50 protein-coding genes and 1 pseudogene (1 of these 51 running past the window's edge) are annotated in these 57,671 nt (G+C 42.0%); all 51 read left to right on the forward strand.

The annotated features are described in order from the left end of the window. Positions 1–360: pseudogene (locus QYT14_RS03915) on the forward strand (hypothetical protein); the annotation flags it as partial. A gap of 298 nt (positions 361–658) precedes the next feature. Further along, the gene (dcm, locus tag QYT14_RS03920; RefSeq protein ID WP_288323928.1) at positions 659–1,393 is read left to right on the forward strand and encodes a DNA (cytosine-5-)-methyltransferase; all 735 of its coding nucleotides are present in this window, start codon (positions 659–661) and stop codon (positions 1,391–1,393) included. Positions 1,394–1,405: 12 nt separating this feature from the next. After that, complete coding sequence (locus tag QYT14_RS03925) at positions 1,406–1,888, forward strand: DNA N-6-adenine-methyltransferase (RefSeq protein ID WP_288323929.1); 483 nt, start codon at positions 1,406–1,408, stop codon at positions 1,886–1,888. Positions 1,889–1,903: 15 nt separating this feature from the next. Beyond that, positions 1,904–2,248 (forward strand): hypothetical protein, encoded by a 345-nt coding sequence (locus QYT14_RS03930; RefSeq protein ID WP_288323930.1) that lies wholly within the window; start codon positions 1,904–1,906, stop codon positions 2,246–2,248. A 12-nt stretch (positions 2,249–2,260) separates the two neighbouring features. Then, positions 2,261–2,539 carry a hypothetical protein gene (locus QYT14_RS03935; RefSeq protein WP_288323931.1) on the forward strand — a complete coding sequence of 93 codons (279 nt, stop codon included), beginning with the start codon at positions 2,261–2,263 and terminating at the stop codon, positions 2,537–2,539. Between the two features lie 13 nt (positions 2,540–2,552). Then, positions 2,553–3,473, forward strand: a complete 921-nt coding sequence (locus QYT14_RS03940) for a site-specific integrase (protein ID WP_288323932.1) — start codon at positions 2,553–2,555, stop codon at positions 3,471–3,473. Positions 3,474–3,492: 19 nt separating this feature from the next. Then, a complete protein-coding gene (locus QYT14_RS03945; RefSeq protein ID WP_288323933.1) occupies positions 3,493–3,720 on the forward strand; it encodes a hypothetical protein in 228 nt (75 codons plus the stop codon). A gap of 39 nt (positions 3,721–3,759) precedes the next feature. Further along, the gene (locus QYT14_RS03950) at positions 3,760–4,200 is read left to right on the forward strand and encodes a hypothetical protein (protein ID WP_288323934.1); all 441 of its coding nucleotides are present in this window, start codon (positions 3,760–3,762) and stop codon (positions 4,198–4,200) included. Between the two features lie 38 nt (positions 4,201–4,238). Continuing rightward, positions 4,239–4,433 (forward strand): hypothetical protein, encoded by a 195-nt coding sequence (locus QYT14_RS03955; protein WP_288323935.1) that lies wholly within the window; start codon positions 4,239–4,241, stop codon positions 4,431–4,433. A gap of 248 nt (positions 4,434–4,681) precedes the next feature. Continuing rightward, positions 4,682–4,996: an HNH endonuclease gene (locus QYT14_RS03960; RefSeq protein ID WP_288323936.1), complete on the forward strand. Its 315-nt coding sequence runs from the start codon at positions 4,682–4,684 to the stop codon at positions 4,994–4,996. Positions 4,997–5,330: 334 nt separating this feature from the next. Further along, the gene (locus QYT14_RS03965; RefSeq protein ID WP_288323937.1) at positions 5,331–5,714 is read left to right on the forward strand and encodes a phage terminase small subunit P27 family; all 384 of its coding nucleotides are present in this window, start codon (positions 5,331–5,333) and stop codon (positions 5,712–5,714) included. Then, positions 5,711–7,333: a terminase TerL endonuclease subunit gene (locus tag QYT14_RS03970; RefSeq protein ID WP_288323938.1), complete on the forward strand. Its 1,623-nt coding sequence runs from the start codon at positions 5,711–5,713 to the stop codon at positions 7,331–7,333. Before QYT14_RS03965 ends, QYT14_RS03970 begins: the two co-directional genes overlap by 4 nt. Before the next feature lie 141 nt (positions 7,334–7,474). Further along, positions 7,475–8,134, forward strand: coding sequence for a KilA-N domain-containing protein (locus QYT14_RS03975; RefSeq protein ID WP_288323939.1), 660 nt, complete (start codon positions 7,475–7,477; stop codon positions 8,132–8,134). Between the two features lie 125 nt (positions 8,135–8,259). Further along, the gene (locus tag QYT14_RS03980; protein WP_288323940.1) at positions 8,260–9,525 is read left to right on the forward strand and encodes a phage portal protein; all 1,266 of its coding nucleotides are present in this window, start codon (positions 8,260–8,262) and stop codon (positions 9,523–9,525) included. A gap of 52 nt (positions 9,526–9,577) precedes the next feature. Then, positions 9,578–10,168, forward strand: a complete 591-nt coding sequence (locus tag QYT14_RS03985) for an HK97 family phage prohead protease (protein ID WP_288323941.1) — start codon at positions 9,578–9,580, stop codon at positions 10,166–10,168. A 5-nt stretch (positions 10,169–10,173) separates the two neighbouring features. Further along, positions 10,174–11,427 carry a phage major capsid protein gene (locus tag QYT14_RS03990; RefSeq protein ID WP_288323942.1) on the forward strand — a complete coding sequence of 418 codons (1,254 nt, stop codon included), beginning with the start codon at positions 10,174–10,176 and terminating at the stop codon, positions 11,425–11,427. A gap of 1 nt (position 11,428) precedes the next feature. After that, positions 11,429–11,743: a head-tail connector protein gene (locus QYT14_RS03995; RefSeq protein WP_288323943.1), complete on the forward strand. Its 315-nt coding sequence runs from the start codon at positions 11,429–11,431 to the stop codon at positions 11,741–11,743. Next, positions 11,740–12,063 (forward strand): head-tail adaptor protein, encoded by a 324-nt coding sequence (locus tag QYT14_RS04000; protein ID WP_288323944.1) that lies wholly within the window; start codon positions 11,740–11,742, stop codon positions 12,061–12,063. The genes QYT14_RS03995 and QYT14_RS04000 overlap by 4 nt, the downstream gene beginning before the upstream one ends. A gap of 2 nt (positions 12,064–12,065) precedes the next feature. Continuing rightward, positions 12,066–12,497 (forward strand): hypothetical protein, encoded by a 432-nt coding sequence (locus tag QYT14_RS04005; protein ID WP_288323945.1) that lies wholly within the window; start codon positions 12,066–12,068, stop codon positions 12,495–12,497. 2 nt (positions 12,498–12,499) lie between these two features. Next, positions 12,500–12,874, forward strand: a complete 375-nt coding sequence (locus QYT14_RS04010) for a DUF3168 domain-containing protein (RefSeq protein WP_288323946.1) — start codon at positions 12,500–12,502, stop codon at positions 12,872–12,874. Positions 12,875–12,958: 84 nt separating this feature from the next. Next, entirely contained in the window at positions 12,959–13,435 is a 477-nt protein-coding gene (locus tag QYT14_RS04015; protein ID WP_288323947.1) for a phage tail tube protein, read from the forward strand. 53 nt (positions 13,436–13,488) lie between these two features. After that, positions 13,489–14,238, forward strand: a complete 750-nt coding sequence (locus QYT14_RS04020; protein ID WP_288323948.1) for a hypothetical protein — start codon at positions 13,489–13,491, stop codon at positions 14,236–14,238. Position 14,239: 1 nt separating this feature from the next. After that, positions 14,240–17,377: a tape measure protein gene (locus tag QYT14_RS04025; protein ID WP_288323949.1), complete on the forward strand. Its 3,138-nt coding sequence runs from the start codon at positions 14,240–14,242 to the stop codon at positions 17,375–17,377. Between the two features lie 10 nt (positions 17,378–17,387). Next, positions 17,388–19,394 (forward strand): hypothetical protein, encoded by a 2,007-nt coding sequence (locus QYT14_RS04030; RefSeq protein WP_288323950.1) that lies wholly within the window; start codon positions 17,388–17,390, stop codon positions 19,392–19,394. Then, the gene (locus tag QYT14_RS04035; RefSeq protein WP_288323951.1) at positions 19,384–21,690 is read left to right on the forward strand and encodes a hypothetical protein; all 2,307 of its coding nucleotides are present in this window, start codon (positions 19,384–19,386) and stop codon (positions 21,688–21,690) included. The genes QYT14_RS04030 and QYT14_RS04035 overlap by 11 nt, the downstream gene beginning before the upstream one ends. Position 21,691: 1 nt before the next feature. Beyond that, positions 21,692–22,030 carry a hypothetical protein gene (locus tag QYT14_RS04040; RefSeq protein ID WP_288323952.1) on the forward strand — a complete coding sequence of 113 codons (339 nt, stop codon included), beginning with the start codon at positions 21,692–21,694 and terminating at the stop codon, positions 22,028–22,030. A 2-nt stretch (positions 22,031–22,032) separates the two neighbouring features. Beyond that, positions 22,033–22,548 carry a hypothetical protein gene (locus QYT14_RS04045; protein ID WP_288323953.1) on the forward strand — a complete coding sequence of 172 codons (516 nt, stop codon included), beginning with the start codon at positions 22,033–22,035 and terminating at the stop codon, positions 22,546–22,548. A gap of 46 nt (positions 22,549–22,594) precedes the next feature. Next, positions 22,595–24,994: a hypothetical protein gene (locus QYT14_RS04050; protein WP_288323954.1), complete on the forward strand. Its 2,400-nt coding sequence runs from the start codon at positions 22,595–22,597 to the stop codon at positions 24,992–24,994. A gap of 130 nt (positions 24,995–25,124) precedes the next feature. Continuing rightward, positions 25,125–25,571, forward strand: coding sequence for a hypothetical protein (locus QYT14_RS04055; protein WP_288323955.1), 447 nt, complete (start codon positions 25,125–25,127; stop codon positions 25,569–25,571). A 114-nt stretch (positions 25,572–25,685) separates the two neighbouring features. Then, complete coding sequence (locus QYT14_RS04060; RefSeq protein WP_288323956.1) at positions 25,686–26,093, forward strand: DUF5675 family protein; 408 nt, start codon at positions 25,686–25,688, stop codon at positions 26,091–26,093. 39 nt (positions 26,094–26,132) lie between these two features. Further along, positions 26,133–26,582 carry a DUF6808 domain-containing protein gene (locus QYT14_RS04065; RefSeq protein WP_288323957.1) on the forward strand — a complete coding sequence of 150 codons (450 nt, stop codon included), beginning with the start codon at positions 26,133–26,135 and terminating at the stop codon, positions 26,580–26,582. A gap of 10 nt (positions 26,583–26,592) precedes the next feature. Then, positions 26,593–27,294 carry a BRO family protein gene (locus tag QYT14_RS04070; RefSeq protein WP_288323958.1) on the forward strand — a complete coding sequence of 234 codons (702 nt, stop codon included), beginning with the start codon at positions 26,593–26,595 and terminating at the stop codon, positions 27,292–27,294. A 223-nt stretch (positions 27,295–27,517) separates the two neighbouring features. Continuing rightward, positions 27,518–27,814, forward strand: coding sequence for a hypothetical protein (locus QYT14_RS04075; RefSeq protein ID WP_288323959.1), 297 nt, complete (start codon positions 27,518–27,520; stop codon positions 27,812–27,814). A 58-nt stretch (positions 27,815–27,872) separates the two neighbouring features. Next, positions 27,873–28,643: a hypothetical protein gene (locus QYT14_RS04080; protein ID WP_288323960.1), complete on the forward strand. Its 771-nt coding sequence runs from the start codon at positions 27,873–27,875 to the stop codon at positions 28,641–28,643. A gap of 16 nt (positions 28,644–28,659) precedes the next feature. Further along, complete coding sequence (locus QYT14_RS04085) at positions 28,660–29,202, forward strand: hypothetical protein (RefSeq protein ID WP_288323961.1); 543 nt, start codon at positions 28,660–28,662, stop codon at positions 29,200–29,202. Beyond that, positions 29,199–29,645: a hypothetical protein gene (locus QYT14_RS04090; protein ID WP_288323962.1), complete on the forward strand. Its 447-nt coding sequence runs from the start codon at positions 29,199–29,201 to the stop codon at positions 29,643–29,645. Before QYT14_RS04085 ends, QYT14_RS04090 begins: the two co-directional genes overlap by 4 nt. A 128-nt stretch (positions 29,646–29,773) precedes the next feature. Beyond that, positions 29,774–30,256: a hypothetical protein gene (locus QYT14_RS04095; protein WP_288323963.1), complete on the forward strand. Its 483-nt coding sequence runs from the start codon at positions 29,774–29,776 to the stop codon at positions 30,254–30,256. Positions 30,257–30,814: 558 nt separating this feature from the next. Beyond that, on the forward strand, positions 30,815–34,072 hold the full coding sequence (locus tag QYT14_RS04100; RefSeq protein ID WP_288323964.1) for a TonB-dependent receptor: 3,258 nt from the start codon (positions 30,815–30,817) through the stop codon (positions 34,070–34,072). A gap of 29 nt (positions 34,073–34,101) precedes the next feature. Continuing rightward, positions 34,102–35,616 (forward strand): SusD family outer membrane lipoprotein NanU, encoded by a 1,515-nt coding sequence (nanU, locus tag QYT14_RS04105; RefSeq protein WP_288323965.1) that lies wholly within the window; start codon positions 34,102–34,104, stop codon positions 35,614–35,616. A 127-nt stretch (positions 35,617–35,743) separates the two neighbouring features. Further along, positions 35,744–37,384, forward strand: a complete 1,641-nt coding sequence (locus tag QYT14_RS04110) for a sialidase family protein (protein ID WP_288323966.1) — start codon at positions 35,744–35,746, stop codon at positions 37,382–37,384. Beyond that, positions 37,385–39,394, forward strand: a complete 2,010-nt coding sequence (locus tag QYT14_RS04115) for a family 20 glycosylhydrolase (protein ID WP_288323967.1) — start codon at positions 37,385–37,387, stop codon at positions 39,392–39,394. It abuts the gene before it with no gap. A gap of 1 nt (position 39,395) precedes the next feature. Beyond that, positions 39,396–40,061, forward strand: a complete 666-nt coding sequence (locus QYT14_RS04120) for an SGNH/GDSL hydrolase family protein (protein WP_237038280.1) — start codon at positions 39,396–39,398, stop codon at positions 40,059–40,061. Next, entirely contained in the window at positions 40,058–42,127 is a 2,070-nt protein-coding gene (locus tag QYT14_RS04125) for a GDSL-type esterase/lipase family protein (protein WP_288323968.1), read from the forward strand. Before QYT14_RS04120 ends, QYT14_RS04125 begins: the two co-directional genes overlap by 4 nt. A 52-nt stretch (positions 42,128–42,179) precedes the next feature. Then, entirely contained in the window at positions 42,180–44,777 is a 2,598-nt protein-coding gene (locus QYT14_RS04130) for a glycoside hydrolase family 2 protein (protein WP_288323969.1), read from the forward strand. A 17-nt stretch (positions 44,778–44,794) separates the two neighbouring features. Next, positions 44,795–47,119 carry a glycoside hydrolase family 20 protein gene (locus tag QYT14_RS04135; RefSeq protein WP_288323970.1) on the forward strand — a complete coding sequence of 775 codons (2,325 nt, stop codon included), beginning with the start codon at positions 44,795–44,797 and terminating at the stop codon, positions 47,117–47,119. A 16-nt stretch (positions 47,120–47,135) separates the two neighbouring features. Beyond that, positions 47,136–48,275 (forward strand): cyclically-permuted mutarotase family protein, encoded by a 1,140-nt coding sequence (locus QYT14_RS04140; protein ID WP_288323971.1) that lies wholly within the window; start codon positions 47,136–47,138, stop codon positions 48,273–48,275. Beyond that, on the forward strand, positions 48,272–50,332 hold the full coding sequence (locus QYT14_RS04145) for a family 20 glycosylhydrolase (protein WP_288323972.1): 2,061 nt from the start codon (positions 48,272–48,274) through the stop codon (positions 50,330–50,332). Before QYT14_RS04140 ends, QYT14_RS04145 begins: the two co-directional genes overlap by 4 nt. A 6-nt stretch (positions 50,333–50,338) precedes the next feature. Then, a complete protein-coding gene (locus QYT14_RS04150) occupies positions 50,339–52,591 on the forward strand; it encodes a GH92 family glycosyl hydrolase (protein ID WP_288323973.1) in 2,253 nt (750 codons plus the stop codon). Between the two features lie 8 nt (positions 52,592–52,599). Next, on the forward strand, positions 52,600–55,104 hold the full coding sequence (gene galB / locus QYT14_RS04155) for a beta-galactosidase GalB (protein WP_237038273.1): 2,505 nt from the start codon (positions 52,600–52,602) through the stop codon (positions 55,102–55,104). 176 nt (positions 55,105–55,280) lie between these two features. After that, positions 55,281–56,444: an N-acetylglucosamine-6-phosphate deacetylase gene (gene nagA, locus QYT14_RS04160; protein WP_237038272.1), complete on the forward strand. Its 1,164-nt coding sequence runs from the start codon at positions 55,281–55,283 to the stop codon at positions 56,442–56,444. A 297-nt stretch (positions 56,445–56,741) separates the two neighbouring features. Further along, positions 56,742–57,671: the 5' portion of a 6-bladed beta-propeller gene (locus QYT14_RS04165; RefSeq protein ID WP_288323974.1), read on the forward strand. It continues 177 nt past the right edge of the window; 930 of the gene's 1,107 nt are visible here — the first part of the coding sequence; the start codon lies at positions 56,742–56,744; its stop codon lies off the right edge, out of view.

Consider the following 57,671-nt stretch of genomic DNA (forward strand, 5'->3'; position numbering starts at 1 on the left):
CAAGGTGCAGCATCAGCCACAGGCTACCAAGGTGCAGCATCAGCCACAGGCTACCGAGGTGCAGCATCAGCCACAGGCGACCAAGGTGCAGCATCAGCCACAGGCGACCAAGGTGCAGCATCAGCCACAGGCTACCAAGGTGCAGCATCAGCTACCGGCAAGGATAGCATTGCTCTTGCTGCCGGATACGGGTGTAAGGCTAAGGGAGCTATAGGTTGCTGGATAGTCCTCGCAGAACGTAGAGAATGGGACGGTGATACCTACCCGATTAAGGAGGTCAAGGCGTTTGAAGTTGACGGGGAAAAGGTTAAGGCTGACACATGGTATATGCTAGTCAATGGACAGCTTAAGGAGGCTTAGTGGAAGTAATTAATTCAAAACTGAGAAAGAAAGGAACTAAAAGATGATACTTACTACTGATAAGATGGTATTTGTTACTGATTTAGAAAATTCGGACGAATATATTGAGAATCTTATAACTGAATATGGCACTAATCAATATCGTATAAAGGTTGACCGGACACTCAATCCACCATATTACCAATTATTTTACGAATGGAAAGAAGGAAAGCGAACGCTTAATAATCATTTGTTTTCTTCAAGTAAATTGGGAAAGATTGTGGATTACATTAATCAGAATATTCAATAAGATATAGAGATGAAGCAAAGTAAATTGACTCACGGTTCCCTGTTTAGTGGGATAGAAGGTTTCGGCTTGGGTGCAGCGTTTGCCGGAATAAAAACACTTTGGAGCTGCGAATATGAAGACTATCAAGCAAGTATAATCAAAAAAAATTTTGGAGAAAACCATGAAATCAACAGAGATATTAGAACGTATTCAAATCCAACATTTGTTGACATCATCAGCGGTGGATTCCCTTGCCAAGACATCAGCGTTGCTGGAAAAGGTGTCGGAATTGTCGGTGAAAGAAGTGGCTTATGGACTGAAATGTACCGAGTTATACGGGAAGTTAGACCTAAATACATCATCATTGAGAACAGTCCAATGCTCCTTATTCGGGGATTTGAACGGGTCTTATGCGACCTTTCCGAAATCGGGTATGATGCAGAATGGCAATGTTTATCAGGCACCGACTTTGGTATACAACAGGGTCGGGAGCGATTATATTGTATTGCCTACTCCTGTGAAGTCAACGGCAAAAGGAGCATTCAAGAATCGATATTTCGGGAGCCCTACCTATCGGGGCAATATACACGAGTATATCCGGGATGGAGAACAAGACAGTCAATACCCTCACCCCGATTTGCTGGAAAGTCTAATGAACTTCCCGATAGGGTGGACAGAACGGAGTGTATAGGCAATGCAGTACAACCTATAATTGCGCACTATTTATTTGAATGTATTAAGATTTTCGATAAACAATTAGAGTAAAACAGATCAGGTATGAATACACAATTTGAGCGGTCAGCATGCGCTACCGATGAATGGTATACACCGAAGGAGATTATAGATGCGTTGGGTGAATTTGATTTAGATCCGTGTGCCCCGGTCAACCCACTATGGCAAACAGGTAAGGTGATGTATGATAAAAACGTCGATGGGTTAAAACAGGAATGGAAAGGCCGTGTATGGCTAAACCCGCCTTATTCCCGGCCTCTAATTGAAAAATTCATCAGCAGGATGGCAGAGCATGGAAACGGTATCGCTTTACTTTTCAATCGTTGCGATTCAAAGATGTTTCAAGACACAATTTTTGAAAAAGCAACGGCGATGAAGTTTTTGCGCAACAGAATCAGATTCTATCGTCAAGACGGAACACGTGGAGATTCACCCGGTTGTGGTTCCATCTTAATCGCTTTTGGCGAGGATAATGCGGAGATATTAAGGACTTGTAATATAGCAGGTAAGTATGTTAGAATCAATTAGAATGACACAAAAAAGATGAATAAGGAAGAATTTCTGAGCAAAAGAGATGCCATTGATTTAAAGCTAAAAGAATTGAACGGCAAAAAGGAACAGTTGGAAAAGGAATACATTGAATCCAACCAAGGACTTCCTGTTGGAAGCAAGATCTGTATAACGGTCCCGGCTCATGAAAGGTTTTCTCCTTTGAACAATGAAAGGATATTGGTCCCCGAAGCGAAGAAGTTAGCCTATATTGCAGATTATGAGATTGATGATGACGGAGAGGTTGTTCCCTCTTTAAGGCAGTTGGATTGCAATGGGGGTATGTCGGCAATACCTTTATGTGTTAATTTTAAGAAGGTTATAATTGAATTAATGTAAATCAAATTATAAATGAGCAAATATACAGCAAGGCAGATAGCTGAATCTGACGAACTATTTGAAAAGCAAATACATAAAGTCAGAAAGTTTTATTTGAGTCGTAATCCCGATAAAATGATGATGCTTGAAGAAAGAAAAGCAGTCGTCAAAGAACGGAATAAAGGTCTTTCCCCGGAATATGATAAGGAGTATTATTGTGGAACTTGTGGAGCTAAAGACGGTGCGGAACATCCTAAAAGTGGATATTGCTTTCACTGTGATACTGATAACTGGATTTCAAAGAATAACTAATAACAGAACAGAAATGAATACTAAAACATTTCAAGAAGTCGCCAGGATTTGGAGTGCTGCGAAGCAACCTATCATAAAGCATGCCACGATGTGCGCGTATATGCTTACCCTTCAAACCCATTTACTCCCATATTTTGGGACGGCGACAGCTATATCGGAAAGCGACGTTCAGAAATTTGTTCTCTACAAGCTTTCCTCTGGTCTTGCTAAAAAAACCGTAAGGGATATTGTGGCGGTGCTGAAATCTATAGTAAAGTATGGTGGGAAACATAAGTTATTCCCTTATGAGGAGTGGGAGATAAACTATCCTACAGATACCGAATCTCACCGTTTGCCTACTTTGTCCTTAAACCATCAACAGATACTGATGAGCCATCTCACCGAATCCCCAACTCCTAAGAATATAGGCATTCTGCTGTCTCTGTGTACCGGCATGAGGATTGGAGAGGTGTGTGCCCTGCGATGGGAAGATGTGGATTTCAGACAGAAGGTAATCACCATTAGTTATACAGCAGGAAGGATATACAACTGCGAATCAAGAACTACGGAAAGGACTTTCACTTCTCCCAAAACACGAAATTCATACCGGGAGATACCTATCTCAAGACAGCTTCTCTTTGCCTTGAAGGAAGTAAAGAAAATATCTCCGTCCCGATTTGTAGTAGGAACATCAGGACGTCCGGAAGATCCCCGTTCTTACCGTGATTTCTTTGCCCGGCTCTTGAAGCGTCTGAATATTCCGCACATTGTGTTTCATGGACTCCGGCATACATTTGCTACCAGATGCATTGAAAGTCAATGCGATTATAAGACAGTGAGTGTAATTCTTGGACATTCGAATATCGCTACCACACTCAATTTATATGTGCATCCCAATCTCAATCAAAAACAAAGATGCATTGAGCGAATGAGCAACTTCTTAAAAACTAAATGACCCTCAAAACATAGCAGATATGAAACAGAAATTAGAAGAAGCAGCAAAAGAATATGCAGAATCAGTAATTGATTCATTCGGGACAAACGGAATTCCGAATGGCGTTTCCGATATTAAGGAAATGATTGCTCTTGGTTTTGAAAATGGCACATCATGGCTTTCAAATCAGATTAAATCTATCATCCTGGATGATACGTTGACAGATGGGGAAGTCATAGATAACATTAGTGAGCTATTGAACCAATAAGGATGTATTGGAACGGATTAAAGAGAAAGGAGATTGATTATGAAAGAACTTATTGACTATTTGAATCAATCCGGATTAACGGGATTAGTACGTACATATATGATTGCCGTAGGTATTTCATCTGTCATTGTATTTATTTTGATAATATATATGATCATTAAAATGTCACGTACTCTTAATGGTAGGAAAAAATTTATGTTGGATTTTCAACGTAGACGCAAAAAGGGAAAACATTTTACTTGTAACAAGTTAGATATGAAAAAAGTAACGATAATATGTGATGCATGCGGAAGAGAGATACAGCCATCGTATTTCCGCAGCGCAAGATTGGATTTCAAGGTGGATAAATGGGATGGTGGCTCTGTTGGTGGAAGGGAAGATATATTCATCCAAGAAGCCGACTTATGCTCGGAATGCGCCCATAAGTTACAGAAATTTATAGAGAACGAATTGAACATTCAACCACATCACCCTAATTAGGAAGTAATGGATGAGGTGTTAATTAATACATATATGTTATGGGAAAAGATAGACGATTGGTAGTAAGAATAGATGATCGGACATCAATGTTACTTAATGAACTTACTGGGATAACCGGTATTAAAACGTCAGTAATCGTACGTGGAATGGTTATGCGTTGTATTGAAGAGTTGATTGATAAATCAGGCAATTGGAAGATAAATAATGAGAAAAATCAAAATCGGGAAGGCTGACAATGGAGTTATGACTCTATTGGCGCGTAATTATTCCAAATTAAAAAACTTATGTGGCTATCGGGACTATGGGTGCTTTTGCTCTAAAAGTTACGAAGACATATTCCAAGATACAGTTATTTATGTCTCTCAGGACAAGAGAGCTGTAGGTATGCCAGAGGATGAATTGGTTAATTATTTTTGCTTCCGATTTAAAATGATACTATTTCAAACGATAAACGATAACAAAGAATTAAAAGAGATTGCTTATGCCGACTATAGAAAAAACGAAGAAAGTTGCTCAGAAAGCGAGTAATATGTATGATGTTGAGCGCAGAAAGATATACAATACGAGCCGCTGGAAGAGACTCAGGAAAAGAAAGTTTTCCATCAATCCTTTATGCGAGATGTGCTTAAAGGAGGGGAAGACAACCCTGGCGGAAGATATACATCACATACAGTCATTCATGCAGACAGAGGATAGATGGGAACGTATGGCTCTTGCGTATGATATTGGTAATCTGATGAGTTTGTGTAAAAAGCATCATCAGATGATTCATAACCAAAAACATTCAGGGGTTTAAGATGTCCGATTTCATTAGTGGTGCGCCTCAACCGGGGGAAGATGCTTTAATCGTTCTTTCCTCGGTTTTCTTATTCCGCCATATCTTGCCTTGCGGAGCATCTTCGTCAGCAAAGTAAATTGTCTTCAATGAGGCTGCGTTGATAAAAGGTGATGGGGGTTAATCGGTGGATAGGCACGGAAGGGATAGGGGGATCTTTTTTTATTTGCATCGCTGCTGCCAACCTCGCCCCACCCTTCTTCACACGCACGGAGCTTTTTCAAATTTTGAATTTGTTAAATTATTAACAAATAAAAGCGTGTATGACAATATTGCGGTTTTATAAAAAAGATATATGGTAAAGTTTGCTATGCCCAATGGTTTATCCGATGAGGCTCAAAAATTTATGAAAGATGTAGTTAAGGAACTAAATGCGAGAAAGGCAATTCAAAACATAGACCTTGGCGCATTACGAATGTTGGCTACCAGTTATGAGATGTATCTTCGCGCAACGCAACAATTGCTGGAAGAAGGTCCTGTAATCATGATTAAGTATGAAAAGGCAGCTCACCCGGCTCAGAATATTGCGACAAAGAATTATGCGCAAGTCATGAAGATTATGACTGAATATGGATTAACCATCAAGAGTAGGGGAAACATAAAGGCAATGAAATCGGATAATGAAGAAAAATCCCCATTGGAAGAGTTTATTAGAAGAGGTGCAAGATCTAAGAAATGAAGGAATATTACCAGTATGCAGCAGATGTTCGTGACGGAAAGGTATTGGTTGGTGAATATGTCAAATTGGCTGTGGAAAGGTTCTACTGTCTCTTTGAGAGGGAAGATGTTGAATTTAGAGAAGAGATGGTAGATTATGCCATTGATTTTATTGCGTTGCTAAAACATTATACAGGTAGACATGCCGGGAAGTCATTTATTTTACTTCCGTGGCAAAAATTTGCGGTTGCTAACATATACGGTTTTTACAAAAAGGACGAAAACGGGGAATGGAACCGTCTTACATCGTTTGTTTATATAGAGATGGCGCGAAAGAATGGAAAATCTGCATTTGCAGCTGCTCTTTGTTTGTATCATTTAATAGCGGATGGAGAGGCCAACGCAGAGGTATATTTGGCAGCGAATTCCAAGGATCAGGCAAAAGTAAGTTTTAAGATGTGTCGAAACTTTGTATCAGGGCTTGATCCTAAACACAAGTATTTAGAATCATTTAGAGATCAGATAAATTTTGATAAGACATTATCGTTTATGAAGGTTCTTGCAGCGGATTCGTCAAAATTGGACGGGCCTAACCCTTCAATGTTTCTTCTTGACGAATACCATGCAGCGAAGAATTCAGGACTAAAGGATGTTCTTCAATCCGGGCAAGGTATGCGCGATGATCCGATGGGTATCATTATAACTACTGCCGGTTTTGACAAGTTAGGGCCTTGTTACCAATATCGGGAAATGTGTACAGAAATTCTTAAGGGGTTGAAAACGGATGATACAATATTTGCCTTGATTTATTCGTTGGATGAAGGTGACGATTGGAAGAATGAATCTGTATGGGGGAAGAGCAATCCTAATTTGGGCGTCACTGTAAAAACTAAGTATTTACGCGAGCAGGTTCAGAAGGCAATCAACTCTCCGTCAGAAGAGGTTGGTATAAAAACGAAGAATATCAATATGTGGTGTGATGCAGAAACTGTATGGATACCGGAGCATTATATATTAAGTTCTTCTTCTGATGTGAATTTTGAAGACTTTAGAGATATGGATTGCTACGCAGGCATTGACCTTTCCAGTACGAGCGATTTGACCTGTGCAGCATTCATGTTCCCAACCGAGAATAGATATTACTTCAAGGTTAAGTACTACTTGCCCGAAATGGCTTTGCGCGAAAAAAGATTTAAAGAGCTTTACGGGGAATGGAGAAGGAAGGGTTTAATTACAATTACACCGGGAAATGTAACGGACTATGATTATATTTTAAACGATATACTAGATATAAGAGATAAGGTATATATTCAGAAGATAGCTTATGATGCATGGAATGCTACACAATTTGTGATTAACGCCCAAGAGAAAGGATTGCCTATGCAGGAGTTTAGCCAGGCATTAGGCAATTTCAATCGTCCGACAAAAGAGATGGAACGATTGATGTTATCAGGCAGGGCGGTTGTTGATAATAATGTAATAAATCGCCATTGCTTTAGAAATGTCGTGATGGCGCGTGACAGGAATGGGAATACTAAGCCAAGTAAGCAATTTGAAGAAAAAAAGATAGATGGTGTGATTGGAATGCTTGAAGCTCTAGGCGTTTATCTGATGTCTCCGAGATATGGAGAGTTTTATTAGTTGTCATACATTTATAAGGTTTGTAATGAGATTTGATTTGGTTTTCATGATATGTAAAGGAGATGGTTCGCGAGAATAGTCTTCTTTTTCTGTTTTGTCATACAAAGTTTTGGTTAGTGATATAATCAAAATTGAAAAATTATGAAAACAAATCAGGTTATGATTCGTCCGATGGGTGAGTTTAAAGTAACCCAACGAACAAAAGATGCATTTTTCAATGCGACGGATTTATTAAAACAGTGGAATCAATTAAAAGGTATGAAGAAAGAAGTTAATGACTACTTCGATTTGTCTTCTACTAAAGAGTTCATTTACACTATAATGGAAAGGGAAAATTATGATAGGGGTAATTACCCCTATCATAAATCAAGGGCAAATAAGGGTGATAATGCTGGTACATGGATGCATCCACTGCTTTTTATTGATTTTGCAATGTGGATAAATCCCTCATTTAAATATGATGTTCTCAAATTCGTTTATGACGAAATGATAAAATTTCGCAATCTTGCCGGTGATGCATATCCTAGAATGTGTGCAGCGGTTTACGCTATTCTTCCAAAGGGCTTATTCAATCAGAAAGTTAGGGATTTGGCAAAATCACTTAATATTATTGTTTATGGAAAACATGAATCAGAAATGCGTAATAAAGTTGGTGATGAGGCTAAGATACGTGAGTTATACGAGTTGGAGCAGCAGATAGCCCAATGGATTGAGCTTGGTTTTATCAAAAACTATCAGGAATTGAAACAGGCATTAACGAAAGTGTATTATCAGAGACACCCCGATATTCTACCCATGTAGATAACTTCTTGGGAAATGGCACTTAAAAATAACCCATAAATATAAATCTGAAATTCGCGGATTCGGTTCGTGAGAATAGAATCCTTTGTATGACAAAAAAAAGGTTATCTGATAAAAGTGGATAAATGAAAGTATTTGGTTTAGAAATAAGAAGAGCGTCAAAAGTAGAGACTTCTCGTGTAACTGCATGGAGTTATACAGGAGGAAGAACGATATTGCAAAGCAGAAGCAAACCTATGCTTCTTTCTACCGTATATCGTTGTGTTGATTTGATTTCGGACAGTGTCGCAGTGCTGCCTTTGAAAACGTATGAATTAGATGGTGATGGTTTCAAGAAGGAGGCAAAATCCCATCCGGTATATTATTTACTTGATATGGAGCCAAATGAAGACATGACTCGCTATGTTTTCTTCAAGACAATTATGGCCTCTGTTTTGCTGACCGGGAATGGATATGCTTATATCGAGCGTGATAATAACCTGAATGTACTTCAATTGATTTACTTGCCTTCATCACAGGTAAGCATTGTATGGATACAGGACAAGAGAGGGATAATGCGTAAGCGTTACCAGGTTGTTGGGTTTAAAGAGCTGGTCGAGCCAAGGGATATGATTCACGTGTTGAATTTTTCCTATGATGGTATCATAGGTGTCTCAACCTTGGAACATGCACGTCAGACGCTTGATATATCTACTAGCGCGGAGGAACATGCTGCGGGTTTTTTCAAGTCGGGCGGTAGTGTAGCCGGTATATTGACTGTGGAGTCGGGAAGAGTAGATAAAAAGCAGAAGGATCAGATTTACCAAACATGGGAAGAACGTACTAATCCGGTGACAGGGCATCCTAATGGAATAGCTGTGTTAGAGGGTAATATGAAGTATCAGCCTATATCTATTAGTCCTAGGGATAGTCAGTTCATAGAAAGCAGACAATTCCAGGTGATTGACATGTGCCGGTTTTTCTCTGTTTCCCCTGTTAAGGCATTTGATTTGTCGAAATCAAGTTATTCAACAGTTGAGGCTACTCAACTTCAGTATCTAACGGATACCGTGTTGGCTGTTATCACCAAGATAGAATTGGAAATTAATCGAAAAGTATTTCTTCCGTCAGAAAGAGGACGTATTATTGCAGAATTCGATACATCCGCCATTTTGCGTGCAGATATGACGTCAGAAGCAACTTATAATCGGGAAATGTGCAATGCCGGCGCAATAACACCCAATGAAATTAGGCGAAAACATGGGTTGTCAAAATTACCGGATGGGGATAATGCGTTTATTCAGGTGAATATGCAGACATTAAGCAATGCTGTTAAAGGGAATGGCATACAAGAGCCGGAACAGAATGCAAACCTTGGTAAAGTTGTAGAAAAAAATGTCGGAAAAGAATGATCTTTCTTGTTTTGTCATACAATTCTTTGGTTAGTTGATAAAAGTTACAGGAATGGACGAAAAAAAAGAAATAAGAAATACGGCTTATCAGGTTCAAGTAACCGGAGAAAGCGAGGAAAAGCGCACGGTTGAAGGGTATGCTGTTCTTTTTAACACTCCATCGGACGGGTTATATTTCGAGGAGGTTATAGAGCGAGGTGCTTTGGATGGAGTTTTGGAGAAAAGCGATGTTTTTGCGTTGCTGAATCACTCCCAAAATCGTGGTATTTTGGCTAGGAGCAATGGTGGGAACGGTTCCCTAGTTTTAAAGGTGGATGAAAAGGGATTAAAGTATCGTTTTGAGGCTCCTAAGACAGCACTGGGTGAAGAACTGTTGGAGAATATAAGGAGGGGGGAGATATCAGCCAGTTCATTTTGCTTCGATGTGGAAAAAGACACATGGGAGAAAAAAAGTGATAATACATGGAAGCGTACGGTCCATAAGATTGGAAATCTGTACGATGTTTCTCCTGTATACAATGCCGCATATAGTAAAACCTCAGTTTATATGAGGGGGAAAGAGTTAGCAGAAGAAGAACTGCTTAAAAAAGCAACCATACCCGATGAGTATTACCGTAACATAGAAAAAACATTTAATATTTAATTTTTATGGCAAAAGAAAAAAGTATCACCGAATTAAAGGACGAAAAAAAGCAATTGCAATCTCGTTCAAAGGAAATCATTGCGAAGGCAAAAGGTGAGCAGAGACAGTTTACAGCTGAGGAGAATGAAGAACTGGGCGCAAATCAGGTTCGCATGGCTGAAATTAACATTGAAATTGATGAAAGGGAGCTTGAAAATCGTAGTAGCCATGTGTTTGGTCCCCGGCAATCTATTGAACAGTTCTCACTTCGTCGCGCGATTTTGGCACAAATGAACAAAACCGAACAGAGAGATAGTGAGGCGGCTGTCATTGAAGAAGCGACTAAACTTCACCGTTCTGTAGCAGCTACTACAGAAGACAGCGGTGAGTTGATCATCCCTTTAAGTTATGCAAAACGCGCAGCGTATACGGCGGCTACAGAGAAAGCAACCGGTGTTGTTATCGATGAAGAACAGCAGGAGTTGCTTCTTCCGTTGGAATCTAACCTTGTGCTTTCGCAGGCAGGTGTGCGTATGATGACGGGGTTAGTGGGAAATATATATTGGCCGGAACATTCTGCTACTAATGTATTTTGGGAAGGTGAGAATGCGGAGGCAAAAGATGGTGCCGGGGCGTTTAAAAAAGGCAATCTGTTTACTCCTAAGAGATTGACCGCATACGTTGACCTGTCAAAACAGCTGCTTATCCAGGAAAATAGAGACGTGGAAGGATTGATTCGTCAATTAATGGCAATTGCTATTGCTCAAAAAATCGAGAAAACAGCATTTGCGAAAGACGTTCATGCCGATAATGTTCCTGATGGTATATTCCAGGAAGCTAATGTTAGCAATACGATAAAAGGTGATATGTCATGGGGGCAGATTGTTGCTATGGAAACGGCAGCGGATGTAAACAATGCATTGTTTGGAAATTTAGCGTATGTTATGAATCCAAGTTTGATTGGAAAAGCCAAAACTAAAGTTAAGGATTCATCAGGTGCAGGAGGCTTCATTTTTGGCAATGACGGTCAAGGGATGCTGAATGGGTATCGTGCATTAAGAACGAATAATATACCTAAAGAATTGGGAGAGGGCAGTGATGAATTTGGCATCGTGTTCGGTAATTGGGCTGATTATTTCTTGGGACAATGGGGTGCTATTGATATGACGGTGGACCCGTATACTCAAGCGACTAAAGGATTAGTAAGATTAGTGATTAATTCTTATTGGAATATGGGAATGATTCGCAAGGAGTCATTTACAATTGCATCGTTGAAATGATATGGGTAAGTATGTGACTCTGGAGATGGCTAAGATGCACTTGAATATTGAGGATTCGTATACGGATGAGGATTCGTATATCGAGTCCTTGATAGAAGTTTCCGAAGCAAAAATCGCCAAGGAGTTGTGCATCACAGTAGAAGAACTTGCTGACTTGGATGATACCGGAGACATTCCGGCTCCATTGAAGCAGGCTATCTTGTTATCTGTCGGGGGATACTATGCTTATAGAGAGGACATAATTACTGTAAAGAGTAATCCATTGGAACAGGGAACTAAGCATATATTGGAACTTTATCGGGATTATAGTTTATGAGAGCCGGGCTATTGCGAGAGATATTAGTATTCAAAGAACTGAGAGAGCATCAGTCTGAAACGGGTTTTGTAGTGAAGGAATACGAAGAAGTGTTCCGCTGCAAAGGGTATAGGAGAAAGATGTCATTGGTTGTAGATAAGGATGGTATCAGTGCAATGGAGCAGTTTATCGGCAGGACTATCGTATTCCAGGTTAGGGCATATCCCATTATTAAGGATTCGCAAAGGGTTGTATATATGAATAATATATATGAGATTAAAATGATAGATCCTCAAAGGGATAATACCTTGATTTTAACTCTTGGGAGGGTAGATACGTAACTATGGAGCTAAAAGTAATAGACCGGGAAAATATTAATTATCTTGTCCGAAATTTAGAAGATTTTGAAAAAGATAAGGCAATTCGTAGCGGGTTAAGATCTGCCGCATCTGTTTTTATGCGCAAAGGGAAAACCAACCTTCGGGCAAGGATGCGTAAGACAGGCAAGGTTACGGGCAATTTGGAAAGTTCCTTCACAACGCGTGTAAAAAGACGTAAGTTAGGTGCGTTATCGGGCTTCACACAATCGGGTGCTCATGCGCATCTTATAGACATGGGAACGCGAAAACGTCCTCATCCACTTACCGGCACTTCCGGCATTATGCCTGGCAATAACTTTTGGTCTGATGCGCGTAAATCAGAAGAAGTAAAAGCGACACAATATCTGTACGAAGGCTTGAAAAAAGCAATCCAACGGATTAACGAGAGGAGATAGTTATGAATATGTTTGGAATAACCACGGAAATACGTGGAATACTGTTGGCTTCAGCTTCAATTAAGGATGTTATCGGTCATAAAATATATCCGATAGTGGCTCCTGATGGGACAGATGGCGATTTTATAGTATACCAGCGTGACGGGTATCGGCAAGAATATAGTAAGATGGGGGTCGCTCGACAGATACCTATAGTTTATGTAAGCGTGATTAGTGATAATTATGATAGGAGCAATAAAATTGCCTCATTGATATATTCAGAGCTTGAAGGCAGTTTTAAAAATCCCACAATGACGATTCATCTAGAAGATTCGACCGAGGATTATGTCGATAACAAGTATGTTCAAGTCCTTCAGTTTTCTATTAGTTCATTGTGAGCAAAAAGGATGCTAATTTCAGCATCCTTTTTTTGTTTTGTCATACAAAGTTTTGGTTAGTGATATAACTCAAATTTAAATATTATGGCAGAAAAAAAGTATGATTCAAGCAAGGACATGGTTGTCGGTGATAAGTTGATGTTGTTTGTAGAAATCACCAAGGAATTACAGAAAGAGGTGGTTCCGATTGCCTTCGGCACATCGTGTGGCATTGATATTAGTGCAGATACAATTGATACCAGTAACAAGATGTCGGGTAACTGGAAGGAATACCTGACAGGGCAGTTAGGTTATACTGTATCCAGTGAAAGTATGTTGTCTTTAAAAACGGGGCACTTGTCATTCGTGACGTTAAAGGAATTAATGAAGAAGCGCACGCCGATTCCATTTGTAATCGCTAAAACAGAGGAATCTGAAGGCGATTTTCCTAAAGGGGAAGAGTATGTCAAAGGTAATGCGATTATTACTGCATTGTCAATGAAGGCTGACAATGGGGCGATCTGTACAAGCTCTGTAACGCTTCAAGGTACAGGGCCGTTAGAAGACGGTGCCGGTGCATAATTTTAAGTAACAAAGAAGGCGGTTTTACAGACCGCTTTTTTTAAATAAGATATATGGAATTGATTATAATATTGGCTATTAGCTGGATTATACTTCTTCCTTTTTTTATAAAGTGGGCTTTAAAAAGGGAGAAACAGCCGGTTCCGTCTAAAAAAACGATGAAGAATGCTGTTTTTCAGAAATACACTGTAAGAATGGTAATCAGATGGGAACAGCTGATGAAGAAACCTTTCTCCCAGATGGACTATTCGTCAAAGGAAGATATAGATGCATTGCTCTACGTGATGAATGTAGATAGTACTCCTTATACGTTTGAGGTATTTAGGACAGCATTGGAAAATGATGGAATTTTCAAGGATATGATGTTGAGGCTTGAGAAGGCAATGGGTATAATGGCTCAATTTCAAAAGGATAAAGTAGCTGATGATGTACCATCGGATGCGACCTTGTCGTGTAGTATTGGTGAGATAGTATCTATGTTGGTAATGGGTGGGTTAGACGCTCATTATGCGACTGAGGAAATGTCATTATGTGATCTGCCATTGTATATAGAGGCTTATGAAAAAAAACGTAAGGAAGAGATGGAAAGTGCCAGGCTATGGACTTACATATCAATACTTCCTCATATAGATGGAAAGAAGATTTCTTCTCCCCGGGAATTATACCCATTTCCTTGGGAGATGGAAGAGTTAAAGCGTAAGGCCAGGAAAGAAATAGAGGAAAATGAAGAGCAATTGCGAAAATTCCTCAATGGTGAATTATTTGACATGAATAAAATAAATTGGAAGAGTAAATCTGATTAATATGGCAGGCAGACTATCGTTTTCAATAGCAATTAATTTTCTGACAGAAAATTTTAAAAAAGGTACAAATCAGGTAAAAGCCGGATTCCAAGCAATGCAGGCTCAAATCTTAACTTTTGCTGCCGCTCTAGGCGCAGGAGGGATAGGATTGTCTAATCTTGTAACTAAATTTATAGAGGTCGCTAAATCAACTAATAGAGTGACTACGGCGTTGAAAAACGTATCGGGGTCAATGGCTGTGTTTGCAGACAATCAGCGTTATTTATTGGATTTGGCAAAAAAATACGGATTGGAGATAAACGCACTTACCGGAAACTATGCGAAGTTTACTGCGGCTGCAAGTATCTCAGGAATGTCTATGCAGGAGCAGAGAAATATATTTGAGTCACTATCGAGAGCTGCAACAGCCTTTGGTATGAGTGCTGACGACAGTAATGGCGTTTTTTTAGCCTTGTCTCAGATGATGAGTAAAGGGAAGATTAGCTCAGAGGAATTGCGTTTGCAAATGGGAGAGAGATTGCCCATTGCTTTACAGGCTATGGCAAAAGCAGCCGGTACAAGTGTAGTAGGTCTCGATAAGCTGATGAAAGAGGGGAAACTGTTAAGCGCAGAGGTATTACCGAAGTTTGCAGATGCGTTAAACGAGATGATTCCCAATGTGGATACAGATAATTTGGAAACCTCATTAAACCGGTTGCAAAATGCATTCACAAAGCTGGTTAATGAGACAGATATTCAAGGGAAATACAAAGGTCTAATAGATTGGCTTACCGGGTATGTAAAGAAAGCGACAGATAATATTCAGAGTGTTATTACCTATGTGGTTGCGGCTATTGCTGTTTTGGTGACAAGTCGGCTTGTTAATAAATTGATTGTATCTTTTCAAAAGACGGAATTAGCCGCAAAAGCTGCTGCGAGGCGAGCCGCAAAAGCTGCTGGTCAGTCATTCGATGAAGTGGCTTGGAAATCTCAAAAAGCATCCTCTACGATGAAAGCTATGTTTTCCAATGCAGCAAAATCTGTCAAGATAGCATTGGCATCTATTGCCCCAACTGCGATTATAGGAGCAATTGGTGCTATCACAGCTAAATTAGTAAATGTATACAAAGAGGGGAGTAGAATTAAAAATCTATTTAGTTCCTTTAAAAAGGAAATAGCTACAATAGATTTTGCGTCTGATGAGGCTAATTCTTTATCTAAATTATATGGAATAGCAGGGGATATAAACAGAACGATCAAAGAAAGACAGGGAGCATTGAATGATATAAATTCAATGCTGGGAACTAATTACAGCATAGATGGGAAAACGCTAAAAATAAATGGGGATATAAATAAAAAAATAGCAGAAAGAATAGAATTGCTTAAGGCTGTTAACGAATTTGATTATAGACAAAGAAAACAACAAGAATTAAAAGATCGACAATATGAACTAGCCGGTAACATAACAGAAAACTTACAGACAGCAAGGGGTAACGATAATTGGGCGGATTTGTGGGAAGGTCCCGCGGGGCTGAAAACCATTTGGAATAATATACCATTAATAGGATCGCATTCAGATGCGAACATGCAGAAGGATGAACTTTCCCAAATAGAAAAAATGATCGATTACAATCAAAAGCAGATGGATGCTGCGATGGCTGTAATTAATAGAATGGGCGGAAGAAATCAACTGGCAAATTCATCTACTGCGGGGACAGGGGATATTGTTGGTACCGGTAGCAATGATAAAAAAACGCCGTTGCAAAAATTGGAAGAAAAGTCAGCCAAGGAATTATCGGAGTTGGAAGCAAAATTTAAGATTGGTTCTCTTTCTCAAGCTGAATACAACAAGGCGTTGGCAGAGTTGAATATAAAATTATATGCTGAGGCCAGTGGGTCAAATGACCGGAAGGTATTAGAAAGCGAATTTTACAAGGTAAGACAAGAGGCGGCACGTCAGGCGGTAGATCAGATGGGGCAATTAAAAGCCGCGATCGAGTTGGAAAAAATTCAAAAAGAATATTCCGCGTCCTTGGAAAAATTAAAGGCTCAAAAAGAGAATGGTATACTGACAGAGGAACAATATAAATCCGAATTGCAAAGGCTTGCTGTAGAAACCGCTCGCACTGCCGGAGCGATTAAAGATATAGGGATAGAAGGGAAGGCATTCGTCGCAGCAATGCAGGCAACTGCTCAAACTATGAGTGCCCCTGTTAAGGTAAGAGAGAGGGATACGACTTTTGATTACAAAAAAAACGCAGTAGATATTGCTTCGGAAAAGCTGGATTTGGCAAAAGAATACGCGAAAGATTTGCAGGAAGAGTTTCAAAAAGCGGGAAAAACATTAGATGATGAGTTGGCTAAGTCTATGGCCGGTGTTCCTGATTTGGAGCAGGCATTAAAAATAGCTCAGGTGAGGCAGGATATTAAAGACTTAAGTAAGGAGTTAAGAGAGGGTATCTATTCAGGGGTAAAGAATATTGCATCAAGTGCGGATAGAATGGTAAATGCATTTTCACAAATGCAAGACGTATTGGGGGATGAGGATGCAACTGCTTGGGAAAAAGTGATGGCGGTATGGAATACCATGATAAATACAGTAGACAGCATAATGAGTGTTGTTCAAACCATAGAAAACATATCGGAAGTGGCGAAAAAATTAAGTGGTGCAAAAGAAGAGAATGCAAGTGCTGAAGAAGAAGCACTGGGAATCATTGGCGCAAAAGCAGCAGAAGTTGCGGCAAATGAAGCTGCCGCGGCTATAGAGATAGCTACGAGTAAGGCTAAAACTCAAGCTGCCACAACAGAAATGGCGGCAAAGTCGACAGCAGCGTATGCATCCATTCCGTTTGCCGGCGTAGGACTTGCTGCCGGTCAGATAGCAGCGATGCAATCGCTGATCACGGCAGCATCTAATGTCCCTCAGTTCGCCAATGGTGGTATTGTCTCAGGACGCACATTAGCCGAGGTTGGCGAATATCCGGGGGCAAGCAGCAATCCGGAGGTCATTGCTCCGTTAAGCAAGCTGAAAGATATGATAGGGGGAGGTTCTGTCAGCCGGATAAAGGTGGAGGTTGGCGGAAGGGCGGTGATAAGGGGAAGTGATGCCTGGTTGCAGATTTCCAATCACGCAAAAAAAATCGGTAAGAAATTTCCATAAATAGATAATTATGCAAAAATATAGAATTCCATTTTTTAATTTCGATGGAGAGCGTTTGGAAATTATAATTTCCGCAAAAGACTATAGTGGGGAAACAGTAGAATTAAGAGCTGCTCCATCGGCATTTGTCGTTACAGGAGATGATGAGGAATTCATTTACAAGCCCATAAGGACATCTACGGCCTCTGTATCCATTAATGCAGAAACTTTGCTATTGGACCTGTTTAGCATAGATAATCAATATGCTTCGGTGAAATTGTACAAGGATAGTAGGTTGCTATGGACAGGATATATCACCCCCGAGCAATTCACGCAATCTTATGCACCTGTAGTGGATGCCATAGAGATTGACTGCGTCAGTGCCATAGCCACGCTTGAAAACATTAAGTATGAGCAGCAGACAGAGTCGGGATTCATTACCGCAATGGAGTTGCTAAGATACCTTATATCTTCCGCCCATGGTGGCTATGAGTCCGTATATATCCCTTATGTGTATGCGTCTTCCTCCGCTGCTTATTCTTCGGGCGAGAACGTATTGGATAAACTCAGATTCGCGGAAGAGAACTTCACCTCAGATGAATTGATGCTGGATGAAGTATTGACCTACCTCATGCAGTTCTTTTCATGGACGCTGTATGATTACGAAGGCAGCCTGTATATCATCGATGCGGACTATAGCGGTCAGTATCGCAAGTATAATGAGGCATTGACATCTTATACAATGGTGTCGGTGAATGATGCCACATTGCAGGATATCGGCTTCGCCGGCAGCGACAACACCATTGACGTTTTGCCCGGTTATAATAAGGTGACAGTCAAATCCGTCAACAATGTGTTTGAGGACTTGGTGGTTAATGAGGATTACGACAACCTGGAATGGGCGGGCGGTTCGAGTTACAGCGATAAGGATAAGTATGACATCAAGAGGTTTCTGAAACCGAAGGAATGGAAAATGTATTACTACGATCAGAACCGCCACGAAACCATACTGAGTACTAATATTAACGATAACATATTCGGGGCTGTCCTGATGAAGGAAGCGTTGTTCACCGGTGGTGGAGACCCGCCGGGGGATTATAATTGGGCTGACAGCATCCAGATGCGGTCTGCTACGGTAGATGGTGTGATGGTTTTTGACGAATACCGGAAGGAAACCCTGCCTGCCTTTACGATGAGGGGTCCTAATGCAGTCTGGAAGGACGGTGCCATCGGCATATCGGGAAGCATGCGTTTCCCCTCCGACAGCCGCATGAACTATATCTATGACGGTGATATGAATATCTCTGCCAATATTCCTTACGCATGCTCCCTTAAGATCGGGGATAAGTATTGGAACGGCAGTGGATGGCAATCCTCATTCGTCCGGTTTGAAATCGTTTTCGAGACGGACAATATCAAGAACTGGGCGAATGTGAAGAGCACGAAAACGCCCGATATGCCATATAGCGGACTGTCCGGGCACATCATCACTCTTCCATCGGACGTACCGATTATCGGAGAATTGGAATTCACGATGTACTGTCGCAGGCAGAGGGTCGCTCAGGAAGTCGGTTTTATCGCATACGGTGCCGTTTTAAAGGACTTCCGATTTGACTACAAGAAGAAAGACGGAATCATCGATGAAGGCGAAGACGGTGACCGCTTGTATGAGAACGTGGTCAACGATAAGTTCATGTCCGAACTTGACGAAGTTGAGTTCGGCATAAGCTCTTATAATGCGGACGGGGCTTCCTATAGCAAGGCACTGTTGGGAAATGACTTCTTAACGGATAACCTGTATTCCGTCATCGAGGATAAACTTGTCAGACCCGAAGAAGCCTTCATCCGAAGGGTGATTAACCGCTATAAGGCAACCCAAATCAAGTTAACGCAGGTAATAAAAAACGATGGTTCTATCCATCCGTTTACCCGGTTGTATGACAAATCAGCGGTTAATAAGAGATTCATGCTGCTAAGCGGTGTATGGGACTATGAGCGGAATAATATTCAATTATCGATGGTAGAAAATGGGAATTAAGTCAGAAATAAGAATAACAAACAGAATCGTTCCGAGAGAACGTGACGGAAAGTGCGCGTCAAGGACGGTTACGGTTACTTCAGGCGGAGGTAGCAGTGATATAGAAGAATTGTCCGATTGGTTTCTGTCTTCCGTGTCAGATGACGAAGCGAAGGGGGTGATTAATTTCCTCAAGGGAATTAAGATTAGTGGGCATGATTTAAAGCGTATCTTGGGAACAGAGGCGGAAGATGAGGATATTACAGACGATGACATCCTTACAGGGCTGTTTGTTCTTGACCATTTCATTAGGAAGGACAAGCCCGACACTGCCGGTGAGTTCATAACATTTTTGAAAGGATGGTACGGAGGAAATTTTCAGCAAGGATCTACAGGAGCGGGGTTATGGCAGGATGAGCAGGGTGCATGGCATTTGGAGCTTGATTATGCCCATTTCCGCAGGAAGCTGACAGCCGAAGAAATAGAAGTGCAGAAAACCACCCATATCGGTGGCAAACTGATGGAGACCGCTGCCGGAATGTCCTGTATCAAAGTGGAAGACTTGGGAGATTACTGGCGATGCTACATGCGGACTAAGGATGCGGAAGGAAGGATCATATACAATCAGTTTAAGGTAAAGGACCAAGCTTTGGTTGAGACGTTTAACCTGCAAAAACAATCGGACGGGACGCTTGGTAATCACTTCTTATGGCGATTGGTGGTTGCTGTAGGTACGGATTATATCGACTTGTCTAAGGATATATGTGCCGCTGAAAGTGATGCTCCTTTGGTCGGTGATGATATTGTGCAGTTAGGGTACCAAGGTACGGATGATCCGAACAGGCAGAACGCGCAGATATTGGCAGGTGCCGGTGAAGGCTCACCGTATATCAAGCAATATGTAGGCATTAACAGTTTTGTCTTGCCGGAAGAATATACAAGGATTAAGCCTGGAGATAACCTCTTAACCGGGCGTATGAATTTACAGCCGGGTTCCACCGGTTCCGCCAATCTGACCGACCTTCCCGATGAGATATATAATGCCGTGCATCTAGGGTCGGTAAACCTGTTACGGAATAGCGGATTCACCGGTGACTATGAGAGTGAGCAACTGTCTTCTTCCGATGAGCTTATGCCTGACAAGGAACTATATAGCAAGCAATTAAAGTATTGGACAGGTGTAGCTACCGTATCCGCCGATAATGATGCCGGTTCCGGGTATTCCGCCGCAATCGGCAGCCTGTCACAATCGGTGGCCTTAATTAAAGGAGAAAGTTATGTTATATCATTTAAAGCAAAAGGTGCATCAGTGGCTGTTTCGTGTGGCGATTTCAGCACAACTCAATCTCTTGCATCCGGTTATCAGAGGTACACGTTTAAATTCACCTTCAATGGTACAGGTGTGTTTATGCTTAGCGGTACCGCAACCGTTTGTGATATTCAGCTAGAGCGTGGGACCATTGCCACAGACTGGAAGCCATCCATCTTGGATAATGATAAGTCCATGGCAGGTTTTCAGGCTATCAACTATATTGCCAGTGCGATTAAAGATGGATCTGTGGATATCCTTGGTGGTCTGATTTTAGCCAACATGATCCAATTGGGTAATTACAAGGATGGCAAGATGCAGAAGGTTACTGCCGGAGTGAGTGGCATATACAATGATGATGATGATGTGGCGTTTTGGGCGGGTGGCAAACTTGAACAGGCTATTATGACCGTAATGAAGTTCCGTAACGACCCCAATTACCAGCCTACTGATGCGGAGTGGGCGAATATGGCAAATTTTGTTGCCACGCATGGCGGTGATGTATTTTTAAAAGGATATGTCTATGCATTAGGAGGCTTTTTCCGTGGAAGGGTTGAGACCTCTGTAGATGGGAAGCGAATTGTCATTGATCCGGAAAAGAATACGCTGGAAATGTACACGGCAGAAGGACACGCCACCTTGATCTTAAGGTTTGACAAATCATCGGACGAATGGGAATATGGCGATCTCATCTTGCGGAAGTATGTCAATGATCAACTGGCACTCGAAACGACTGTATATCCGGAGCGTATCAGAATACAGAATCATGTTGAAAAAACGGATATCCTGTTAAATCCCAACAACGTCTCGTTTTATGGATCTAAAGGTGAAACATTATTGGTAGGGATGAAATCGGTATATAATGGGGTAAGCGTGTCTAAGTATGTGGCGGATATAAGTTGCAGTCATTGGCCCGGTAAGGATGATGTCGGTACCGGACAAGTCTATGTGGATTATGAGACGGTGGAAGGTATTATAACTAATGGGATTTTAAAAGTAAAGAAATAATATGGAACTCAATACAGTCATTAAAACAGGTACCTGGTCTGATGCTGCCGACCGAATCAACAGTAATTTTAGCAAAACTTCCTCCGAAGTTGAAAAAATAAAATTAAGCAGCACCCGCAACAAGGGGTTGTATCCTACTATCGAAGCGTTGAAGGCTGCTATACCATCCCCGGTTGTAGGTGACTGGGCTGTAGTAGGTGATACCATACCAGGACCAATCTATCAATGTAAAACAAAAGGCACATGGAGTGCCACAGGCACGACAGGAGGAGGTGGAAGTATAGACCTGTCGGGATACTTAACTGCCGAGGAAATTGACGATGTAACATCAATATTATAGTTATGAGAATCAATTATCAGTCCGATTTTAAAATCATAGAGAAAAATCTGAATGGAGACCTGAAAACTCCTTTCCGGTTTACTTATCAGACAGTATTGTCGAAACCCGTTGTAGCCTCTTTCGACGGACACGACTACAAGAACTGTCGCAGGCTGGATGATGGCAGCCTGCTGGTTATTTTTGATAATCATGGCATGCGTCCAGGCAACCTGACGGTCAGACGCGAGTATTACCTTACTGATGCTGATTTTGCTGATGGTATCTGTAACCTTGTATCCATGGAGTTTACAGGCATCGTTCTTGTCAATGGCAAGTCTGACGACAGTACAGGTACAATTGACGTTTATCCTAACTATCAGAAGGGCGATAAGGGAGATCCAATGACATGGGATTCCATGACAGAGGAACAGCGTGCTGAATTAAAAGACTCTGTGGTAAAGGATGTACAGAATGAGATGCTTTCTTCCTCTCCAATTTCCGACAAGGAATACGAAGATGTATTGAGTGGTTTCCTTTAATCGGGAATCGATAAAGAATAAATTTACGAATTAAAATAAGAATTATATGGCTAAAATTCATAAACTTACCAAAGGCGGGCAGACTATTTACCCTGCTACAACCACTGATGCGGTGGTACATCCGACTACTCGTAAAAACCTTACGGAAGAACTTTCCGGGTTGTCAAATTACAAGATTTTAGAATGGAATACAGACGTTGCAACAACTCGTAAGCAAGTTTTAAAAAAAGAGCGCAAAATCGGAATGAAAATAAGCTATAATGATCCTGAAAATGGATGGATTAATGAGCTGTTTACTGGTTCTGCGTTGGATGACTTAACATGGAGCAATGATAGAAATTGGATAGAATCTCTTGGGAAAAATGATAATTACAGTGTCAATGCCAGTGATTATGCCGATGGGGTTAAGGAGGCTTATCTGAATCTGCTAAAATCGGGGCAAAAACAATTCAATCTATTTTATTTTTCTAGCAAATATAAAAACATCTCTTTTATTCAGGTTTTCGGAACCGCAGAAGCCGATGGAACATTGATCATTAGTTACAATGCTAAAGAGTATAGGTATCCAATTATCACCGGTGAAACCGGTGATGAAATAGCATCAAAAATCATAGATATAACAGAAGCTACCATCATTGTTTTTGACAACTTGATAAAATTGGAATGTAAAGTTGGAGGTACTAATCCTGCCACTACTGCTAAATTTGAAAACAGTATTAAAGGTCTAAGAGTAGCGTGTGCTAATCAGAATGTGGATAGAGCATTTAATCCCTATGTAGGTTACAAGCTGGATGATAGATATATAGGTGGAACTGATATAAGGTATTATGATTCTGTTAAAGAGAGGGCTATAGAGAGGGCAAATCCATCATTTATTCAGTCAATTGTTCTTAACGAGAGTGAGAGCGTGACAATAGATGAGGATGGTACCGTTAAATGGTATTGCAAAAACCTTATCAGGGATTATAAGGGGAATTATGTTACCTCGAGAGACTATGAATGGGTTGTAAGAGTCGGATATGTATTAGGATATAAGTGTTTGGTAAGTTTTAATAAAACAATTTCTCTAGTTATAGATATTATACGTATTGCTGATTATGCAGATTATAAGTATAGCTTTGTGCCAATTCTGTTTAATTTTAGAAAAGGAACTTATACAGGATATGTGATTGACGAAATTGAAAAAAGAAACGAATCTTTAAAACCAAAGGGCTACGGGATTAAATCCGGATATATCCAGTATGAAAAAAACTTATCAGATGGTTCTGTTAAAATCATTAATCATGAAACGGCATCCTATATTAAAGAGGTAAGAGTGATATATGACGGTATTAAGGATAGAACAAATGAAAAGTATAGCATTGTTTGGAAAGAATTTACAATTCCTAAACATGGAGTACTTGTGTATGATTTTACCAAGGGAATTATTTCGGTAAAAGAAAGTTTACATAATATGTTTACCAACTATAAAACTCTTTCAACCGAAGTTGTCCTATTAATAAATTATGATGGTAATCTATGTGGAGGGGAATGGTATCCTTACATAATTGCTTATGATCAGTATCTGGCAACTTATCCAATCAGATTGACCAAACAAATAGGATATGAAGAAATCCCCGTTACGCGAAGAGGATATCATGATTGTACTTTTATAGATGGACAGTTCTGGACGTTTGATAAGGCTGATGATGGCGGTTATCTTGGCATCCTTGATGCAGAGGATTTTTCGCAAATAAAAACAGGGAAAACAGACTTCAGGGACGCCACGGGATTTAAACTTGAACATAAATCCGTAGATTATAATCAAATAAACAAAGTACTTGCTATAGGTAATGGATCATCCCGATCTGTCAGTGGTAATAGTCATATATACTTATTTTACGAATTTCTTTCATGGCCGGATAAAGGTGAGACCATTAATTTTAACAATTGTGGAAAATATGTTGATGTAGATGTCTCAGAACTTGGCGTTAAATCCTACGGATTTTGGGCAGGTGCAGATGATATGATGTATATTTCCATCAACAAATTTGAAGACATATATTTAATCCAATTAGGGAAAGGTACCAACAATTTAGGTAGTGGTAAGTATAGTTATATAGATAATGAAACATTTAATGGAACATTTAAAGTTGTTAAAGGATGGCATCAGGATAGATATAAGGAATATGGAGCACATGGAGGACAGTATTATAACGGAAACTTATATATTGCAGATAACCATACAGGTTATTGCCAAATATTCAAGATGTTGCTTAATGATGATGGCTCTCTACAATTTGAGAACATAAACTTATGGAAGTACACTCCTGATGGGACACGGTTGCAGAATACAGATATTGATGGACTGGCCATCAAGGATGGATATTTTTACGCACAACCCCTTGTCAATAACTCGGGTAAAGGTAATAGACTAATAATTAAAGCTCCGATACCAGGATTGTAGACTAAACTTCAAAAATTCCCTGCTGCCTGTGAAGGCATGCAGGGAATAAAACTTATGCAACGACCTCGCTAGGTCTGTTGGGTTATGAAAAACACATGCAAATATAGTATTAATCTTAAAAACAGACAAAATGAAAGATGTTATTTACAATTTTATCCAGCAGCACATGATGACACACATCGTGCTGATTGCCTTATGTATCGCTGTCACTATTGGGGCTATGTTTATAGACCTGTTGACCGGAGTGATGAAAGCCAAACAGCGCGGTGAGGCAAGGACATCGACAGGTTACAAGAAAACGGCTGTCAAGGCAAAGAAGTACTTCACACCGTTCTTGGAGTTGTGCTTTATCGACTTACTATGCTGTGTCGTTATACCTTTCCCTGTCTTCTCTATGATTTGGACAGTCTATTGTATATTCTGCGAATTTATATCGGTAAGGGAAAAATCGTGGGAAAAGGCGGAATTGAGGAAAGCAGAGAAAACAATGAGTGTGATAATTGAAAACAAGGAAGAAATCGCAAAATTGGCTGCACGGATATTGTTTGAATCAAAGAAGGAGGAAAAGAAGGAATAAAAAAAGCCGGTATCGCTATACCGGCATAGTTATCGTCATACCTTTTATGAAAAGCAGTATAATTAAATACTGTCGCAAACATACATAAATTATTAAATATAAAAAATATATAATATGAAATTAAGAGTAGAAAGATTATGGAAGAAACCCGCTTATACGGTGGGCAGGCTGTTCGTAGACGGAAAGTTTTTCTGTAACACATTGGAAGACACCGTCCGTGATTTGAGCAATGAAAAGAAGGTATATGGCAAAACCGCCATCCCTTACGGAGAGTATAAGGTGGTATATAATTGGTCTCCCAAGTTTGGCAGAAACCTGCCACGATTGCTTAACGTCCCTGCCTTTGAAGGCATCTTGATACATCCGGGGAATACTGCCGATGACTCTGCCGGCTGCATACTTGTCGGAAGGAATACGGAAGTCGGGCGATTGACCGAATCCCGATATACATCCGATAAGCTCAATGTGCTGATAGAGGATGTGCAGAGAGGGGGAGAAAGCATTACAATTGAAATTGTATAGAGCAGCTTGGTGGGGTTGAAAGTTAAAAACCAAATTGAAATGAAATGGCTTCCTTACATATTACTGATTGTACTCGCTTTCGGTTTAGGATGGTTCGCAAAGCCATCCCCCGAAGCAGTTATAGAGGCAAGAACGGATACGGTATTCAGTTCAAGCCTTGTGATAAGAAGGGATACGGTTCCCTACTACCTTCCTACTCCTTTGATTTGCTGGCACACGGGCGATACTATCCATGTAGGTGATACGGTGCTCCCTGTCGAGCAGAAGATATACCGGGACAGTAACTATACGGCTTATGTCAGTGGTTATAACCCGAACTTGGACAGTTTGAAGGTATATCCTAAGACTGTCACGGTTACTAATGATATCCATCATGTGATGAAAATAAAACCTCGTAGATGGGGTATGTCAATCACTGCCGGCTATGGATTTGGCAAGGATGGGCTATCACCGGCTGTCGTGGTTGGATTAAGTTATAGAATTTGGTAAAATGTATAATATGGACGATATTCAGATTTTCAAGAATGAGGTTTTTGGCGAAGTGAGAGTAGCCGGGACCAGTGAAGAACCGTTATTCTGCCTTGCGGATATTTGTAGGATACTTGATTTACATACAGGTATGACCAAACAGAGGTTAGATGCAAAGGGTGTAAGTTTGATTGACACCCCTACAAATGGAGGTGTACAGCAGCTTATATATATGAGCGAAAAGAACCTCTATAAAACGATTATGCGCTCAGACAAGCCACAAGCCGAACATTTCCAGGATTGGGTATGTGGCGAAGTCCTTCCTTCTATCCGCAAACATGGCGGTTATCTTACACCCGACAAAATAGAAGAGGTATTGAGCAATCCGGATACCATTATACGTTTGGCGATGCAACTCAAGGATGAGCAATCCAAGAGAAGGGATGCAGAGCAGCATATAGCCATCCTGACGCATACGAACAAAACCTATACGGCTACGGAAGTCGCAAAAGAAATAGGTATGCGTTCGGCTGCTGAGTTGAACAGATGGCTTGAGAGTGAGAAAGTACAGTATAAGGTAAACGGAACATGGGTGCCTTGTGCCGGTTATGCAAATTTGGCGTGGTTTGAAATCAAGCAGGAAGAGCTGGACAGTGGACGTATAATTTATCATAGGAAGATAACCGGTATTGGCCGTGACGGAATCATTAATCTTTATCAGAAGGGAGGGTGAGATGAAATAAGACATCATATCGGGAATTATTCTCGCAATACTACGAGTAGAAGCGTAGTAATAACAAAAGCAGTTCTTTTACGGCTTAGAATGAAAAGAAAGCCGTCCTCCTTAATGATTGACAGTCGACAGGAGATGAACACCCAAGGCATTGTTTACGGCTTTCTTAAGTTATAAACAAGTTCTTGGGTGTTTTGTTTTCCAATCTTTAAAAAAAGTATCGATGAGAATAGAGGAATTATATCAGGATATCATAATTATGGTATGTAATGTTACAGGTATTGATGAGGCTGACATATTGCATAGCAACCGCGAAGAGTGTGCCGATGCCCGATACCTCCTTGTAATGGCGTTATCCAGGATGATGACCGATGAGGAGATTGGCAGGGTCATACACAGGACCAGGCAGGGTGTATCTTATATCCGCTCCAACAGGGCAAAATTAAGCAAGTGGATTGTGGCAAGCAATTGGCAAGTAATCAGCAAGTATATCGCAAGCAAGTATTTCATTTGCCGCTGAATTATGGCTTTCTTTGCATGTAGCCCAACGAAGGGCTGCAATACAAAATACAAGTTATATGGAAGCAGAAGTAAAACAAGTAATCAAAGAGAAGGAGTATGTCCATGGCGAAGATCGTAAGGAATATGCTTCTAAGGGCGTGGGTAACGCAGCATTGACTACCGGTATTATCGGTACGGCTCTGGGTGCAGCCGCATTATGGGGTCGCGGAGGTCGCATTTTTGGCGGTGGCGGTATGCCTGAGAACGTAAACATCAATACGGTCAGCGATGCCATTGCCGGACGTTCGGGCGTGGCTCCTACGGCATTTCAGGCGTGGGAGAAGGGATGTGAGGAAGCTTTGAGTTTGACCAATACCATTTGGGGGCTTAAGGTCAACACTCAGGAACAGATGTACGCACATCGCGAGATAGACATTAACGAGAAATGGCAGCTCTACAAGTCACAGGTAGACGGTGACTTCGGAAATTACAAGGTTTCCCGTGACCTGTACGATAACATGAATGACAAGCTGAACACAGCTGCATTCGGTCTGTACAAGGGACAGCGTGACCTTTACGACACACTCAATGAACGTTACTCCGCCAAGTTCTGTGAGCTGGACAAGAAGGTATACGGAATGGAAGTTGCCAACCTGTACCAGAACAAGATTATTCAAATGGGCATGGATAGTGTCCTGAAGGAAAGTATGTGCTATACGGACCGCAAGACATGCCGTGCAATCTATGGTGTGGTGGGTTTGCCTTCAACCCCGACAGTCAGCGTGCTGGAAGGGGCGAACCCTTACGGATGCAACTGCCGCCCGCAGTCAACCGCACCAAACGCGTAAGACGTAAGAAACGTTAGTGGTAAGTCCCTTCGGGGGCATACCACTTTCTTTATTAACCACTGACAAAAAAATAATGAATATGTTTGAAAATGATCCTCTACTTACATCCGGGCGTAACCTGGAACAGTTGGCGCAGGAAAATGAGATGTACCAGCAGAAGTTACAGGCTTTGCAGCAGTTTCCCAAGACGCAGCCCGTACAGCATACCGCAACTCCTGTTTGGGATGAGATAGACCGTATTGTCTCATCTCTCAACGAGCAGGAGCGTGGGGTCCTCAGCAACAATAAAGAATACTACGATAACAGCATGGCTATACAGGAGATGGTTAATGCCGAACTGCTTCTGCTGGTCAAGGGCAGGATAGAAGCGTCTGCCGAAGGTAAGGCCATATTGGAGCAGCAGCTGTCATTCGTAAGGCGGACGTCGAAAGCGGCCAAGGAAGAGACCGCCAGGCGTGATGCTCTGTTCAGGGAGTACGTGACGGAACATAGTGATATGACATGGCAGGAGTTCATCGACTGGAAGAATGGAAAACCTCAATCTAAATCAAAAAAATGATGGAAGCAAAGAAAAGTATAACAGAGATTAAGGACAAGATGGCTGATTCGCTGTTGTTGTGGGTTGATGACAGGATTGACACGCTGGTTGAGGCTAACCCGAAGCTGAAAGTCGCTTCGGTGTATTTGAAGAGGGGTGCAAAAAACTATATCGCCAAAGAAAGAGACAACCTGAATACAATGATTGACAATGCCTCTTTGTTTTTGTGTGACGAAAACGGCAACATTGATGCGGATATGCTGTTTAATGACCTCATAGTAATGTTTCGCGAGATGGATGAGATGCCGTTCGGGAAAGGTTTTATCCGTGGAACTATAGGTAAGGGAAATATCCGCATTGCTCTCCCCGATAATCCGGTATCGAATATCCTGTTTGGCAATACAGGGGCTATCAGGATAACAGATGCCGATCTGATAGAGCTTAAGAAGCTGATGATGGAATGACATATTGAAAGCAAAAATAAACGTTTGCTGTGACAATTTGATATACCAAAATACTTCTTTTTGCCTATCAAAAAGACACAAGTGTCCAGAGAAAACAAAACAGATTGATAATATATAATATTAACGACATGGAATATAAGGATATGATTAGGGATGCCAAGGCTAACGGTGTAGCCTCCGACAAGGCGATGTGGCAGAGCGTGGACACATTGAGTGATATGCTGTGTATTCTCAGGGATGAGCACCCGGATGAATACTGGCATTTTATGCGCAAGCAGCACTCCATACTGTACGGCAACCACTACGACAGGAATTTTGCCGAAATGGATGTAGAGGGTATACGTTATACAGGACCGTCCGGTGAGAAGAGAACCGGTGCCCATTGGACTGCCGATCAGATAGAGGAAGCTGCAAGAGGGATGTCTTTCCCTTCGGGTACAACCAAGTGGGATAAGTATGTCGCGTTTAACTCGTTTTACGCCGATATGTGTATGGTCTGTGATGATGCTCAGATCCTCAAGGGTGCCCATAGGTTTTACTTTGCCGACGAAGACGCTCCGCAAGGCAAGATATGGGTGTATATGGCTGCAATGTATGACGCCGGGAAGTAGGTGTAGGGATATTCTTGCAAAGATTGGGCATGCACTGGGTTGCAGGGTTGATTTTATAGAGGATAAATAGATTGAAAAAGTCCCCGGTTTGATGAAATCGGGGACTAAAACAGGGACTGTTTAGTAAGGGATAAGATTGAATAAAAACGCTGTGATAAATATAAATCCGCTTCACGGTACTTTAAAACAGCGTATTACGCGATAAAACGCAAAACGACGGCTATTAATTAGTTCTCATCGGGTGTACGAATTTAGCAACCTCCTGACAGACTTCTGTCAGGAGGTTTTTTCTAAATAATACTTTCCCTCTGTGAACCTTTTTTCTTCTTTCTAGTTATTCCATTATGAAACTTTTGAAAAAGTCTCTTATTATTTAGCTTTTTCTTAAAAAATAACGCTAATAAATGATATTGTTTGTTTTATAGATTGTATATATTAAAAATGCGAGTATATATTCGCCTTGCAGATTAAAATATTTGTTTATATGGTTGTTTTGAGACTGACGATTAATTAAACTTATTTATTTAAACATTAAATTATCAACTAAATCTGAGATTCATGAAGAAGGCTCTCTTTTTAATGATGTGCTTATGCTTCTCAATTAGTGTATTAGCACAAGCAAAGACGGTAACGGGAACGGTGGAAGATGCTACCGGAGAACCGATTATCGGGGCAAGTGTTCTGGAAATGGGCACAACAAATGGTACAATAACTGACGTAGACGGTAACTTTACTCTTCAAGTTCCGGAAGGAGCAAAACTTGAAGTGAGTTTTCTTGGTTACAAATCACAGCAAATTGTGGTGGGCGCACAGAGCCATTACAAGGTGGTGTTGAAAGAAGATACTGAGGTGTTGGATGAGGTAGTAGTTGTGGGATATGGTGTGAAGCAAAAACGCTCTACTATGACTACGGCTATTTCAAAAATGGATAATAAGGTACTCGAAAATGCAGCGATTGCTAATGCGGCACAGGCATTGCAGGGGTCTGTCAGTGGTTTGCGGGTGACAAATACATCCGGTGCTCCGGGTAGTTCGCCCACTATCGTACTGCGTGGTGGTGCCGGTATCGAATCTGCCGGAAGTCCGCTGGTGGTAGTAGACGGAGTTGTTCGCTCGATGGATGATGTCAATCCAGCGGATATCGAGTCAATCCAAGTATTAAAAGATGCAGCTTCGACTGCTATTTATGGTGCCCGTGCCAATAACGGTGTCATTTTGGTACAGACCAAGAAAGGAAAAGAGGGGGTTGCCCAGATTTCTTATAAATTTAAGGGTGGTCTGAACTTTGCCCGCAAAGGATATGAATACATGGATGCCGAAAACTACATTAAATACGGACGTTTGGGACGTCAGTATTCGGGTGGTAGCTTATCACAAATTGATGGTATGCGCGGTTATGGTGCTGTGTACGGTCAGAATAACCCTGAACAATTTTCTATCAGATACCTGGATGGCAATGAAGATTTACTGCAGGACGGATGGAGACAAATGACTGACCCTATTTCGGGCAAGCAAATTGTGTTTAAAGATTATGGCACTACTTTGAGAGATGAAGTATATAAAGATCCTGCCTTCACTCAAGACCACTATCTGAACTTTACCGGCGGTAATGAAAAAGGTACTTTTGCTGCATCGTTGGGCTATTACTCGGAAGATGGTACTGTAAAAGGTACTCAGTACAGACGTTTTAGCGGTACATTGAACGGTAACTATAAAGTATTGCCTATCTTGAATATCAAGGGAGGGGTGAATTTCTCTACTTCAGAAGCTCCGCAATTGTATTATGATGATACGGCTGACTTGTTCGAACGTTTACAGAGTGTGGAACCGACATGGAATCCTTTCCTGCCGGATGGTTCGCCCAACTATGGTTATGGTAAAAGAGATGGTAACCCTTTGTATTGGCTCGATAAGTTGACTAATAAAAACAATACCCGCCGCACTACGCTGAATATTGGTGCCGATCTTGAGCTGATTAAAGATAAATTGTATTTGAGAGAAAACAGCTCGTTATATTATTCAGATTATACGAAAGAAACTTTTGATAAGGCGTATCGTGACTATTGGAATGAAAATACGCAGCGTAAAGCCTCTTTCGAATATACACGTACTATTCAGCAACAGCATAGTTTGCAGTTGGAATATACCGATACTTTTAAAGAGAAGCATAATGTTTCTGCCATGGTGGGAGGTGAATACTTTGAAAATCAATATTTGCAATATAAAGGCACAGCCGATGGCGCTCCTTTCGACCAGATACCGACATTGAATGTTTCCGGCCGTGATAATATGTGGTCTTATTCTTACCGTCAGGGATATCGTATCGCTTCCGGTTTTGCACGTGTGACTTATGATTACGAACGGCGTTACCTGTTTACTGCTGTGATGCGTTATGACGGTATTTCTAAATTGTCGGATAACCGTTGGGGCTTCTTCCCCGGTGTGTCTGCCGGATGGAATGTTCACGAGGAAGCTTTCTTTAAGGATAGTGAGCTGGCAAAAGTAGTATCTACTGTGAAACCCCGTATCTCTTACGGTATCAACGGTAATGTAAACGGCATTGGAAATTATGATGTGTATGGAGTTTATGATAAGCAGACTGCTTATAATGGAACGACAGGTATCTTGAATACGGGAGTGATTAACTCAAAATTAAAATGGGAAAAGAGTAAATCTTTTGAATTGGGGCTGGATTTGGGATTCTTGGATAATCGTTATAATTTGATATTGGATTATTATAACCGTACCACATCCGATTTGCTGACTAATGTTAATTTGCCGGGTTATACCGGTTTTGATTCTTTCAAAACAAATTTGGGAAGTCTTCGTAATACCGGTTTTGAAGTGGAAGGTAACTTAAGTTTGATTCGTAATCCGAAAGGCTTTAACTGGGATTTCTCTTTTAATGCTTCATTGGTACATAATAAAATTATTAAGCTTCCTTATAATGGAAACGAAAACAACCGCCAGGGCGGTACTCAGGTTTTTGACCCTAAAACACAACAGGTGATTTGGGTAGGCGGTTATCAGGAAGGGCATACCATGGGAGATATTTATGCTTATAAGCAAGTGAAGATTCTTAGTGATTGGAATGAGGTGAATACCATGGCAGGTGATTATATTGATATGATTGCCGGACTTTATGGACCTAACGTAAGTGATGCCGATAAAAAGAAGTATGGTTTGACAAAACCCATTGAACCGGGTGATGTTTTGTGGGCGGATTTGGATGGAAACCATAAAATAGACCAGCTGGACCGCGTGAAAGTAGGTAATATTTATCCTAAATGGACAGGTGGTTTCTCTACTACGCTTTCTTATAAGAATGTGTCTTTATACGGACGGTTTGATTTTGCTTTGGGACATACTATTCTGAATATGGTGGCTATGCGTTCTTTGGGACAGTCTGTTGGTTTCAAGAATATAATTAAGGAAGGACTGAAAACTTGGACGGAAGAGAATACGAATACCAATCTGCCGAAATCTTATTATGATGACTCTACCAACAAGAAAAATATCTATCGTGATACGAAGGGTAGCGATATTACTTCTGTTAATGATAGAAGTTCCAGATTCTATGAAAAAGGGGATTATCTGGCCTTGAGAGAATTGACTTTGAATTGGAAATTACCTGTTAACTGGGTGTCTAAGGTGGGCATGACAAATGCGTCTGTGTATATCACGGGTCAGAACTTGTTCTATATCACCGGCTATAGCGGTTCTTCTCCCGAAGCTCCGTTGACTTATCCGGGTGTGGATACCGGACGTTATCCTACACCGAGAACAGTGTTGGTAGGTGCCTCTGTATCATTCTAAGTTTATTATAATAAAAGAAGAAACGATTTATGAAAAATAAGATTATATCATTAGCCATCATGACAGCTTCCCTTTTTACAATGACGGGATGTTTGGATATGGATCCGGTAAGTAGTATTACCGATAAGAATATGTGGGAGAGTGAGGGTCAGTTTACTTCGTTTGTTTATGGGGTACACAGTCGCTTACGTGCAAATTCTTTCAATATGTTTATTTTAGGAGAGTTGCGCTCGGATATTTATAATCCTTCTACCGGATGGACGGGAGAGAGTAATAAGGTGGAGGAAATTACTTCTAATATATTAAGTCAGGAACGTCCGGGATTGAGCAACTTTGCAGGTCTGTATAGTAATATTAACCAGATAAATCTGTTTATCAGTAAAGCTGCCAATACGAATTTGTTAAAGGAGAAAGATAAGGCTTATTATTTGGGACAGATGTATGGCTTGAGAGCATTCTATTATTCCCATTTACTTCGTTCATGGGGAGATGTGGTTTGGACAGACCAACCGAGCACAGGCTTTGAAATCGGTAAACTGGATAAGGCGGCTAGTCCGGCTACGGAAATAATGGAAAAGATTAAAGCGGATATACAAAGCTCGGAAGACTATTTTGGCACAGATTACAGTTTTCGTGAATCACGTACATTTTGGTCGAAAGCTGCAACACTGATGCTGAAAGCTGAAGTCTATTTGTGGTCCGGTCGCCAAATGGGAGGTGGAACAGCCGATGCTACAGTTGCTCAGAATGCTTTGACCGACATTCAGAGTCATATCTCCAGAGAAACTCTTGATTTGATGCCAAACTATACAGACGTGTTTGCTTATGACGATAAAGGTAATGAGGAGATTATCTTTACCATTCATAATAAACAGAACGAAACAGATTTGTTTGGCGGCAGTTGGAGAAATAATCTGGTGCCTCAAAGAGCTACATTGAGTCTTTATTATGATAAAGAGACAGACGGACAGTTTGAATTGAATTTCAATGGTAACATGTATTATCCTATAAGAAATGAGTTGTACGACAACTTTGATGACTTAGATACCAGAAAACAAGGAACTCTGAAAGCTGCTTTTACAATGGATGCACCACACGATTATGTAGGATGTTTCCCTTATAAATATCGTGGCACTACCCCGTCGGGAGCTTCAGAAAGACTTTTTGCCGATGATTTTCCTGTATACCGTTATGCCGATTTATTGTTGATGTTGGCTGAAGCCAAGTCGTTGACTGGAGGAGATCCGACTACCGAAATCAATTTGATACGTGCCCGTGCTTATAAGACTAATTATGATGCGGCCACAATGGGGTATCCGAATATGGCAGGTGACAAAGACGGTATCAATGAGGTTTTATTGAGAGAACGCTATAAGGAATTTATGTTCGAAGGTAAACGTTGGTATGATTTGCGTCGTTTCGGCAATGAATATGTATTTGAGTACACTACTGCCGATGCTTCTTACCCTCAACGCTTGTTGTGGCCTATCGACAAGAATACATTGACAAATAACCCTGCTTTGGAACAAACTCCGGGATATTAATCGTATTTCTTGCCTAAATAATAAAATAAAGGTGGTTTTTTATCATAAAAAGATAAAGAATCACCTTTTTATTTTCATATTACAATAAAATATTTTATTTTTACCCGCGTAATTAAACAATAATATTATGAAACGAAATTCTTGGTTGTTAGGAACTCTTTTATTCCTCTCTCCTTTACAAATGAGTGCTCAAAAGCAGGATACGGTTGCTGTGCGCGAAACACGTATCCCGGTATTGATTGAACGACAGGACAATGAACTGTTTAATTTGCGTATAGATGCTACGCAAAGTCAGGTGTTGAATGATGTGAAACTTAGTTTCGGCAAAGAAGTGAATCTGAATGAAATAGAAGCAGTGAAGCTTTATTATGGCGGAACAGAAAGTGCTGAGAGAAAAGGAAAAACTTATTTTGCTCCCGTTGATTATATTCCAAGTAATACTCCGGGTAAGACATTGGCTGCTAATCCTGCTTATTCGATTTTGAAAGCAGAAGTAAAAGCTCCGAAAAGAGATATTGTGTTTAAAGTAGACCAAAAATTGTATCCGGGGGTGAACTATTTTTGGGTGAGTTTACAGATGAAACCGACTGCTTCCGTGCTTGCAAAGGTATCGGCAGAAGTGACAGGTGTAACGATGGATGGTCAGGCTGCTCCGGTGAAAGTGGTGCGTAAAACTGATACTCATTATATGGGAGTTGGTGTTCGTCATGCCGGTGATGATGGAGTGGCAGCTTATCGTATACCGGGATTGGCGACTTCCAATAAAGGTACGCTACTTGGTGTATATGATGTTCGTCACAACAACAGCGCAGACTTGCAAGAATATGTGGAAATAGGTTTGAGCAGAAGTACAGACGGCGGACAGACTTGGGAAAAGATGCGTATTCCGATGTCTTTCGGTGAACATGAAGGTTTGCCAAAAGCTCAGAATGGGGTGGGAGACCCTGCTATCTTGGTGGACAAGAAGACTGGTACTATCTGGATTATAGCAGCGTGGACACACGGAATGGGTAACGGACGTGCTTGGTGGAATTCTCAACCGGGAATGGATATGCATCATACCGCACAACTTATGTTGGTGAAGAGTGATGATGACGGTAAAACATGGTCTGAACCGATAAATATTACGGAACAGGTAAAAGATCCTTCTTGGTATTTCTTGTTACAAGGTCCGGGTAGAGGTATTTCGATGGATGATGGCACGTTGGTATTTGCCAGCCAATATATCGGAAGTGATAGAATTCCTAATGCAGGTATTATCTATAGTAAAGACCATGGTAAGACATGGAATATCAGTTCATTGGCACGTACCAATACGACAGAATCACAAGTTGCTGAAATAGAGCCGGGGGTATTGATGCTGAATATGCGCGATAACCGTGGCGGCAGTCGTGCGGTATCTACTACTACCGATATGGGTAAAACTTGGAAAGAGCATGTTTCCTCTCGTACTTCTTTGCAGGAACCGGTATGTATGGCGAGCCTGATTAGTGTGAAGGCCAAAGACAATGTGCTAGGCAAAGATATTCTGTTGTTCTCTAATCCGAATGATACAAAGAATCGTCACAGCATCACAATTAAGGCAAGCCTTGATGGTGGAGTGACTTGGTTGCCCGAAAACCAGTTGTTGCTGGATGCCGGATGGGGTTGGGGATATTCTTGCCTGACTATGATTGATAAAGAAACAGTAGGTATATTATATGAAAGTAGTGTGGCTCACATGGCTTTCCAGGCTATTAAACTGAAGGATATTATCAAAACTAAATAAATGAAATGTAGATTAACCTGTCTCATAGGTATGATATTTGTCTGTGCTATAATTATAGCACAGACAAATGCTTATCCGTTACTTCCTATGCCACAGAGTTATATAGTAACGGATAAGTCGTTTACAATGGGAAAGGTAAAGCTTTCTACTCCGGTTTTGAAGTCGGAGTGGGAGGCTTTTATTGTAAATGCCGGTGGGGAGTTGGCAGACAAAGCTACTGCTGAGATTAAAGTAGAACTTCTTCCGGTTATTGATGGGGTCAAATTAAATCCGGATGAGGCATATAGATTGTCTGTGTCCGGAAAATTGATTAAGATAGAGGCTGTTACAGAACGTGGGGTGTATTGGGCTTTGCAAACGCTCCGTCAGTTAGAAAAGAAAAAAGGAAAGAAAAGCAACTTTGCCGGTTGTGAGATTGTGGATTGGCCGGCTTTCCGGATACGTGGCTTTATGCAGGATGTAGGTCGCAGCTATATTTCGATGGAAGAATTAAAACGGGAAATAGAGATACTGTCTCGTTTTAAAATCAATGTATTTCATTGGCATCTTACCGAGAATCAGGCATGGCGTTTGGAGAGTAAGATATTCCCGATGCTGAATGACAGTATTAATACAATCCGTATGCCGGGTAAGTATTATACACTGGAGGAAGCGCGTGAATTGGTGGACTTTTGTAAACAACATCAAGTCATGTTGATTCCCGAAATAGATATGCCGGGACATAGTGCTGCCTTTATCCGTACTTTCCGTCACGATATGCAGAGTCCTGAAGGAATGAAAATCTTGAAACTGTTGATAGATGAAGTTTGTGAAACCTTTGATGTGCCTTATTTGCATATCGGCACCGATGAAGTAGCTTTTACTAATCCTGATTTTGTTCCAGAAATGGTATCTTATGTGCGTTCAAAAGGCAAGAAGGTGATTTCTTGGAATCCCGGTTGGCATTATAAGCCGGGAGAAATAGATATGACCCATTTGTGGAGCTATCGTGGAAAGGCGCAACCGGGTATTCCTGCCATTGATTCCAAATTTCATTATTTGAATCACTTCGATACATTTGCCGATTTGGTTGCCCTGTATAACAGTCGTATATATAATAAGGTAGAAGGAAGTAATGATATAGCCGGTACCATATTGGCTATATGGAATGACCGGATGATTTCAAAAGAAGAAGATATGATTGTTCAAAATGGATTGTATCCCAATATGCTTGCCATTGCCGAGCGTGCATGGAGAGGTGGCGGATCAGAATACTTCGACGGGAATGGAACGATGTTTCCTGATGAGAATACAGAAACATTCCATGAGTTTTCCGATTTTGAAAATCGTATGTTATGGCATAAAGAACATACATTCAAAGGCTATCCTTTTGCGTATGTGAAACAGACTAATGTGAAATGGAACATTACCGATGCCTTTCCCAACGATGGGGACTTGTCAAAAGTATTTCCTCCCGAACAGGAGTTGAAAGAATCCTATGAGTATAAAGGGAAAACGTATGGAACACGCGAAGCTATTGGTGCCGGCATTTATCTGCGTCACGTTTGGGGAACATTGGTTCCGGGTTTTTATAAAGATCCTAAGGAAGACCATACCGCTTATGCTTATACATGGGTTTATTCTCCCAAAGATCAAGAAGTGGGGTTGTGGGCCGAGTTTCAGAATTACAGCCGTTCCGAGATGGATTTGGCCCCATTACAAGGAAAGTGGGATTATAAAGGCAGTCGGATATGGATTAACGATCAGGAAATAATGCCTCCCGTGTGGACAGCCACTCATCGGGTAAAAAGTAATGAAGTACCTTTGGGTAATGAAAATTGTGTGGTGCGTCCTCCATTGCTGGTCCATTTAAATAAAGGTTGGAACAAAATATTCCTGAAGTTGCCGATAGGCAAGTTTAGAATGGACGAAACACGTCTTGTCAAGTGGATGTTTACTACCGTCTTTGTTACTCCGGATGGTGAAAAGGCAGTAGAAGGATTAATTTATTCACCTAAAAAACAACTATAAAATGAAAAACATTGCTTTACTTTTGTTGGGGCTTTTCTTTGCACTTCCCCAATTTGCCCAAGAACGCAAATATTCTACATTCTATGAGCAACGTGCAACTTTATTCGAAGAACTTCCGGTTACTTCGAAAGATATCATCTTTTTGGGCAACAGTATAACTAACGGATGTGAGTGGGGTGAGCTTTTCCAGAATTCTCATGTGAAAAACAGGGGAATCAGTGGTGATATCTGTATGGGAGTATACGACCGTCTTAATCCTATTGTAAAGGGAAAGCCGGCTAAAATATTTCTTTTAATAGGTATTAATGATGTGGCGCGAGGAACGTCGGCAGATACAATTGTTGCAAGAATCGAAATGATTGTAAAGAAAATAAAGGCAGAATCTCCGAAAACTAAATTATATTTGCAAAGTGTATTGCCCGTCAACGATTGTTATGGTATGTTTGGCGGACACACCTCTCGTTGGCAGGTTGTGAAGCAGATAAACGATTTGTTGAAACCTTTGGCAGAGAAGGAGGGAGCTGCGTATGTTGATTTGTATAGCCACTTTGTGGATGGAGATACCGGAAAGATGAATCCTCAATATTCCAATGATGGTCTGCATTTATTGGGAAAAGGCTATCTGTTGTGGCGTGATATTGTGAAACCTTATGTTGATAAGAAATGAAAAAGACACTGATACTTTTTATAAGCCTTTTTTTCTGTGTTGCTCTTTTTGCACAGAAAAAAATCAAAGTTGCTTGTGTGGGTAATAGCATTACTTATGGTTATACATTGCCCGACCGTGAAACTAATGCTTATCCGGCAAAGTTACAAAAAATGCTGGGGGGCGATTATATGGTTGGTAACTTTGGAAAATCCGGTGCTACTTTATTGAATAAAGGTCATCGTCCTTATATGCAGCAGGAGGAATACCGTAAGGCAATTGATTTTGCCGGTGATATCGTTGTCATCCATCTGGGTATCAATGATACAGATCCGCGAGACTGGCCTAATTATCGTGATTTCTTTATTAACGACTATAGGGCGTTGATAGATTCTTTTCGTGTGGCTAATCCCAAATGTCGCATTTTGATTGCGCGTCTTACGCCGATTGCCGACCGTCATCCCCGTTTTGAGTCGGGCACACGTGATTGGCATGGTGAAATACAATTGGCTATCGAGAATATTGCTAAATATACCGGTGTCCAGTTAATTGATTTCCATGAACCACTGTATCCTTATCCGTTCATGTTGCCCGATGCGGTTCATCCCAATGTGGAGGGAGCTGAAATATTGGCTAAGACTGTATATGAAGGTATTACCGGAGATTTTGGCGGGTTGAAGATGAGCCCGTTGTATACTGACAATATGGTGCTGCAACATGGAAAGCCGTTGACTATTCAGGGTACTGCCAATGCCAGCGATAAAATAACTGTATCTATCGCACATCAGAAACGGAACGTTGTAGCAGGCATGGATGGAAAATGGTCTGTCACTCTCTCACCTTTAAAAGCAGGAGGACCTTATACATTAGCTATTTCTTCGGATAAGGAAAAACTTACCTATAACAATGTGTTGGCTGGAGAAGTATGGCTTTGTTCCGGGCAGTCGAATATGGAATTCTATTTGAATTGGAGTGCGACCGCCAAACGTGATGTGCCACAAACTGCCAATAATAATATCCGTCTTTTTGATATGAAAGCGCGTTGGCGTACAGATGCAGTCGAATGGAATGCTTCCGTTCTTGATTCTTTGAATCATTTGCAATATTATAAAGATACGCAATGGACAGTTTGTTCTCCAAAAACGGCCGGCAATTTCTCCGCCGTGGCTTATTATTTCGGCAAGATGTTGCAGGATAGTCTGCAAGTGCCTGTCGGGTTGATTTGCAATGCCATCGGCGGTTCACCTACTGAAGCATGGGTAGACCGTAGTTCGTTGGAATATCACTTTCCGGCTATTTTGCGTAATTGGACTAAAAATGATTTTATTCAAGACTGGGTGCGTGGACGTGCTGCTTTGAATGTTAAAAAGTCAACTGATAAATTGCAGCGTCATCCCTACGAACCTTGTTATCTGTACGAATCGGGTATTCGTCCTTTGCAACAATTCCCTATTAAAGGTATTATTTGGTATCAGGGAGAGTCGAATGCGCATAATCGCGAAGCACACGAAAAACTGTTTAAATTATTAGTTGACAGTTGGCGCAAGAACTGGACAGATAATGAGTTACCTTTTTATTATGTGCAGTTATCGAGTATCGACCGTCCGTCATGGCCTTGGTTCCGTGACAGCCAGCGTCGTTTTCTGACGCAAATACCCCATACGGGAATGGCGGTGACTTCGGATAAAGGAGATTCCTTGAATGTACATCCTACACATAAGCAGGAAGTAGGGGAACGTCTGGCTGTTTGGGCATTAAACAAGACCTATAATCATAAAAATGTAGTGCCTTCAGGACCGCTTTTCAAATCTGTGTCCTTTAAAAATGGGGCAGCTTATATTTCTTTTGATTATTCTGAGGGTCTTCATGCATCAGATAACAATGAAATTCGTACCTTTGAGCTGGCTGGAGATGACCAATTGTTTTATCCGGCAAAAGCTGTCGTCGTAAACGGCGAATTAAAAATATGGAGTGACAAGGTAAAAGAGCCGACAATAGTGCGTTATGGTTGGCAACCGTTTACTCGTGCCAATCTGGTGAATGGTGCAGGGTTGCCGGCTTCAACGTTCCGTTCGGATGTGAAATAACGATAGGGGAAGCTTTACGCTTCCCCATTGGAACGATAAAAAGATGTAAGATATGAGAAAATTGCGAATGTTAATGATGATGGGATGCATCCCCATGATATTAGGTGCCAAGGAGTATAAGGAGCCTGAGAAGATAAACCTGAATAAAGGATGGGAATTCAACCAGGCAGGCAAGAATGAGTGGTTGCCGGCTATAGTTCCTAGTACGGTACACCAGAATTTGATAAGCTATGGTATCATTCCGAATCCTTTTTATGGTAAGAACGAAGAGAAGGTGCAATGGGTGGAAAAGGAGGATTGGGCATATAGAACTACTTTCAATGTGACGGACGAACAGCTGGCACGTGATGCCGCCGTACTCCAGTTTGAAGGATTGGATACTTATGCTGATATTTATCTGAACGGCTCTTTATTGGAACGTACAGACAATATGTTTGTCGGTTATACTCTTCCTGTGAAAGGGGTATTGAGGAAGGGGGAAAACCGTTTACAGGTCTATTTCCATTCACCCATCAAACAGGCATTACCGCAATGGGAAACAAACGGATTCGACTATCCGGCAGACAATGACCATAGTGACAAGCGTGTCAGTATTTATACCCGTAAAGCACCTTACAGCTATGGATGGGATTGGGGTATTCGATTGGCTACCAGTGGTATATGGCGTCCCGTACATTTGGTTTATTATGATGTGGCAGCTATTGAGGATTATTATGTGCGCCAAGCTTCGGTAACTGAGGAATTGGCGAAGGTCGAGAATCAGTTGGCAATAAATAATATCACTTCTACTCCTCAAAAGGCGGAAGTGACCGTGAGTTATTCTTATAAAGACGGTGAAAAGACAACGAAGCAGAAAGAAGTGACCCTGCAACCGGGTGCGAATGAAATCAATATACCCATAGAAATCGCCAATCCTCATCTTTGGATGCCGAATGGTTGGGGCGAACCTGCTTTATATGACTTTGAAGCTCAGGTAAAGGTGGATGGCAAAGTGATTGCTTCCAAGCAGGAACGTATCGGACTGCGTAATATCCGTGTAGTAAAGGAGAAAGATGCCCAAGGTGAATCTTTCTATTTCGAGGTAAACGGTAAACCGATGTTCGCTAAGGGAGCGAACTTCATTCCCGATGATGCTTCGTTGCCCAATGTCACGCCTGAACGCTACCACCGATTATTCAAAGATGTGAAAGAGGCCAATATGAACATGCTTCGTGTATGGGGTGGCGGTGTGTATGAGGATGATGCTTTTTATAAGGAAGCTGATGAAAACGGTATCCTGATTTGGCAAGACTTCATTTTTGCTTGTACCACTTATCCGTCAGACCCTGCTTTCTTGAAGCGTGTGGAGGCGGAAGCCGACTACAATATCAAGCGTTTGCGCAATCATGCAAGTTTGGCCATGTGGTGTGGAAATAATGAAATCTATGAAGGAATGCGTTATTGGGGATGGGACAAGAAATATACCGACCCTGCCATAATGGAAGGTATGAAACAAGGATACGACAAACTGTTCCGTGAATTGCTGCCCCGCAAGGTGAAAGAATTGGATGCCGACCGCTTCTATATGCACGGCTCTCCTTACGAAGCCAATTGGGGACGCCCGGAGAGTTGGAAGATAGCCGACAGCCATAACTGGGGGACATGGTATGGACAGAAACCCTTCGAGAGTTTCGATACGGAGATACCTCGTTTTATGAGCGAATATGGTTTCCAGGCATTCCCGGAAATGAAGACTATTGCCACTTTCGCCGCACCCGAAGATTATGCGTTGGAATCGGAAGTGATGAATGCCCATCAGAAGGCTTCTACCGGTAACTTCTTGATTAAAAAGACGATGGGGCTGTATTATAAGGTTCCCGAAGACTTTGAACAACTGGTGTACTTGGGCTTGGTATTGCAAGGACAAGGGATGCGTCATGGGATGGAAGCCCATCGCCGCAACCGTCCTTATTGTATGGGCACGCTTTATTGGCAGCTGAATGACAGTTGGCCGGTTGTTTCTTGGTCGAGCATCGATTATTATGGAAACTGGAAAGCCATGCACTATCAGGCAAAGAGGGCTTTCGCTCCGGTATTGGTGGATGCAATAAAAGAAGGGGATGATTTGAATATCTATGTAATGTCCGACAAGTTGGAAGCCGATAAAGATGTCACCCTTCAGTTGCGTCTGATGGATTTTGACGGGAAAGTATTAAAGAAGCAAGAGATAAAAGGTGAAGTGCCCGCTAATGCTTCTACCTTATATTATAAGGAGAAGTACGAGGGAATGACTCCTAATCCAAGGAATACCTTCTTACTGATGACGCTGAAAAACAAGAAAGGCGAAGTATTGTCCGAAGAAATTTATTATTTCAACTTTGCCAAAGATCAGGATTTGCCTAAGGCTGATATACGCTATAAGGTGAAGCAAATGGATGGCAAGTGTGAGATAACACTATCTTCCAAGCAGTTGGCAAGAGATGTGTTTATCGAAATACCCAAGCAGTTGGAACCCACCTTATTGGAGTCTTCTCTTCAGGGAGCAAGGTTCTCTGATAATTTCTTCGACCTGTTGCCGGGACAAACGAAGAAAGTGGTGGTTACTTCCGAGGAGTTGTTGAAAGATGGGAAATTGGATATTCGTATCCATCAATTAAGCGATACTAACTAATCAATTAAGTATATATTATGAAACATTTAATGAGCCTAGCAGGGCTGTCTGTGGCAGGTTTGATGCTTGTATCCTGCAACACACAAGTAAAAGAAGCAAATTATCAGGTTATCCCGTTGCCGCAGGAAATCTCGGTAATGGAACAGGCTGCTCCGTTCATTTTGTCGGAGGGTACAAAGATTATGTATCCCGAAGGCAATGAGAAAATGCAAAAGAATGCAGAGTTCTTGGCAAGTTATATTAAAGATTTGACCGGAAAAAGCTTGACTGTACAAGCCGGTACGGAAGGTAAAGGTATTCTCTTGCAATTGGGAGGGAATGCAGAAAATCCGGAAGGTTATCAATTGAAAGTGACGGATGCCAATGTCGTGATATCCGGTCCGACAGAAGCCGGTGTTTTCTATGGTATCCAGACATTGCGTAAGTCTATTCCGGTGGTACAAGGCATGGACATTGCTTTGCCCGCAGTAGAAATCAGTGACTATCCTCGTTTTTCTTATCGTGGAGCACATTTGGATGTGTCTCGCCATTTCTTCCCGGTCGACTCGGTGAAACGTTTTATTGATATGTTGGCTTTGCATAACATTAACCGTTTCCACTGGCACATCTCTGATGACCAAGGATGGAGAATCGAAATCAAGAGCCGTCCCGGATTGACAGAAGTCGGTTCAAAGAGAACAGAAACTGTAATCGGACATAATACCGGTAAATATGACGGTCAGCCTTATGGTGGTTTCTATACTCAGGAAGAAGCAAAAGAAATTGTTGCCTATGCTGCCGACCAACATATTACGGTTGTTCCTGAAATCGATATGCCGGGACACATGCAGGCTGCTTTGACTGCTTATCCGGAATTGGGATGTACAGGAGGCCCGTATGAAGTATGGAAAATATGGGGTATATCGAATGATGTACTGTGTGCCGGAAATGATGAGACACTGAAGTTTATTGACGATGTATTGGGTGAAATCATTGAGATTTTCCCGTCTGAATATATTCATGTAGGAGGTGACGAATGTCCGAAAGTGCGTTGGAAAACTTGTCCGAAGTGCCAGGCACGTATCAAGGCATTGGGTATAAAGGGTGATAAGAAACATTCGGCAGAAGAATATTTGCAGAGCTTCATTATCAATCATGCAGAGAAGTTCTTGAATGACAAAGGTCGTCAGATTATAGGCTGGGACGAAATTCTGGAAGGTGGATTGGCCCCCAACTCAACTGTTATGTCATGGCGTGGCGAATCAGGCGGTATAGAGGCTGCCAAGCAGAAACATGATGTGATTATGTCGCCGAATACTTATCTGTATTTTGATTATTATCAGTCTAAGGACGTTGAGAATGAGCCGGAAGCCATCGGTGGTTATCTGCCTATCGAAAGAGTTTATTCTTATGAGCCGATGCCTAAGTCTCTCACTCCTGAAGAACAAAAGTATATAAAAGGTGTACAGGCTAACTTGTGGACGGAATATATTCCTACTTTCAGTCAGGTAGAATACATGGAATTGCCTCGTATGGCTGCTTTGGCCGAAGTACAATGGACAATGCCTGCGAAGAAAAATTATGAAGACTTCTTGAAACGTTTGCCGCAACTGGTAGATGTATACGATGTATATAAGTACAATTATGCTACTCATGTATTTGATGTAAATGCTGTTTTCACTCCTAATCCGCAGGATGGAACATTGGATGTAACTTTATCTACTATTGATAATTGTCCGATTTATTACACATTGGATGGAAGCGAGCCGACTGCTGCGTCAGCACAGTATACAGAACCTTTGAAACTCAAAGAAAACTGCACTTTCCAGGCAGTGGCAGTTCGTCCTACAGGAAACAGCCGTGTGGTGAAAGAGGACATCGCTTTCAACAAGGCAAGTATGAAACCTATCACTATGTTGCAGCCGGTAAATAAGCAATATGAATTTAACGGTGCTCCCACTTTGGTGGATGGATTGAAAGGTAATGGAAATTATAAGACAGGCCGTTGGATTGCTTTCTATAAAAATGACATGGAAGCTGTGATTGATTTGAAAGAACCGACCGAAATTCAAAGTGCTTCTATCTCTACTTGTGTAGAAAAGGGGGACTGGGTATTTGATGCTCGTGCCCTTTCTGTAGCAGTGTCCGAAGACGGTCAGAACTTTAAAGAAGTTGCTTCAGAAAAATATCCTGCCATGAAGCAGGATGACAAGAACGGAGTGTTTAACCATACTTTGACATTCTCACCGGTTAAGGCTCGTTATGTCAAGGTGACAGCTTTGACGGAACATAGCATTCCTGCTTGGCATGGTGGTAAAGGCAATCCTGCCTTCTTGTTTGTAGATGAAATTTCGTTGAACTGATTAATCCATAGCTTGTGTGACAAAGAAACAATTATATGGAAATTTGCTGGCTGTATTAGTGGGTGGTTTATTGGCATGCAGTGCATGCCATCACACTGATGCGTCCGGTTCTGAAATATCTCTTGAGAAAATGAACGGCTTCCCTTCGGGGAATGCCGCTTTTCTTAAGGGAGTTTCTGCTTTATATGCAGGAGTAACAGAAGGCCGTTTGATAATGGCGGGTGGATGTAATTTCCCGGATATTCCTGTTGCCGATGGCGGAAAAAAGGTGTTTTATAATGAAATTTATGCCACTCCTTTATCATCGGATACCACCTTCCGGTGGAAACAAATAGGTCTTTTGCCTGAAGCGTCAGCGTATGGAGTAACTATTTCTACACAAAAAGGGTTAATTTGTGTTGGAGGAACTACTGCTGATGGTAGTATATCTGATGTATTTCTTTTATCTTTGCAAGAAGACGCCCTGGTAACCGATACTTTACCTTCTTTACCCGTGACTGTCGATAATATGGCAGGTGCCTTAATCGGTGATTTGCTGTATATCGTAGGAGGAAATGTGGATGGTGTTCCCTCTTCGGATATGTATTCGCTGGATTTGTCAAACTTGGATAAGGGATGGCAGAAAGAGGCCAATGTGCCCGGCGAACCGAGAGTGCAACCGGTATGTGCGGCACAGGGAGGAAAACTTTATGTTTGGGGAGGCTTTGCTCCGGCTGTAGATGGACGCAAGGCAACCTTGTCTGTGGACGGTTATGTATATTCACCCGAGACGAAAGAATGGACTTCGGTAGCGACCCCGGTCGATAAAGAAGGAAAAAGTATTTCATTGGGAGGCGGAGCAGCCGTTCCTTGGGGAGAAGAGGCTATTTTGTGTGTGGGCGGTGTCAATAAGGATATATTCCTGAAAGCCTTGCAGGGCATTTATGCGGGAAAAGAATATCTGTCGCATCCGGTGGAGTGGTATCAGTTCAATAAGAATCTGTTGCTTTACTATCCTGCGAAAGATGAATGGAACTCTTTGGGTGAATATGAACAGGGAGCACGTGCAGGAGCAGCTTTGGTTGCCGACGGAGTTTATACTTATATAATAAATGGTGAATTAAAACCAGGTATTCGTACCAATGAAATAAACAGAATTAAAGAGAATAGAAAATGAGGAAACTTACACTATTGGCAGGTGTGGCGTTGAGCCTGTTGTTGGCGGGTTGCGCCAAGGAACAGAAAGAGACACTTTCTGTGATTCCCGTTCCATTGAGTGCAGACTTGCAAAAGGGTGCTTTTCAATTGAATAATCAAACAAAATTATGGATAGATGCACCCCAAGAGGATAAAACGGTATTGGCAGACTACATGGCCGGCTCTCCTTATCAATTGGACGCTGCTCTGGAAGAAGTGGCCGATAATGCGGTCATTCTTCAACAAGTAGACCGGTTGCTGGATATTACTTCGCCCGAAGGATATGTATTGGAAGTAACTCCGAAGCAGGTAAAAATCCGGGCTACTTCGGGTGCAGGACTTTTTTATGGTGTCCAGACATTCCTTCAAATGGTCAATGAGAAAAAGGAATTGCCGGTAGGAACCGTTACCGACGAGCCACGCTTTGCCTATCGTGGTATGATGCTCGATGTTTCCCGTCATTTCTTTGATGTGAATTTTGTGAAAAAGCAGATTGATGCTTTTGCCTATTATAAACTGAACCGCCTCCATTTACATCTGACTGATGCGGCAGGCTGGCGTATTGAAATAGATAAATATCCCCGTCTCACTGAATTTGCTGCGTGGCGTGAGTTCCCCACCTGGAAAGAATGGTGGAACAATGGTCGTCAATATCGTGAAGAAGGTAGTGAGAATGCTTATGGAGGCTATTACACCAAAGAGGATATCCGTGAATTGGTGGCTTATGCCAAAGCTCGTTATATAACCATCATTCCCGAAATAGAAATGCCGGCACACTCGGAAGAAGTATTGACGGCTTATCCCGAACTGTCTTGTACACATGAACCTTATAAGCAGGCTGATTTCTGTGTGGGCAATGAAAAGACTTTTGAATTTCTGGAGAATGTGCTGACGGAAGTGATGGAATTATTCCCGTCCGAATATATCCATATTGGTGGAGATGAGGCGGGTAAAGCATCTTGGCCTACTTGTAAGTTATGTCAGGCACGGATGAAGAAGGAAGGTTTGAAAGATGTGAACGAATTGCAGAGTTATCTGATTCATCGCATTGAAGTGTTCCTGAATGCCCACAACCGCAAACTGTTGGGGTGGGATGAAATTCTTGAAGGAGGATTGGCACCTAATGCTACAGTTATGTCATGGCGTGGAACGGAAGGAGGAATGAAAGCGGTGGAAGCCGGTCATAAGGCTATTATGACTCCGGGTGAATTTTGTTATTTTGATTCTTATCAGGATGCACCGGATTCTCAGCCCGAGGCTATCGGCGGGTATCTGCCTTTGTCCAAAGTCTATTCCTTTAATCCGGTACCTGATACGTTGAGTGCCGAAAAGGTGGGACTGGTGTATGGTGTGCAGGCAAATCTGTTTACAGAATATATTCCGACACCCGAGCATGCTGAAATGATGATTTACCCCCGTGTTCTTGCGTTGGCGGAAGTTGCCTGGAGTGCACCGTCGAAGAAGAATTATGAAGACTTCCATGTACGGGCTCTAAAAGCGGTGGAAGAATTGAAAAAATCCGGTTATTATCCGTTTGAGCTGAAAAATGAAATCGGTAACCGTCCCGGAGCTGATAAGCCGGTGGAACATCTGGCAGTAGGGAAGAAAGTGACTTATGGCCCTGATGCTGCTTATTATCCCGGATATGCTGCCGGGGGGGATACGGCTTTGGTCGATGGTGTCCGTGGTGGATGGACGTATGGTGATAAGCGTTGGCAAGGTTTCATTGACAAGAAAAGAATGGATGTTACGATTGATTTGGAGAAAGAGACGGAACTTCATTTTATCGGTGCAGACTTTATGCAGGTTTGCGGACCGGAGGTATTTATGCCTGCCGAAGTGACAATCTCTATATCCGATGATGGTAAAGACTTTACAGAATTGAAGCATATCGAGCATAAAGTAGTGAAAGACGATAAGGTAACTTTTACCAATTTTGGTTGGGAAGGCAATGCTAAAGGACGCTATGTACGTTATCAGGCAACTTCCGGCGAGTTTGGTGGTTTCTTGTTTACAGATGAAGTTGTAATTAAATAAATGACTATGATACGAAAACTGAGTATTTTGACCGGTGTCGCATTGTTTTCTTTGCTGACTGCAATGGCGCAAAAAGAACCGGCCAATTATGTGAATCCTTTTGTGGGGACTACGAATTATGGGACGACTAATCCCGGTGCGATGTGTCCGCAGGGAATGATGTCGGTTACGCCTCTCAATGTATTGGGGGATGTACCCGAAAATAAGATTAACAAGGACAGCACCTGGTGGTCTACTCCTTACGAGTTCAATAATAAGTATATGACAGGATTTGCCCATGTCAACCTGAGTGGTGTGGGTTGCCCCGAATTAGGCTCTTTACTGCTGATGCCGACCACCGGAAAGCTGAATGTTGATTTTAATACTTACGGAAGTGTGTACAGCAATGAATCGGCTACTCCCGGCTATTATACCAATGTATTGGATAAGTATAATGTAAAGTGCGAAGTGACGGCTACTCCCCGTACCAGCATGGCACGTTTCACTTTTCCGGCAGGACAAAGCAATATCTTGCTGAATCTGGGTGAAGGATTGACAAACGAGAGTGGCGCAACAGTGCGTTTTGTCAATGACCGTGAGATTGAAGGAACCAAGTTGCTGGGTACTTTTTGTTATAACCCGCAAGCTGTATTCCCAATATATTTTGTGATGCGCATTAATAAAGTACCGGCAAAACGCGGCTACTGGAAAAAGATGCGTCCGATGGGGGTGGAAGCACAGTGGGATGACACGGCAGGCAAGTATAAACTTTACACTGCCTACACAAAGGAAATGAGCGGTGACGATGTCGGTGCATGGTTTACTTTTGACTCGACAGTGAGCGAAACGATAGAAGTCAGCATGGGTGTATCCTTTGTGAGCATCGAGAATGCACGTTTGAATCTTGAAAAGGAGCAACCGTTCGGAACTACATTCGACAAACTGCGTGCCGAAGCACGCAAGATGTGGAATGACGACCTTTCACGCATCACTGTCAAAGGCGGAACAGAAGAACAAAAAGGAGTATTCTATACCGCCATGTATCACACTCTTATCCATCCGAATATCCTTCAGGACGTTAGCGGTCAATACCCGCAGATGGAAGGCGATAAGATTCTGACTACCAACCGTAACCGTTATACGGTATTCTCATTGTGGGATACATATCGCAACGTACACCAATTGATGACGCTGGTATATCCTGAGCGCCAAATGGATATGATTCATACCATGCTCGGAATGTATAAGGAACATGGATGGTTCCCTAAATGGGAACTTTACGGACGTGAGACGTTGACAATGGAAGGCGATCCTTCTATTCCGGTTATTGTGGACAGTTGGATGAAAGGTCTTCAGGACTTCGACATCAACTTGGCATATAAAGGTATGTATAAGTCGGCCACTACTCCGGGTAAGGATAACCTGATGCGCCCGGATAATGATGACTATATGGCAAAGGGATATGTGCCGATGGAAAGCCAATATGATAACTCTGTTTCACATGCCTTGGAATATTATGTGGCAGATTATGCGCTGTCTACTTTGGCAGAAGAACTGGGAAAGAAAGAAGATGCCAAGCTGTTCCGCAAACGTTCTATGGGTTATAAGAATTATTTCTGCAAAGAATTTGGCACTCTGCGTCCCATTACGCAGGAAGGCAAGTTCTATGAACCGTTCGACCCCAAAGAAGGAGCAAACTTTGCACCCAGTCCCGGTTTCCACGAAGGAAATGCATGGAATTACACTTTCTTTGTTCCTCATGATATCAAAGGGCTGACAAAATTGATGGGTGGCGACAAGAAGTTCGTAGATAAGCTGCAAAGTGTGTTCGATGAAGGAAATTATGACCCTGCCAACGAACCGGACATTGCCTATCCGTACTTGTTCAGCCGTTTCAAAGGCGAAGAATGGCGTACTCAGAAATTGGTAAAAGAGTTGCTGGCCAAACACTTCACTACCAAACCTGACGGTATCCCCGGAAATGATGATACAGGTACTATGTCTACATGGGCTATTTTCAGTATGATGGGATTGTATCCTGATTGCCCCGGTGTACCCGAATATACATTAACCACTCCGACTTTTGATGAGATAACCATTAAGCTTGACCCTAAATATTGGGGTAAAGACAAACTGGTCATCAAGAAGGAAGGTCATGGAGACTATATCAAGGAAATCAGATTAGGAAACAAGAAAGTGAATAAATACCTTATTTCTCATGATGACTTGATTAAGGCGGGAGAGATAACTTTTGTTGTTACAGACCATATCAATAAATAAGAAAGACTATGAATACTAAACGATTTTTATGTGCCGCGTTGGGGGCTATCTGTTCCCTTGCTTTCATGCAAGCGCAGGTAAGAACCGAGCAGACCTTTGAAAAAGGGTGGAAGTTCACCCGTGAAGACAATGCAGACTTTGCGAAGCCCGGATTTAATGATGCCAAGTGGCAGAACGTTACCGTTCCCCATGATTGGGCTATTTACGGGCCATTCAGTATAAACAATGATAAGCAGGAGATGGCAATTACCCAGGATGGGCAAACCGAAGCAATGGAACATGCCGGACGTACCGGCGGACTTCCTTTTGTAGGAACTGGTTGGTATCGCCTCAATTTTGATGCTCCTTCTTTTGAAAAAGGCAAGAAAGCTACATTGATATTTGACGGTGCCATGAGTCATGCCCGCGTATATATCAACGGACAAGAGGCAGGATACTGGCCTTATGGCTATAACTCATTTTATGTGGATGCTACACCTTATCTGAAGCCGGGAGAGAAGAACGAACTGGCAGTCCGTCTGGAAAACGAGCGCGAATCTTCACGTTGGTATCCCGGAGCAGGGCTGTATCGCAATGTGCATTTGGTAGTGACAGAAGATGTACATATCCCGACATGGGGAACTGTCATCACAACTCCTGTTGTGGAGGACGGTTTTGCAAGAGTCAATGTGAAGACTGACTTAGTAATGCCCAAAGGGAAAAATGTCGGTGATTACCGCATTGTAACAGAAATACTGAATCCCGAAGGAAAGAGAATCTCTTCGGATGACAGACCGGGAGATAGACTGGACGGAACCTTCTTCAACCAGAATTTTGTTGTGTATCATCCTTCTTTATGGTCACCTGAGAATCCGGCATTGTACACTGCAGTTTCTAAAGTCTACGATGGCGAGACATTGAAGGATGAATATACGACTCGTTTTGGTATCCGTACATTGGAGATTGTACCTGATAAGGGCTTCTTCCTGAATGGCAAACTTACAAAATTCAAAGGAGTTTGTAATCATCATGATTTAGGCCCTTTGGGTGGTGCTGTGAATGATGCGGCTATCCGTCGTCAAATCCGCATATTGAAGGATATGGGCTGTAACGCCATCCGTACTTCTCATAACATGCCTGCTCCCGAGCTGGTAGAGGCGTGTGACGAGATGGGGATGATGTTGATGCCGGAATCATTCGACGAATGGAAATCGGCAAAAATGGCGAACGGCTATCATAAGGAGTTTGACGAATGGGCAGAGAAAGACCTGGTGAACCTTATCCGTCACTATCGCAATAATCCGAGTGTCGTGATGTGGTGCATCGGTAATGAAGTGCCCGACCAATGGAATGGAAGTAACGGACCGAAACTTTCACGTATGTTGCAGGATATCTGCCATCGCGAAGACCCGACCCGCCCGGTCACTCAGGGTATGGATGCCCCTGACGCCGTAGTCAACAATAATATGGCGGCTACTATGGACATAGCCGGATTTAACTATCGTCCCCACAAGTATCCCGAAAATTATAAGAAGTTGCCGCAACAGATTATTTTGGGTAGTGAGACTGCTTCCACTGTCAGCTCTCGCGGTGTATATAAATTCCCTGTAACCCGTCAGGCTATGAAGAAGTATGATGACCATCAGTCTTCATCATACGATGTGGAACACTGTGGATGGTCTAACTTGCCCGAAGACGACTGGATTTGGCATGATGACAAACCATGGGCTATCGGAGAATTTGTATGGACAGGCTTTGATTATCTGGGTGAACCGACACCTTATTATACAGATTGGCCCAGCCATTCTTCTTTATTTGGTATCATTGACCTTGCCGGCCTGCCTAAAGACCGTTACTATCTCTATCGTAGCCATTGGAACAAGGACGAAGAGACCCTCCATATCCTTCCTCATTGGACATGGCCGGGACGTGAAGGCGAAGTCACTCCGATTTTTGTATACACCAACTATCCTGCGGCAGAAGTGTTTATCAATGGTAAGAGTCAGGGCAAGCGCACAAAAGACCTGAGCGTTACTCCCGAGAATAGTGCTGATTCAGCCTCTACCGCCGACTTCAAACGCCAGCAGCGCTATCGTCTGATGTGGATGGATACAAAGTATGAGCCGGGAACGGTAAAAGTAGTGGCTTACAATGACAAGGGAGAAGCTGTGGCCGAAAAAGAAATTCACACAGCTGGCAAGCCCGACCATATCGAACTGGTGGCCGACCGTAACGAAATCAAGGCGGACGGCAAAGACCTGTCATTCGTGACCGTGAGAGTGGTAGACAAGGACGGTAATTTATGCCCCGATGCACAACACCTCATCAAATATTCGGTGAAGGGTGCAGGAACGTATCGTGCCGGAGCCAATGGTAATCCCGCTTCATTGGAACTTTTCCATCTTCCGCAGATGAAAGTTTTCAACGGAATGATGACTGCCATTGTTCAAAGTACCGATAAACCGGGAGAGATAACATTAACCGCAACAGGCAAAGGACTTAAATCAGGTAGGCTAGTTTTAATGAGTAAGTAAAAAGATTTGTTTGAATTCCCTCTATCTGTGCCCCGCTTGATTTTATTAAGCGGGGCTTTTTATATTAAAATAGTTAGAAAATAATTCAGGATATCTGCAGCTAACTGTGAAAAAGTTAGTAATTTTGTTCCCATATTTAATATGCTGTTTAGAAATCCTAATTTTATTACTATATTATGTTGACCCAAATCATAAACGCGAAGATACTCACTCCTCAGGGATGGTTAAAGGACGGTTCTGTCCTGATGCGCGACAACAAAATTTTAGAAGTAACAAACTGTGACCTGGCCGTTATCGGAGCCGAGCTGATTGACGCCAAAGGTATGTATGTAGTTCCCGGCGGTGTGGAAATCCACGTTCATGGCGGTGGCGGCGGCGACTTTATGGAAGGTACTGAAGAGGCTTTCCGTACAGCGATTAACGCTCACATGAAGCACGGTACTACCAGTATTTTCCCTACTTTGTCTTCATCCACAGTGCCGATGATTGAAGCGGCTGCCGAAACCTGTACCAAGATGATGGCTGAACCCGACAGCCCGGTGCTTGGTCTGCACCTCGAAGGACATTATCTTAATATGAAAATGGCAGGCGGCCAGATGCCCGAAAACATCAAAGACCCGGATCCGAAGGAATATATTCCTATTGTAGAGAAGTGGGGCTGTATCAAACGTTGGGATGCCGCTCCCGAATTGCCGGGCGCCATGCAGTTTGGTAAATATATCACAGGAAAAGGCATCTTGGCTTCAGTGGCTCATACCCAAGCCGAATATGATGATATCCGTGCTGCCTACGAATCGGGTTATTCTCATGCCACTCATTTCTACAATGCGATGCCGGGCTTCCACAAACGTCGTGAATACAAGTACGAAGGTACGGTGGAAAGTATCTACCTGATAGACGATATGACTGTAGAAGTTGTAGCAGACGGCATCCATGTTCCTCCCACCATCTTGCGCTTGATTTACAAGATTAAAGGTGTGGAACGCGCTTGTGTTATCACCGATGCCTTGTCGTGTGCAGCCAGTGACAGTAATGTGGCTTTTGACCCCCGTGTCATTATTGAAGACGGTGTCTGTAAGTTGGCCGACCGTTCTGCTTTGGCAGGAAGTGTGGCTACCATGGACCGCTTGATTCGCACGTTGGTGCAGAAAGCTGAAATTCCGTTGGAAGATGCTATCCGTATGGCTTCGGAAACTCCGTCCAAGATTATGGGAGTATATGACCGTAAGGGTTCACTTCAGAAAGGCAAAGATGCCGATATGCTCATTCTTGACCAGGATTTGAATATCCGCGCTGTATGGGCAATGGGTAAGCTGGTAGAAGGAACTTATACTCTGTAAGAACAGGCTGAATAAGAACGGAAATAGGACTTTATAAAATCTCCTTTCACACCAAACAGGATGTAACTCTATTGGGGTACAGCATGTTAGGGTGAAAGGAGATTTTTTGCCTCTTTCTTTTCCCTTTAGAAATAATTATTTCCCATTTCCTTTTGCGCATCGTTTATTTATCTATATTTGCCCATACTATTAATCATAAAACGATGTGTGATGAACAAACATTTCTTCAGGCTTTCCTGCTGTTTTTTCATAGCAGCTATATTATCTTCCTGTAGTGGGAATCAAAAGGCTGCTCCAATGACGGAAAATGGCATGACTGTAATTCCCTTTGAATCGGCTGTCCAAGATGAGAGAGAACTGTCGATGAGCGATTTTGTGGCAAACGTAGACTATATTCCTCTGCAAACGGATTCCAATTGCTTAGTCGGTAATTTGTGGGATAACGGGGTTGTCCGTTCTTCAAAATATTTCTTTTTGGCAGTAGGAGACAACTTGCTTCAGTATGCTTTGGACGGAAAGTTTATCCGCGTGCTAGGAGGGATAGGCGGTGGACCGGGAGAATACAATTGGATAAGCGATATAGATGTCAATGACCGGTCGCAGCGTCTTTTTGTTGGCGATATAGGCAAGATAAATGTATATGATACGGAAACCGGCGATTTTATTTGCTCATACCCTACGAATGATGAAACTTTTCAGTTTAAGGTGAAGAACGACAGTACCCTTTTCCGCTTCCTTTATAATTCGACAGGCAAAGTGGCTACCCGGGTCTTGATTTCCGATGCTCATGGCGATACACTTCGCGCTTATCCCCGCCATGATTTATTCGATGTAGAAGAGGGGATGGTCTTTATGATTGGTTCGTCCGACGACCGTTTTATGTATCGTTGCGGAGATGACATTTGCTATCGGGAGAACTATAACGATACCATTTTTACGGTGACCGAACAGGAACTCATTCCGCGTTATGTATTCGACTTAGGCAAATATCATCTGCCGTCCGATTATCGTTTTGAACTTCTTGGCGATGATGATAAGTTTAATTCTCTGGCCAGTTCTTATCTGTCTATTCATCCGATTGAAGTGGCGGATTTTGTATTTATCCCATACGCATATTGGGCGGGAAAAGGTAAACGGGAGAATATGATGGCTATCTATGATAAGCGCAAAAACGAATGTTATAAAGTGGCGGGCGGCGCATTGAAGAATGATATGGATGGCTTGTTT

Source organism: uncultured Phocaeicola sp., assembly GCF_948499155.1.
Taxonomy (GTDB): Bacteria; Bacteroidota; Bacteroidia; order Bacteroidales; family Bacteroidaceae; genus Phocaeicola; species Phocaeicola faecalis.

Excerpts from the sequence above, each read along its gene's own strand:
- dcm (WP_288323928.1), top strand. The coding sequence starts at position 659 with ATGAAGCAAAGTAAATTGACTCACGGTTCCCTGTTTAGTGGGATAGAA.
- QYT14_RS03925 (WP_288323929.1), top strand. The coding sequence starts at position 1,406 with ATGAATACACAATTTGAGCGGTCAGCATGCGCTACCGATGAATGGTAT.
- QYT14_RS03930 (WP_288323930.1), top strand. The coding sequence starts at position 1,904 with ATGAATAAGGAAGAATTTCTGAGCAAAAGAGATGCCATTGATTTAAAG.
- QYT14_RS03935 (WP_288323931.1), top strand. The coding sequence starts at position 2,261 with ATGAGCAAATATACAGCAAGGCAGATAGCTGAATCTGACGAACTATTT.
- QYT14_RS03940 (WP_288323932.1), top strand. The coding sequence starts at position 2,553 with ATGAATACTAAAACATTTCAAGAAGTCGCCAGGATTTGGAGTGCTGCG.
- QYT14_RS03945 (WP_288323933.1), top strand. The coding sequence starts at position 3,493 with ATGAAACAGAAATTAGAAGAAGCAGCAAAAGAATATGCAGAATCAGTA.
- QYT14_RS03950 (WP_288323934.1), top strand. The coding sequence starts at position 3,760 with ATGAAAGAACTTATTGACTATTTGAATCAATCCGGATTAACGGGATTA.
- QYT14_RS03955 (WP_288323935.1), top strand. The coding sequence starts at position 4,239 with ATGGGAAAAGATAGACGATTGGTAGTAAGAATAGATGATCGGACATCA.
- QYT14_RS03960 (WP_288323936.1), top strand. The coding sequence starts at position 4,682 with ATGCCGACTATAGAAAAAACGAAGAAAGTTGCTCAGAAAGCGAGTAAT.
- QYT14_RS03965 (WP_288323937.1), top strand. The coding sequence starts at position 5,331 with ATGGTAAAGTTTGCTATGCCCAATGGTTTATCCGATGAGGCTCAAAAA.
- QYT14_RS03970 (WP_288323938.1), top strand. The coding sequence starts at position 5,711 with ATGAAGGAATATTACCAGTATGCAGCAGATGTTCGTGACGGAAAGGTA.
- QYT14_RS03975 (WP_288323939.1), top strand. The coding sequence starts at position 7,475 with ATGAAAACAAATCAGGTTATGATTCGTCCGATGGGTGAGTTTAAAGTA.
- QYT14_RS03980 (WP_288323940.1), top strand. The coding sequence starts at position 8,260 with ATGAAAGTATTTGGTTTAGAAATAAGAAGAGCGTCAAAAGTAGAGACT.
- QYT14_RS03985 (WP_288323941.1), top strand. The coding sequence starts at position 9,578 with ATGGACGAAAAAAAAGAAATAAGAAATACGGCTTATCAGGTTCAAGTA.
- QYT14_RS03990 (WP_288323942.1), top strand. The coding sequence starts at position 10,174 with ATGGCAAAAGAAAAAAGTATCACCGAATTAAAGGACGAAAAAAAGCAA.
- QYT14_RS03995 (WP_288323943.1), top strand. The coding sequence starts at position 11,429 with ATGGGTAAGTATGTGACTCTGGAGATGGCTAAGATGCACTTGAATATT.
- QYT14_RS04000 (WP_288323944.1), top strand. The coding sequence starts at position 11,740 with ATGAGAGCCGGGCTATTGCGAGAGATATTAGTATTCAAAGAACTGAGA.
- QYT14_RS04005 (WP_288323945.1), top strand. The coding sequence starts at position 12,066 with ATGGAGCTAAAAGTAATAGACCGGGAAAATATTAATTATCTTGTCCGA.
- QYT14_RS04010 (WP_288323946.1), top strand. The coding sequence starts at position 12,500 with ATGAATATGTTTGGAATAACCACGGAAATACGTGGAATACTGTTGGCT.
- QYT14_RS04015 (WP_288323947.1), top strand. The coding sequence starts at position 12,959 with ATGGCAGAAAAAAAGTATGATTCAAGCAAGGACATGGTTGTCGGTGAT.
- QYT14_RS04020 (WP_288323948.1), top strand. The coding sequence starts at position 13,489 with ATGGAATTGATTATAATATTGGCTATTAGCTGGATTATACTTCTTCCT.
- QYT14_RS04025 (WP_288323949.1), top strand. The coding sequence starts at position 14,240 with ATGGCAGGCAGACTATCGTTTTCAATAGCAATTAATTTTCTGACAGAA.
- QYT14_RS04030 (WP_288323950.1), top strand. The coding sequence starts at position 17,388 with ATGCAAAAATATAGAATTCCATTTTTTAATTTCGATGGAGAGCGTTTG.
- QYT14_RS04035 (WP_288323951.1), top strand. The coding sequence starts at position 19,384 with ATGGGAATTAAGTCAGAAATAAGAATAACAAACAGAATCGTTCCGAGA.
- QYT14_RS04040 (WP_288323952.1), top strand. The coding sequence starts at position 21,692 with ATGGAACTCAATACAGTCATTAAAACAGGTACCTGGTCTGATGCTGCC.
- QYT14_RS04045 (WP_288323953.1), top strand. The coding sequence starts at position 22,033 with ATGAGAATCAATTATCAGTCCGATTTTAAAATCATAGAGAAAAATCTG.
- QYT14_RS04050 (WP_288323954.1), top strand. The coding sequence starts at position 22,595 with ATGGCTAAAATTCATAAACTTACCAAAGGCGGGCAGACTATTTACCCT.
- QYT14_RS04055 (WP_288323955.1), top strand. The coding sequence starts at position 25,125 with ATGAAAGATGTTATTTACAATTTTATCCAGCAGCACATGATGACACAC.
- QYT14_RS04060 (WP_288323956.1), top strand. The coding sequence starts at position 25,686 with ATGAAATTAAGAGTAGAAAGATTATGGAAGAAACCCGCTTATACGGTG.
- QYT14_RS04065 (WP_288323957.1), top strand. The coding sequence starts at position 26,133 with ATGAAATGGCTTCCTTACATATTACTGATTGTACTCGCTTTCGGTTTA.
- QYT14_RS04070 (WP_288323958.1), top strand. The coding sequence starts at position 26,593 with ATGGACGATATTCAGATTTTCAAGAATGAGGTTTTTGGCGAAGTGAGA.
- QYT14_RS04075 (WP_288323959.1), top strand. The coding sequence starts at position 27,518 with ATGAGAATAGAGGAATTATATCAGGATATCATAATTATGGTATGTAAT.
- QYT14_RS04080 (WP_288323960.1), top strand. The coding sequence starts at position 27,873 with ATGGAAGCAGAAGTAAAACAAGTAATCAAAGAGAAGGAGTATGTCCAT.
- QYT14_RS04090 (WP_288323962.1), top strand. The coding sequence starts at position 29,199 with ATGATGGAAGCAAAGAAAAGTATAACAGAGATTAAGGACAAGATGGCT.
- QYT14_RS04095 (WP_288323963.1), top strand. The coding sequence starts at position 29,774 with ATGGAATATAAGGATATGATTAGGGATGCCAAGGCTAACGGTGTAGCC.
- QYT14_RS04100 (WP_288323964.1), top strand. The coding sequence starts at position 30,815 with ATGAAGAAGGCTCTCTTTTTAATGATGTGCTTATGCTTCTCAATTAGT.
- nanU (WP_288323965.1), top strand. The coding sequence starts at position 34,102 with ATGAAAAATAAGATTATATCATTAGCCATCATGACAGCTTCCCTTTTT.
- QYT14_RS04110 (WP_288323966.1), top strand. The coding sequence starts at position 35,744 with ATGAAACGAAATTCTTGGTTGTTAGGAACTCTTTTATTCCTCTCTCCT.
- QYT14_RS04115 (WP_288323967.1), top strand. The coding sequence starts at position 37,385 with ATGAAATGTAGATTAACCTGTCTCATAGGTATGATATTTGTCTGTGCT.
- QYT14_RS04120 (WP_237038280.1), top strand. The coding sequence starts at position 39,396 with ATGAAAAACATTGCTTTACTTTTGTTGGGGCTTTTCTTTGCACTTCCC.
- QYT14_RS04125 (WP_288323968.1), top strand. The coding sequence starts at position 40,058 with ATGAAAAAGACACTGATACTTTTTATAAGCCTTTTTTTCTGTGTTGCT.
- QYT14_RS04130 (WP_288323969.1), top strand. The coding sequence starts at position 42,180 with ATGAGAAAATTGCGAATGTTAATGATGATGGGATGCATCCCCATGATA.
- QYT14_RS04135 (WP_288323970.1), top strand. The coding sequence starts at position 44,795 with ATGAAACATTTAATGAGCCTAGCAGGGCTGTCTGTGGCAGGTTTGATG.
- QYT14_RS04145 (WP_288323972.1), top strand. The coding sequence starts at position 48,272 with ATGAGGAAACTTACACTATTGGCAGGTGTGGCGTTGAGCCTGTTGTTG.
- QYT14_RS04150 (WP_288323973.1), top strand. The coding sequence starts at position 50,339 with ATGATACGAAAACTGAGTATTTTGACCGGTGTCGCATTGTTTTCTTTG.
- galB (WP_237038273.1), top strand. The coding sequence starts at position 52,600 with ATGAATACTAAACGATTTTTATGTGCCGCGTTGGGGGCTATCTGTTCC.
- nagA (WP_237038272.1), top strand. The coding sequence starts at position 55,281 with ATGTTGACCCAAATCATAAACGCGAAGATACTCACTCCTCAGGGATGG.